Source organism: Aliifodinibius sp. S!AR15-10, from assembly GCF_031569985.1.
Classification (GTDB): domain Bacteria; phylum Bacteroidota; class Rhodothermia; order Balneolales; family Balneolaceae; genus JAMQKA01.
Genome location: NZ_JAMQKA010000042.1, coordinates 1 through 52,535 on the forward strand (window position 1 = coordinate 1; position 52,535 = coordinate 52,535).

The 52,535-nt window shown below is 47.4% G+C and carries 42 protein-coding genes and 1 other RNA gene; 24 read left to right on the plus strand and 19 right to left on the minus strand.

Features of this window, described 5'->3' with window-relative positions:
* Positions 1-298 precede the first annotated feature (298 nt).
* The 10 genes from NC796_RS20140 to NC796_RS20185 all read right to left on the minus strand — a co-directional run bounded on the left by NC796_RS20140 (position 299) and on the right by NC796_RS20185 (position 20,451).
* Positions 299-2,755 (minus strand): ABC transporter permease, encoded by a 2,457-nt coding sequence (locus NC796_RS20140; RefSeq protein ID WP_310687188.1) that lies wholly within the window; start codon positions 2,753-2,755, stop codon positions 299-301.
* Positions 2,756-2,842: 87 nt separating this feature from the next.
* The gene (locus NC796_RS20145) at positions 2,843-5,230 is read right to left on the minus strand and encodes an ABC transporter permease (RefSeq protein ID WP_310687190.1); all 2,388 of its coding nucleotides are present in this window, start codon (positions 5,228-5,230) and stop codon (positions 2,843-2,845) included.
* 95 nt (positions 5,231-5,325) lie between these two features.
* A complete protein-coding gene (locus NC796_RS20150; protein WP_310687192.1) occupies positions 5,326-7,812 on the minus strand; it encodes an ABC transporter permease in 2,487 nt (828 codons plus the stop codon).
* A gap of 54 nt (positions 7,813-7,866) precedes the next feature.
* A complete protein-coding gene (locus NC796_RS20155) occupies positions 7,867-10,248 on the minus strand; it encodes an FtsX-like permease family protein (protein ID WP_310687194.1) in 2,382 nt (793 codons plus the stop codon).
* Between the two features lie 85 nt (positions 10,249-10,333).
* Positions 10,334-12,724: an ABC transporter permease gene (locus tag NC796_RS20160; protein ID WP_310687195.1), complete on the minus strand. Its 2,391-nt coding sequence runs from the start codon at positions 12,722-12,724 to the stop codon at positions 10,334-10,336.
* 260 nt (positions 12,725-12,984) lie between these two features.
* Positions 12,985-15,336 carry an ABC transporter permease gene (locus NC796_RS20165; RefSeq protein ID WP_310687197.1) on the minus strand — a complete coding sequence of 784 codons (2,352 nt, stop codon included), beginning with the start codon at positions 15,334-15,336 and terminating at the stop codon, positions 12,985-12,987.
* Between the two features lie 69 nt (positions 15,337-15,405).
* Positions 15,406-17,790, minus strand: a complete 2,385-nt coding sequence (locus NC796_RS20170) for an ABC transporter permease (protein ID WP_310687198.1) — start codon at positions 17,788-17,790, stop codon at positions 15,406-15,408.
* Between the two features lie 80 nt (positions 17,791-17,870).
* Positions 17,871-18,560: an ABC transporter ATP-binding protein gene (locus tag NC796_RS20175; RefSeq protein WP_310687200.1), complete on the minus strand. Its 690-nt coding sequence runs from the start codon at positions 18,558-18,560 to the stop codon at positions 17,871-17,873.
* Between the two features lie 84 nt (positions 18,561-18,644).
* On the minus strand, positions 18,645-19,079 hold the full coding sequence (locus NC796_RS20180) for a four helix bundle protein (protein WP_310687201.1): 435 nt from the start codon (positions 19,077-19,079) through the stop codon (positions 18,645-18,647).
* Between the two features lie 82 nt (positions 19,080-19,161).
* Positions 19,162-20,451 (minus strand): HlyD family efflux transporter periplasmic adaptor subunit, encoded by a 1,290-nt coding sequence (locus NC796_RS20185; protein ID WP_310687202.1) that lies wholly within the window; start codon positions 20,449-20,451, stop codon positions 19,162-19,164.
* Positions 20,452-20,709: 258 nt separating this feature from the next.
* On the opposite strand from NC796_RS20185, the gene NC796_RS20190 reads away from it, so the two are divergent.
* The 8 genes from NC796_RS20190 to NC796_RS20225 all read left to right on the plus strand — a co-directional run bounded on the left by NC796_RS20190 (position 20,710) and on the right by NC796_RS20225 (position 27,318).
* Positions 20,710-21,153, plus strand: a complete 444-nt coding sequence (locus tag NC796_RS20190; protein WP_310687203.1) for a four helix bundle protein — start codon at positions 20,710-20,712, stop codon at positions 21,151-21,153.
* 65 nt (positions 21,154-21,218) lie between these two features.
* Entirely contained in the window at positions 21,219-22,595 is a 1,377-nt protein-coding gene (locus tag NC796_RS20195; RefSeq protein WP_310687205.1) for a sigma-54 dependent transcriptional regulator, read from the plus strand.
* A 116-nt stretch (positions 22,596-22,711) separates the two neighbouring features.
* Complete coding sequence (locus tag NC796_RS20200; RefSeq protein WP_310687206.1) at positions 22,712-24,076, plus strand: ATP-binding protein; 1,365 nt, start codon at positions 22,712-22,714, stop codon at positions 24,074-24,076.
* Between the two features lie 389 nt (positions 24,077-24,465).
* The gene (locus tag NC796_RS20205; protein ID WP_310687207.1) at positions 24,466-25,020 is read left to right on the plus strand and encodes a polysaccharide deacetylase family protein; all 555 of its coding nucleotides are present in this window, start codon (positions 24,466-24,468) and stop codon (positions 25,018-25,020) included.
* A gap of 23 nt (positions 25,021-25,043) precedes the next feature.
* Complete coding sequence (locus NC796_RS20210; RefSeq protein ID WP_310687208.1) at positions 25,044-25,277, plus strand: hypothetical protein; 234 nt, start codon at positions 25,044-25,046, stop codon at positions 25,275-25,277.
* Between the two features lie 75 nt (positions 25,278-25,352).
* The gene (locus tag NC796_RS20215; protein ID WP_310687210.1) at positions 25,353-26,084 is read left to right on the plus strand and encodes a methyltransferase domain-containing protein; all 732 of its coding nucleotides are present in this window, start codon (positions 25,353-25,355) and stop codon (positions 26,082-26,084) included.
* 118 nt (positions 26,085-26,202) lie between these two features.
* Complete coding sequence (locus NC796_RS20220; RefSeq protein ID WP_310687212.1) at positions 26,203-26,865, plus strand: methyltransferase domain-containing protein; 663 nt, start codon at positions 26,203-26,205, stop codon at positions 26,863-26,865.
* 207 nt (positions 26,866-27,072) lie between these two features.
* Positions 27,073-27,318 carry a DUF6429 family protein gene (locus NC796_RS20225; RefSeq protein WP_310687214.1) on the plus strand — a complete coding sequence of 82 codons (246 nt, stop codon included), beginning with the start codon at positions 27,073-27,075 and terminating at the stop codon, positions 27,316-27,318.
* A gap of 699 nt (positions 27,319-28,017) precedes the next feature.
* Here NC796_RS20225 and NC796_RS20230 read toward each other — a convergent pair.
* A complete protein-coding gene (locus NC796_RS20230; RefSeq protein ID WP_310687216.1) occupies positions 28,018-28,872 on the minus strand; it encodes a transglutaminase-like domain-containing protein in 855 nt (284 codons plus the stop codon).
* A gap of 284 nt (positions 28,873-29,156) precedes the next feature.
* Here NC796_RS20230 and NC796_RS20235 point away from each other — a divergent pair, with 284 nt between their 5' ends.
* From NC796_RS20235 to smpB, 4 genes are all read left to right on the plus strand, one after another.
* Positions 29,157-30,383, plus strand: coding sequence for an arginine deiminase family protein (locus tag NC796_RS20235; protein WP_310687218.1), 1,227 nt, complete (start codon positions 29,157-29,159; stop codon positions 30,381-30,383).
* Positions 30,384-30,396: 13 nt separating this feature from the next.
* Positions 30,397-31,608, plus strand: a complete 1,212-nt coding sequence (locus NC796_RS20240; RefSeq protein ID WP_310687220.1) for a site-2 protease family protein — start codon at positions 30,397-30,399, stop codon at positions 31,606-31,608.
* 175 nt (positions 31,609-31,783) lie between these two features.
* Positions 31,784-32,203 carry a hypothetical protein gene (locus tag NC796_RS20245; protein ID WP_310687222.1) on the plus strand — a complete coding sequence of 140 codons (420 nt, stop codon included), beginning with the start codon at positions 31,784-31,786 and terminating at the stop codon, positions 32,201-32,203.
* A 222-nt stretch (positions 32,204-32,425) separates the two neighbouring features.
* Entirely contained in the window at positions 32,426-32,902 is a 477-nt protein-coding gene (gene smpB / locus NC796_RS20250; protein ID WP_310687224.1) for an SsrA-binding protein SmpB, read from the plus strand.
* Here the strand turns inward: smpB and NC796_RS20255 are convergent, their stop codons facing one another.
* The 6 genes from NC796_RS20255 to NC796_RS20280 form a co-directional block, all read right to left on the minus strand.
* Positions 32,903-33,430, minus strand: a complete 528-nt coding sequence (locus tag NC796_RS20255; RefSeq protein WP_310687226.1) for a PP2C family protein-serine/threonine phosphatase — start codon at positions 33,428-33,430, stop codon at positions 32,903-32,905.
* Between the two features lie 292 nt (positions 33,431-33,722).
* Positions 33,723-34,229 carry an OsmC family protein gene (locus tag NC796_RS20260; protein ID WP_310687228.1) on the minus strand — a complete coding sequence of 169 codons (507 nt, stop codon included), beginning with the start codon at positions 34,227-34,229 and terminating at the stop codon, positions 33,723-33,725.
* 127 nt (positions 34,230-34,356) lie between these two features.
* Positions 34,357-34,890 carry a hypothetical protein gene (locus tag NC796_RS20265; protein ID WP_310687230.1) on the minus strand — a complete coding sequence of 178 codons (534 nt, stop codon included), beginning with the start codon at positions 34,888-34,890 and terminating at the stop codon, positions 34,357-34,359.
* 226 nt (positions 34,891-35,116) lie between these two features.
* Positions 35,117-35,529: RNase P RNA component class A (rnpB, locus tag NC796_RS20270), an RNA gene on the minus strand.
* Between the two features lie 184 nt (positions 35,530-35,713).
* Positions 35,714-36,451 carry a hypothetical protein gene (locus NC796_RS20275; protein ID WP_310687232.1) on the minus strand — a complete coding sequence of 246 codons (738 nt, stop codon included), beginning with the start codon at positions 36,449-36,451 and terminating at the stop codon, positions 35,714-35,716.
* Between the two features lie 18 nt (positions 36,452-36,469).
* Positions 36,470-37,525 (minus strand): Nif3-like dinuclear metal center hexameric protein, encoded by a 1,056-nt coding sequence (locus NC796_RS20280; RefSeq protein WP_310687235.1) that lies wholly within the window; start codon positions 37,523-37,525, stop codon positions 36,470-36,472.
* Positions 37,526-37,758: 233 nt separating this feature from the next.
* Between NC796_RS20280 and NC796_RS20285 the strand changes: the two genes are divergently transcribed.
* The 7 genes from NC796_RS20285 (at position 37,759) to NC796_RS20315 (ending at position 42,346) form a co-directional block, all read left to right on the plus strand.
* Positions 37,759-38,469: a YggS family pyridoxal phosphate-dependent enzyme gene (locus NC796_RS20285; protein WP_310687237.1), complete on the plus strand. Its 711-nt coding sequence runs from the start codon at positions 37,759-37,761 to the stop codon at positions 38,467-38,469.
* Positions 38,470-38,703: 234 nt separating this feature from the next.
* Positions 38,704-39,021 carry a hypothetical protein gene (locus NC796_RS20290; RefSeq protein WP_310687238.1) on the plus strand — a complete coding sequence of 106 codons (318 nt, stop codon included), beginning with the start codon at positions 38,704-38,706 and terminating at the stop codon, positions 39,019-39,021.
* Positions 39,021-39,332, plus strand: coding sequence for a hypothetical protein (locus NC796_RS20295; protein ID WP_310687240.1), 312 nt, complete (start codon positions 39,021-39,023; stop codon positions 39,330-39,332). The genes NC796_RS20290 and NC796_RS20295 overlap by 1 nt, the downstream gene beginning before the upstream one ends.
* Positions 39,332-39,688 carry a hypothetical protein gene (locus NC796_RS20300; protein ID WP_310687242.1) on the plus strand — a complete coding sequence of 119 codons (357 nt, stop codon included), beginning with the start codon at positions 39,332-39,334 and terminating at the stop codon, positions 39,686-39,688. Before NC796_RS20295 ends, NC796_RS20300 begins: the two co-directional genes overlap by 1 nt.
* Positions 39,689-39,742: 54 nt before the next feature.
* On the plus strand, positions 39,743-40,363 hold the full coding sequence (locus NC796_RS20305; RefSeq protein WP_310687244.1) for a DivIVA domain-containing protein: 621 nt from the start codon (positions 39,743-39,745) through the stop codon (positions 40,361-40,363).
* Positions 40,364-40,478: 115 nt separating this feature from the next.
* Positions 40,479-41,315: a purine-nucleoside phosphorylase gene (locus NC796_RS20310; RefSeq protein ID WP_310687246.1), complete on the plus strand. Its 837-nt coding sequence runs from the start codon at positions 40,479-40,481 to the stop codon at positions 41,313-41,315.
* Positions 41,316-41,569: 254 nt separating this feature from the next.
* On the plus strand, positions 41,570-42,346 hold the full coding sequence (locus tag NC796_RS20315; RefSeq protein WP_310687249.1) for a hypothetical protein: 777 nt from the start codon (positions 41,570-41,572) through the stop codon (positions 42,344-42,346).
* A gap of 57 nt (positions 42,347-42,403) precedes the next feature.
* Here the strand turns inward: NC796_RS20315 and NC796_RS20320 are convergent, their stop codons facing one another.
* Positions 42,404-43,456, minus strand: a complete 1,053-nt coding sequence (locus NC796_RS20320; RefSeq protein ID WP_310687250.1) for an isoaspartyl peptidase/L-asparaginase — start codon at positions 43,454-43,456, stop codon at positions 42,404-42,406.
* A gap of 132 nt (positions 43,457-43,588) precedes the next feature.
* Here NC796_RS20320 and NC796_RS20325 point away from each other — a divergent pair, with 132 nt between their 5' ends.
* The 4 genes from NC796_RS20325 to dxs all read left to right on the plus strand — a co-directional run bounded on the left by NC796_RS20325 (position 43,589) and on the right by dxs (position 49,586).
* Positions 43,589-46,003, plus strand: coding sequence for a DNA internalization-related competence protein ComEC/Rec2 (locus NC796_RS20325; RefSeq protein ID WP_310687251.1), 2,415 nt, complete (start codon positions 43,589-43,591; stop codon positions 46,001-46,003).
* Positions 46,004-46,065: 62 nt separating this feature from the next.
* Positions 46,066-47,382, plus strand: coding sequence for an AI-2E family transporter (locus NC796_RS20330; protein ID WP_310687253.1), 1,317 nt, complete (start codon positions 46,066-46,068; stop codon positions 47,380-47,382).
* Between the two features lie 57 nt (positions 47,383-47,439).
* On the plus strand, positions 47,440-47,658 hold the full coding sequence (gene xseB, locus NC796_RS20335; protein WP_310687254.1) for an exodeoxyribonuclease VII small subunit: 219 nt from the start codon (positions 47,440-47,442) through the stop codon (positions 47,656-47,658).
* A gap of 2 nt (positions 47,659-47,660) precedes the next feature.
* On the plus strand, positions 47,661-49,586 hold the full coding sequence (dxs, locus tag NC796_RS20340; protein ID WP_310687255.1) for a 1-deoxy-D-xylulose-5-phosphate synthase: 1,926 nt from the start codon (positions 47,661-47,663) through the stop codon (positions 49,584-49,586).
* Positions 49,587-49,847: 261 nt separating this feature from the next.
* On the opposite strand, the gene aat is transcribed toward dxs, so the two are convergent.
* Positions 49,848-50,426 carry a leucyl/phenylalanyl-tRNA--protein transferase gene (gene aat / locus NC796_RS20345; RefSeq protein WP_310687256.1) on the minus strand — a complete coding sequence of 193 codons (579 nt, stop codon included), beginning with the start codon at positions 50,424-50,426 and terminating at the stop codon, positions 49,848-49,850.
* Positions 50,427-50,604: 178 nt separating this feature from the next.
* On the opposite strand from aat, the gene NC796_RS20350 reads away from it, so the two are divergent.
* On the plus strand, positions 50,605-52,341 hold the full coding sequence (locus tag NC796_RS20350; RefSeq protein ID WP_310687257.1) for a carbon starvation protein A: 1,737 nt from the start codon (positions 50,605-50,607) through the stop codon (positions 52,339-52,341).
* The last annotated feature ends 194 nt before the right edge of the window (positions 52,342-52,535 follow it).

Here is a 52,535-nt window from a genome sequence, read left to right on the forward strand (position 1 = left end):
CTGAGGCCGATATTTCGGCCTAAAACGAAAAATGCAAGGTGCATTTATGGATTATTTTGCCGGTTTTTACCTATTTGTACCCGCAAAATTAAACACGACCCAAATCGGCAGGTAATTCAAAGGCCTCGATTTACAGATTTTAAAAGGAGTATAGATGAACCATAATCAATCACAAGGACAGCTTAGTGACGCACTGCCTTCTTCATCCATTGGTATTAATTAAAGTTGTGCTAACGTGTTTACGTGTTAAAAGCAGAATCATTAACACATCCGCATGTCAACTACCTGAACACGTTAATCATTCACTTCTCAAACTCTTCACCGGATCAATAAGCGCTGCCTTGATCGATTGATAGCTCACTGTGAGCCATGCCACCACAAGTGCAATTGTCCCGGCCAGCAGGAAGACGCCGATTCCCAGCTCAACGCGGTAGGCAAAATCCTGCAGCCACTGGTTGACGGCATACCAAGAAAATGGTACCGCAATTATAAAGGCGGTCGCCACCAACTTGGTAAACTCCCTGTTGACCATGTACACAATGCTGGAAGCACTGGCTCCCAACACTTTGCGCACTCCGATCTCCTTGGTACGGCGCACCACCATCAACGCGGCCAAACCGAAAAGGCCGAGGCAGGCGATAACAATAGCCAGCGTTGAGCCAGCAGTCACGATTTTACCCAGTCGCTCCTCTTGGCGGTAACGGCTGTCAACCGCCTGGTCCAGAAAGGTGAAGTTGAAGGAGGCACTGGGGGCTACTTTTTCCCACGCACTTTGGATGGCGGCCATGGTCGCGGGCACCTCATCGGAAGCTATTTTCAGTGTGATCCTCGGTGACGGTGGAGCCTGAAAGCCGATATTGTCGATACCACTTAACAGGATTTCGGGATTGACCGCCAGGGCCAGTGGTTCCACTTCCGAGTAAAGCGATTCGTAGTTAAAATTTTCCGTAACCCCGATAATCTCGTGATTCTCAAACTGTCCCGGAAGCCGCTGCCCGATCGGGTTTTCCCAGCCAAACTCGGCCACTAATGCTTCATTTACAATAAGTGCCTGACGGCGGTCGGAAGGATTCTCTTCAGAAAAAGACCTTCCGCGGGTAATGGTAATATCCATCGCCTGCAAATAATTTTCATCCACAAAGTTGATATTCATTTCCCGTTTTCGCCCGCTGTTATCCCTGTAATCGACCGCGATCCAACCGGGCTGGGCGGGTGTAAACATGGATGAGGAAACCTCCACGACCCCGGACTGCGAAGAAAGTTCATTTTGAAGCAGCTCCTTTTTACGATGCATCCGGTCGGTTAAGGCCTGGAATCCCGTCTGTGGACTCAGCGTGGCATCGGTCTGCACAATCACAATCTGCTCTTTTTGGTATCCCAGGTCTTTTGATAGAAAATCCAATTGCCGGGTTACAATCAGTGTGCTGGAGATAAGGAAAATTGAGAGGGTAAACTGGAATACGACCATCCCTTTTCGGAAAAGACTTTTGTCGGCCTTCATACCCAGCTTCCCTTTGAGGACTTCCACGGGTCGAAACCCTGAAAGCAGTAACGCGGGATACATTCCGGCTGCTAAACTGATGGTAACAGCCAATCCAATGAAAAGGTGGACCGACTGCATCCCAAAAGAGAGGCTAAGCTCAGTACCCGACAAGCTGTTAAACATTGGGAGCATCAACTCGGCCATTATTACACCAGCAATAAGTGCCATCAGCGTCATCAGCAGCGCCTCGCCCCAGAACTGGTACATAATGTGCTGGCTCTGTGCCCCCATGGTTTTTCTTACGCCCACCTCCAGCGCGCGACGGGCAGACCGGCTGACCGAAAGCGTCATAAAATTGACACAGGCAATGATCAAAACCAGCAGTGCAATAGCTCCCAGAATATATGAGTAGGTCGGATCGCTTACAGGGGCAATACCGGTTGGGAACTCAGTATTAAGATGAATGTCGGTAAGTGGTTGCAAGCCCACGCTATAGTTGCTGTTGGCATATTCCTCCTCGCCGAGCGCTTGCCGCATCATACCCGGAAATTTGGCACTTACAGCCCCCGGATTAGCAACCCCTCTTAGCATAACGTACGTTTCCGCTGCCACATTGAACCAACTGGTGAAGGCCCGCGGAGAGAACAGCTTCCGGCTATTGGAAAAAGGAATTACCATCTCATATCTAATGCTGGAATTGGCTGCCGGCTTTTCCAACAGTCCCGCTACAGTAAACGGTTCAAACTGCTGACCCATTTTAATCAGAATCGTTTTTTGAAGCGGATCTTCATCGCCAAAATAACGTTTCGCTGCGTCGGGGGTAAGAGCAACGTGATTTGGAGTAGAAAACAACTGCCCGGAACTTCCGCTTAGAAAATCGAAATCAAAAATTTCGAAAAAGCCGGGATCCACCATATGAATCGACTGAGAGAAGGCTTGTTCCGCATCGCTGCGCTTTACCTGCTCATTGAAAAGGTAGCGCCGCGCTGCGACCTCAATCCCGGGGATATTTTGCTCTAATTTAGGCTTCAACACCAACGGGGTAACGGTATTAAAATAGACCTCTCCATCTCCGTAATCCTCTTTCACCCAGGTCCGGTAGATCCGATCGGACTCCGCATGAAACTGGTCGAAACTCCACTCATGGTGAATGTAGAGTGCTATGAGGATGCAACAGGCAATCCCCACCGCCAGACCCACGATGTTGATCAACGAAAACACCTTGTGCTTAAACAGATTTCGAAATGCTATTTTTATATAGTTTTTCAGCATAGTTCTATGTGTTTATGTGCTAACGTGTTTACGTTTGAAAAGCTGGTCCTTTAAACACATCCGCACGTTAACACCCCAAAACATTTATCATTCACTTCTTAAACTCTCCACGGGATTCGTGAGCGCTGCCCGGATAGCCTGCCAGCTGATGGTGGCAATGCTTAGCAACAGTGCCAATATCCCTGCAAATCCGAAGACACTTGCCCCTAGCTCTGTGTGATACGCAAACTTATTCAACCAGCTATTCATCACAATCCATCCAACAGGAATCGCTATCATAAAGGCGATCGCTACAAGCTTCACAAAATCAGTGGTGAGCAGCGTTAATATATCCGAGATGGAAGCACCTAAAACTTTGCGGATGCCGATCTCCCGGATTCGGGTTTCAGTAGCCAGCAATGCCAAGCCAAACAATCCCATACATGCGATAAAAATTGTTACTCCGCCACCGATGCCAAACAAACGACCGGCCCGAATCTCAGCCTTGTAACTTTGTTCAATCTGTTCATCAAGAAAACGGTACTCCATGGCCGTTTCTGGGTCGAACTGTTCATGAACTCCTTTGATCTGTTCAATGGTACCCTGAAGGTCATTCCCGGCTATTTTTATCGAGAAGAAATCGATAACTTCTACAGGATTTGCCCAGTACCCAACAACCAACGGGGCGATCTCCTGATGCATCGACTGGAAGTTGAAATCTACGAGCACACCCACAATTTTAATCGGGTCATCTGCTCCGGAAATATCCAGATAAGACCCGACAGGATTTTCTAGGCTCAGGGCTTCTGCAGCTGTTTCATTGATCAGAATGGAAAGAGAATCGACGCCCTTGTTACCGGTAAAATTTGATCCGGCTGCCAATTTCAGATCATAGAGATCCAGCATATCCTCATCAAAACTCATAAAATGCATTTGCTGATAATCTTCAGAACTGCTTTCAGGAGAACGTGAATACACATGCTCGATATTATGTCCGCCCGGTACGCGTGATGAAGTTGCAGCAGAGATCACGCCCGGAATCGTCTCCAGTTCCTGCTTCATCGCTTCAAACCGAGACCGCACGTCTCCATGATTGATATCCACGACCAGAACCTGCTCATGATCATAACCCAAATCAGCAGCTCGCAGATAATTCATCTGTTTGTATATCACCAGAGTACCAATAATGAGAACTATAGAAAGAGCAAACTGGGTTACGACCAACACTTTTCGAAGAGTCACATTTTTCCCCTTCAGATTTGTTTTGGATTTGAGAACGCGAATTGGCTGAATCAAAGCAAGATAAAAGGCTGGGTAGCTACCGGATATAACACCCAGAGTGAGCCCGATGCCAAATAGAATTCCAAGCATTCTTATTGCCGCTTCCGCATTTAGTACAAATTGCTTGCCTGTCAGTTCATTGAAGAATGGCAGACTCAACTCGATAAAGAAGTAAGAGATGACACAGGCCAGAAACGCAATGACGACTGACTCCGACAAAAACTGAACCACGAGTTGCTGTCTTTCCGCTCCGGCTGCTTTTCTAATGCCGATCTCTCGTCCCCGACGGGCGGAAAGTGCCGTCGCTAAATTCATATAATTGATACCAGCAATGAGCACAAGAAAAATTCCAATAGCGGAAAAAATTGTGATGTAAAAGATATTTCCATGAGCATTTTCAATGCCAAACTCAATATCCGCAGAACCAAAATAAATGTCGTTCAGTGGCTGCAGATAAAAATCTCGTGCATCAGGATTTGTTTCTTGTTGATTTTGAGTAAATCGGTCCAGCTTGGTCTCGAACTGGTTCAGATCTATTGATGGCTCAAGCAGCAGATATGTGTATGCGCCGTGTACACTCCAATCATTCAGATACTCCTCCCAATCGATTCCCGTATTCTCACGTGAAATCGCATAGTCAAATTGCAGGTGTGAATTTCCGGGTACATTTTCTACCACGGCCGTTACCGTTACGGGATTGATATTGTTGAACGGCAGATCTTGCCCAATCGGATTTTCATCACCAAATAAACGCTCCGCTGTTCGTTCAGAAATGACAACGGAATTTGGAACAGCTAATGGATCTTCAGCATCACCCTTCACGATCTCGAAATCAAACATTTGAAAGAATCCCGGATCGGCGAGCAGATAATTCCGATCATGAACCCGTTCACCTTCCCATATCATATCGATGTGTCCGGCCGGCTGGTAGAGCCGAACCATCTCCTGAACTTCCGGATAGGATTCTTCAAGTGTAGCTCCCAACACTGGTGCGGTCTGGCCAAAATGCCGGGAACCGTTTGGCGAGATTTCTATAATTCGATAGATCCGGTCAGAATTTGCATGAAAACTGTCGTAACTCAATTCATTATTTACATAAAGATAGAGCAGCGTAGCCCCGGTAATTCCAATAGCCAGTCCCAACACACTGATTGTGCTATAAATCTTGTTACGAATAATGTTCCGAATCGCTATTTTGATATAGTTTTTAAGCATAGTTCAATGTGTTTATGTGTTAACGTGCAAACGTGCTTACGTTTTAAAAGCTAGTCCATTAAACACATCTGCACGTCAACACCTTAGCACGTTAATTATTCACTTCTCAAACTGTTTACGGGATTCATCAGCCCCGCTTTTACTGACTGCCAGCTTACGGTTGCCAGGGCAATCAAGAGGGCAGTGCCTCCGGCTATGGCAAATATCCAAGGGCCAATTTCGATCCGGTATGCAAAATCCTGTAGCCACCTGTTCATGGCGTACCAGGCGATGGGTATGGCGATCAGAAATCCAATCATCACAAGTTTTATAAAATCCTTGCTGAGCATGCCAATAATATTGGTTACAGTTGCTCCAAACACCTTGCGAATGCCAATCTCTTTGGTGCGTTGTTGCGCTGCATAAGCTGTCAGTCCAAACAGACCAAGGCAGGCAATAAGTCCAGCCAATATCAAAAACGAGGTCATAAGATCTTGAATCCGATTTTCTGACCGGTACATCCTATCAAACTGTTGATCCATGAATTCGTAGCTAAACGGCTGCATCGGTGCATAATCACTCCAAGTGCTCCTGAGGAGGTCAAGCGCCTGTGACTCATTTCCCGGGGACACCCTGAATGCGATGTTACTTCTGTTAACACCATAGAAGAGTCCTATGGGAGCAATGTTTTGCCGGAGCGACCGAAAATGAAAGTCGCGGACCATGCCGACAATTGTAAACGACCGATAAGCCTCCGAATCTGATGGATCGTCACCGAAAGCGTATATTACTTCTCCGACAGGATCGTCGATTCCAAGGCGCCGAACAGCCGACTCGTTTAAAATTACCGGATTTTTCTGTGCATCTAACTCCTCCGAAAAATTACGCCCTTCAATAATCTCCATCCCCAGGGTCGGAATATAGTGTTTATCCACAACCCAGTTCTCCATGGTTATGGTGCTCCCTCCACTTGGCTCACGACCTTCCGGCCAGAAAGCCGTATTACTTATTCCATAGCCTTCTACCGGGAAATGACCGGTAACCGTTCCATCTTCAAAAACGGTATGGGCTAGCATTTCATCTCTGAATGTTTTCAGTCTGTAGGCGTCTCCCAGTACCCAGGCATCGTTCAAAATAAGCACCTGACCTTTCTCAAAACCGAGATCTTTGGATTGAATAAAATCCAGTTGCCTGTTGATAACAAGCAATCCCACGAGAATAATGATCGAAAGACTGAATTGAAATACAACTAAACCTTTTCTGAATAAACTATGAGACTTCCCCTCTTTGTAAACCCCTTTCAATACGGTAACCGGCTTCATGGAAGACAACATCATAGCAGGGTAGCTTCCCGCCAGTAAACCAGTTATGATTACAATTCCAATAACTGCAACAATTAGCAGTGGTTCGGAAAGATAATTGCTGGTAAAAGTCAGCCCCGCAATCTTGCTGAAAAAAGGGAGGCTCATTTCGACAAATAGAAGCGCCACAAAAAAAGCGATGAAACTCAGCATCAGGGATTCTGCCAGGAACTGCACCGTCAGTTGTTTCCGCAAAGAACCCAGCGTCTTTCGAATCCCGACCTCTTTGGCCCTGTTGGATGAACGTGCCGTAGCCAAATTCATAAAATTGATGCAAGCAAGAATCAATATAAACAGAGCCAGCCCTGAAAAAATATAGACATAGAGAATGCTGCTGTTGGCTTCAAGTTCTTCATCCAGATCGGAATATAGATGAATATCCGTCAATGGCTGAAGATAGTATTCGAGTTTATTCCCCGCCGATTCAAATTGATCGAAATCGAGATCTAAAAAACCCTTGAGTTGCGTTTCCATATAGTTTTTTTTGAAGGACTCGAATTTTTCTTCAAAGGCTTCTGGATCAGTCCCTTCACGCAGCAACAGGTAGGTGTGGAAGTTAAAGCTCCACCAATTCTGTTCAGACGCTCCCTCCAATCCTTTCATGGAGAGAAGAAAATCGTAATGAAAATGAGAGGCTTCCGGTATATCCTCAATAATGCCGGTGATCGTATAGGTGTCTTCATCACTCAATATCAATGTTTTTCCAACTGCGTCCGGGGTTCCGAAGTGTCTTTCCGCAGCAGAGGCCGTAATGACGACTGTGTAAGGATCTGTTAACGCTGTTTCCGGGTTTCCATAGATCATGGGCAGGGTAAACAGATCAAAAAATCCCGCATCTACATAGATGATATCCTCTTCGCGACGATTGCTGTTGCTTTCTGTCGACCGGACGAGAAAACTGCCGCGATCACGAAACCGAACAGCTCGCTCTACTTCCGGAAAGTCCCGTTCGAGTGTGGGGCCCATTTGGGTCGGGACCGTGGCAATTTCAAAACTGTTGTCCTCAAATTCAAAGTCGGTGGCAATACGGAAGATACGGTCCGATTTTTCATTATACTCATCGTAGGAAAGCTCATGCGTAACATACAGAAGAATAATAATGCATGTCGCTAATCCCACAGCCAACCCAGTGATGTTGATAAAAGCATATCCCCTCTCTTTTAGAAGATTGCGAAATGCTATTTTGATGTAATTTTTGAGCATTACTTCTCCTTTCAGTCGAAGGCAGAGCGGAGAGAGCATGGCGCAATGCGTTTTCTTTTCTACGCTATGCGCTCAGCTCTATGCGCTTTGCCCTTATTCACTTCTCAAGCTGTTGACCGGATTCATCAGCGCCGCTTTCACCGATTGCCAGCTTACGGTTGCCAGTGCAATCAGCAGGGCTGCACTTCCGGCGATTACGAAAACTTCAGGGCCTATCTCAATCCTGTATGCAAAATCGGCCAGCCACTGGTTCATGGCGTACCAGGCGATGGGTATGGCGATCAGAAATCCCAGCAGCACCAAGATCAAAAAATCTTTATTTAGCAGGGTTACGATATCAGCAACTGTAGCTCCCAGTGCTTTTCGGATACCTATCTCTTTCGTACGGCGACCTGCAGTAAAAACACTCAGCCCAAATAGCCCTAGACAGGATATCAATACCGCCAGCGCAGCAAAGAGATCAATCAGCTTACCGGCCCGAAGCTGTTGATTGTACAGCGCTTCGATACTTTCATCCAAAAAATGATATATAAAGGGATAGGCAGGATTAGTCTCGTTAAAAGCCCGACCTATTGTTGCCAGCGTTTCCTTGAAGTTTCCCGGAGCGATTCTGATTGAAATGAACCTCTTTAACATTTCAGGGCTGTTTCTTAACATCATCGGTTCCACCGGACTAAATGCAGACTTGAAATTGAAATCTTTTATGACTCCAATGATGTTCCCATCTTCAAATCTCTTGCCAACCGGATTGTCCATTTGCATTATTTTCGAAGCGGTCTCATTTATGAGATAATAGGACGATGTATCATTTGGATTCCGGGGGGCAAAGTTTCTTCCTGCAAGCATTTGTAATCCATACGTTTCGACAAATGACTCTTCTACCTCAAGATAGTTCATCAAAAAGTCTTGGTGTCCTGCCGCCATACCTTCCCATTCCACTCCGGAATAAGAACCTTCATGATGAATAGGTAAGCCATTGGATCTGGTGACCTCCAGCACAGAAGATTGATGCAGTAAAGCTGTTTTGAGACTTTCATATATTCCGTTATCCGCCAGATCACCCTTTAAAGGTGAATACACGATATGCTCCTGATCGAAACCCAAATCTCGATTCAAGATATAATGCATCTGCTGCCTGATAATGATGGCACCTGTTATAAGGATAACAGAAAGAGCAAACTGGCATACCACAAGTATTTTCCTTAACGGGAGATGCCCCTTCCTCAATCCTTCATTAGTGGACGGTCCTTTTAAAATCCTCTTGGTATTCAAGGCCGATAAATACAGAGCGGGGTAAATACCTGCCAACAGTCCAATAGTGAACATAAAAGCAAGTAACAGAATTACCAGGTGTTCCGGCTTCAGCAGATCCAGAGAAAGAGGAATTCCGCTTAACCCTGCGAAATACGGCATACACACCTGAGCAACGGCAAGAGCTAAAGCGGTGGAAATAAAAGCAAAGAGCATCGATTCGCCCGCCAACTGCCAAATCAATTGGGTACGGCTGGCACCCATCACCTTCCGCACTCCTATTTCCTTATTCCTCTGGAATGACCTGGCCGTACTGAGATTTACGAAATTAATGCAGGAAATAAGAATGATAATCAGTCCGATAGCGCCGAACAAGTAGATACTATGTGGGTTTCCCGTATCTGCGAAATCAGTGTTGAAATCAAAATTTGAGTACAGATGGATGTCCGTAAGCGGTTGCAGGTATAATCTCGGCTGCCACTCCGGACTCCCGATATTGTCGCTAAGTAAACCGCCAATTTTTTGCTCAAAACTATTCGGATTGACTGTCTCCCCGAGAAGGATATACGTATACATCCAGTTGTTTCCCCAGTTACTGAAGTCCCGATGGGCGTGCAGGTTTGCCATGGGCAAAAGGAAGTTAAAATTCAGGTGTGAATTCGCAGGAGGATTTTCAACCACCGCTGCAACTACAAAATCTTGTCTCCGGTCAATATTGATCACTTTGCCAACCGGGTCGCCTTCTCCAAAGTATTTTTGGGCCATCTTTTTGGTCAGAAGAATCGTCTGGGTCGAAGAGAAGAAGGATTGCAGGCTTCCGTTCAGCACCGGAAAATCAAAAAGCTTAAAAAAAGATGAATCCACGTGATAGCCGTATCCTTCCTCAAAGCTGTTATCCTGGTACTGAAAAAGGCGTTTGCTAAAAATCCTGGAGAAGGCTGTAACCTCCCGTACATCAGGGTAATCGGTTCTCAGCTTCTCAGCAAGCGGAGCAGGTGTGCTGGCTACCTGGTACAGATCGCTAGCCTGATTCTGCTCCTGAACTACGCGGTATATTCGTTCGGAATTCGGGACAAAACGATCATAACTCCATTCATGCAAAATATAAATTGCAATAATCAGTCCACAGGTAATACCCATTGTCAGGCCAATGGTATTGATGATGGAATACGTTTTATCCCTAATCAGATTCCGCCAAGCTATTTTGATGTAGTTTTTTATCATAGCAATCAGCTCTCAGCTGTCAGTTTCAGTACCCGCGCTTTTCTCTGCGCTGACTGCTGAATGCTGACGGCAGTTGGCTCGTTGATTATTCATTTCTTAAACTCTTCACAGGATTCATCAGCGCTGCCCGGATTGCTTGCCAGGCGATGGTTCCCCATGAAATCAGCAGGGTCGCAGCTATCACAATCAGGATACTTTCCAAACCGAGATTGGTGTGATATGCAAAGTTCTGCAGCCACAGGTTGACGGCGTACCAGCCCAGCGGTATTCCAATGCCAATTCCAAGGGCCACGTATGCCAGGAACTCTTTCGAAAACATGCACACAATTTCCCTGGTTCGGGCACCCAGAACTTTGCGGATGCCTATCTCCTTGGTGCGCTGCAGAATGGTGTAGGAGGCGAGTCCCAGCAGGCCCAGGCCCGCCACAAATATCGTGAGCCAGGTAAACATGGTGAGTAGCTGCGAAATAACTGCTTCTACAAGGTAAGTCTCGATGATAATATCGCTGATGTAATAAAAATGCGTAAACCGGTCGGGGAAATACTCTTTCCAACTGTTATTCAGATATTCGTTAACCTTTTCTTGGTCGGGCGCCTGCACACGAATCAGCAGGTTGCTGAGTTTTTCGGGGGAGTACTGCAGCGCCAATGGCTTGATCTGCTGCTGAAGCGACTGGTAGTTATAGTCGCTCATCACCCCTATCACCGCTACTTCCCGCACATTACCGTCACCTTCCTGTACTTCCAATATGTTGCCGACCGGGCTCTCATCCTTCCATCCCAGCTGGTCCACGGCGGTTTGATTTAAAATCACGGCCTCGGTGCTGTCGGAGGCAAGGTTTGCATCAAAATTACGCCCCTTCCTCATCTCCAACTCCATCAACGGAATGAAGTGATCATCCGTAAACAGCGTATTCATAACCATCTCCCGTCGACCTTTGGCATCACCGGCTGTGGCATATTTCACCATCGTGCCGTTGGAAATAGGCCCATCCGAAGCCAGCGAGACACTCCTGATCTGTGGATTCCTGAGGAGTTCTTCCCGGTAGCTATGGGCATCGTTATAACTGATCTCCTCCGACATATACATTCGGATCAGGTTCTCTTTGTTAAACCCGAGATCCTTTTGGTGGAGGTAGTCGATCTGCTGGTTGACTACCAGGGAACAGAGCAGCAGGAAAACGGCCAACGTGAACTGCGATACTACCAGTCCGCTGCGCAACCAGGAACGTGTGCTGCCACTCGATTTACTCTTAAAGATACGTGCCGGTTGAAATTTTGAGAGGTAGAACGCCGGGTATCCGCCGGCAACGAACGTCACAAAAAGGATTATGGCAGTGATCGATCCCCAGAAAAACAGGTTTTCCGAATAGTTGATCTGAACCTGCCACTCTGCCGTTAAGCTGTTAAAAACCGGGAGCGCCCACTCCACCAGCACCGTCGATAAAGCCACCGTTATGAGCACCAATATTCCCACTTCAAACAGGTATTGGTAAACTAGCTGTGGACGTGACGCCCCGATGACTTTTCGGATGCCCACTTCCCGGTTGCGCTTGGAGGCACGCGCCGTGGCGATGTTGATAAAGTTAATACATGAGATCACCAGGATCAGAAAGCCGATCGAAACAATGATGTAGATATAAGCTGGATTCAGCGTCAAACCATGCTCTCCCTGGATACCGGTCGTCAGGTACATTTCGGTGAACGGCTGCAGACGTGGCGCGTATTTTTCGCCGGACTCAGCATCAATATGGCGCTCAACAAATGAGGAAAGCCCGGCTTCCACGCTTGCTGGATCGACTCCCTCCTCAAGCAATAGGTAGGTGTAAATATCGTGCGACTCCCAGTCGTTAATTGTTGCAAGGTCTGACTGATCTATCCCTGTGTTGATGACCAACATGTCATAGTAGATGCTGGTATTGGGCGGGAGTTTTTTGAAGAGGCCCGTTATTTCAAAAGGTTCATCTTCGATCTCTATGACTTTTCCCACCGGATCTTCATTGCCAAACATGATTTTTGCTGTCTCCGGCGAAACTACCACTTTACCCGGCCCATCCAGGGCCGTTTCCGGATCTCCTTTCTTTAACGGCAACTCGAACACCTCGAAGAAGGTGGAATCGACGTAACTAATCCCAAAGTTAAACACATCTTCCCCGTGGCTGATGGCTCGTCCCCGGGTCAGGAAACGGACGGATTCTTCGACGCCGGGCAGTTCCTCTTCCAGCGCCGGGGCCCAGGGCCAGGGCGTCATCGCGGTAGTGACTTCGTTGCCGTCACTGGTTTGAATGCGATCGATCACCCGGTACATCCGGTCGCCGTTCTTGTGGAAGGAGTCGTAGGTGATGGCGTACTGATAGAGTAAAAGAGTGAATAGGAAAACACTTACCCCAATCGCAAGACTCACCACATTAATCGCAGTATATCCCTTCTCCTTGGCAAGATTTCGGAACGCTATTTTGAGGTAGTTCTTGAGCATATATCCGGTAATGAATTGGCAATGAACTTGTACAAATAAAGTCCATTGTTCAGTATCAGCTAATATATATCAACATCCGTACCAAAACTATAGAAAGGCGTTTATCTGGATTAAACCGGGTTTTAGTGGTGGAGTGCGTTCGATGTTATACAGCGGTGTTCGTTAGTGGACAGCGTATGATCTATTGTTGACGTGTTTATGTGTTAAAGTGTTAACGTTGAGATTTAACACACTCGCACTTCAACACCTTAACACGTTTATCATTCACTTCGCAAGCTCTCAACTGGGTTTGCAATCGCTGCACGTATGCTTTGCCAGCTGACGGTGGCTATTGCGATGACCGTAGTGGCTAATCCAGTTAAAATAAATGGTATTGTATTCACATCAATTTTGTAGGCAAAATCTTTTAACCAAAAATGGATGGTGTAGTACGCAATGGGTGTAGCAATTATGAATCCCAGTAATACCAGCTTGATGAAATCCCTACTCAACAATGTTGTCAAATCGGTAACTGTTGCCCCAAATACCTTTCTGATACCTACTTCTTTTGTTCGCTGGTGAGCGCTATAGGCAGAAAGTCCAAACAAGCCCAGGCAGGCAAGCAGTATGGCAATGCCCGAAAATCCTGCAAATATATTTGCCATCTTTAGCTCCGAATGGTAGGATTTGTCAAGCTCCTCATCCAGGAATGAATACAGTGCTGGCTCATTAACAAAGCTGTCCCACGTGGACTGTATGCGATCCAAGCCAACTGAAATATTTCCACTCCTCAACTTCACTAAAATGTGTGGTTGCGCACCCTCCCTGAATGAGAGAATCATTGGACTGATTGGCTGATAGAGTGGCAACATATGAAAATCTTCCACAATACCTACTACACGACCGCTTGCTCGGTTGACATACTGGCCGGCTGCACGTTCAACTCCTAACCACTTTGCAGCCGATTCATTAATCACTACGGCATTGGAGTCGCGGTATTCCGGACTAAAAGTACGACCACTTATAGTCTCAAGTACTAAAATATCACTGTAGCCATAACCAACATCCGCAAAAAGGATCTTTGTTATGGCACCCGTAGAATCAGCATATTGTGCTCTTGCAGAAACTGAACCCGGTACATGACCGGTAGCGACCTGCTCTACCTCAGGATAGGCAAGTAGTTTGTGGCGAAATGCCTTATACGAGTCGTTAAGCTTCTCAGCATAATTTTGGAGCACAACAATCTGATCATCATTTGTATTCAGCCTACTTTCACGCACAAATTCCATCTGTTGGTAAATCAATACTGTTATCAAAATTAAAATGATGGATGCCGTAAACTGGAATACTACGAGTACTTTCCGGAATCCCGCTCCAGTTTTTCCTGCCGCTGGATCTCCTTTGATAACTTCAGCTGGTCGAAATGACGACATTACTAAAGCACCATAACTGCCACTTAACACCCCAATAAACAACGCAAAACCCAGCAGGGTCGGAATAAGCCAGATTCTATCCAGTACCCCCAGCGTCATCTCTTTATCGACTATATCATTAAAAAATGGAAGCACCAGCTCGACAAGCAGCAGAGCAAATGCGGTGGCCATGACAGCATAAAGTCCCGACTCAACCAGAAAACGGGTCATCAGCTGACCGCGGCCCGCTCCAACGGTTTGCCGAACTCCAACTTCTCGAGCCTGCATGCCAGAACGAGCCGTGGCAATATTCATATAATTTATGATCGCAATTCCCAATACCAGGATCGCAGCCAGTATAAAGACCTGGATGTACTGCATTGGCCCGGCTTTTTGGACTGATCCATAGCCACGTGGATTCAGATGTATATCGGTGACAGGTTGTAGATATAGTGCATATTTGGATGGATCGGCTTTCTCTATTCCATGGCCAGTATCACGATACGCATTATCTTTAATAAAACCAGGTAACTTTTCCCTTAGCTGGTCAACATTAGCATTTTGATTCAATAGCACATAGGTTTTAGAAGAGTAGTAATTCCATGCTTTTCTCCCCGAAGCTTCCAGTCTTCCAATAGCTGAAAAATTAAGGTGCGTATTATGGGGTGGATCTTCAATCACAGCGGTAACGGTCTTTTCCTCGTTATTTATTGTTATTCTGTTTCCTATCACCGCAATAGATCCAAAATATTTTTCAGCCATCGATCTTGTTAGCACAACTGCTTCCGGATTGGTAAGAGCCTGAGCAAGATTGCCCATTGCAGCATTAAAAGAAAACAGCAGGAAAAAGGCGGAATCTGTCCTGATATAGCCTTCATGGAAGCTACTCATCGCATCAGTTTCAACTAACGTCCGGTCAGAGGGTCCCAAAACTCTCACAGCTTCTCTGATCTCAGGATAGGTTTCTTTAAGTGTTGGACCAATCATTTCTGGTAATATGGACTGGACCTGCATGTCTCCGCCAAATTCTTTTCCCATTTGTATCCGATAAATTCGCTCCGCATGAGTGTGAAAATCATCGTAACTGAATTCATCAAGCACATAAAAAATAATCAACAGTGATACCGCAATGCCTACCGTAAGCCCCAGAATATTCAGAAATGCGTACTCCTTCTCTATCCATAGTTTACGAAGGGCAACTTTTAAGTAGTTTTTGAGCATAGTTCAATGTGTTTAAGTGTTGATGTGTTAACGTTTCAACATGCGCACGTTAACACGTCAATACGTTTATCATTCACTCCGCAGACTCTCAACTGGGTTCACAAGCGCCACCCGGATGGATTGCCAGCTTACGGTTGCCAGGGCAATGAACACTGCCACGCTACCTGCCAGCAGGAAGATGCCGGGGCCGATCTCAATCCGGTAGGCAAAATCCTGCAGCCAGCGGTTCATAGCGTACCAGGCAATGGGGACGGCGATTGTAAAGCCGATGAGTACCAGTTTGAGAAAATCCTTGCTCAGCAGCCCTACGATCTGGGTTACCGTTGCCCCCAACACCTTTCGGATGCCGATCTCTTTCGTCCGACGCTCGGCGGTATAGGCAGAGAGCCCAAACAGTCCCAGGCAGCCTATAGCGATGGCCAAAACGGTAAAGTAGCTAAACAGGGAAGCCAGCTTATCCTCTGCCTTGTACAAGTTTTCATAGTTTTCATCCATAAAGGAGTAGACAAACGGGGTACCCGGCCCAACCTCGTCCCATACCTGCTCAATTCGATCTAGCGTTGCCCTGATGCTCTCGGACTCGACCCGGATCAGGATATTACGGGGTGCGGATATGCTGCCCATCAGCACTAGGGGCTCGATTTCCTTTTTAAGGGACTCGTAATGGAAGTCGCCCACGACTCCCACCACGGTAGGCGTAGGAGAAAAACATTCAAAAGTTTGGCCGATGGGATCGTCCTCCCATCCAAATTTTTCCATAGCGGCTTCATTGATCAGGACCGGAAAGAAGTCGTTTTCCCGTGAAAAAGACAGTCCATCAATGGATTGCCCCATCAGCAGCGGAATTTCCAGGGTCCTCAAAAAATTGGGACCGATGCCCAACATCTTGGTATCGCCACGCTGGCCGCCGGTAGGATATAAACACATAGCCATTAAATCAGTAGCCGGCAACTGAGCGCCTGTAAATGTGATATTCTTTATTGACGGGTATTGGGTTAACTGATCTCTGAATACCTGGTAGTCGGAGGCCCTTCCGTCCCCGGCGTTTACATTTACGACCTGTTCTTCATTCAATCCCAGCCGTTTGTTGTTGACATATTCGAGTTGCCGGTCAATAATCAATGTGCTCACGATCAGTACCACCGCTATGGTGAACTGGAATACAATGAGACCATTCCTGAGCAGCGATTTTTTCTTTGCACTGGCCTCCTCATTCAGGATCCGCCCCGGGTTGTGGCGGGAGAAGGCCACCGCGGGATATAACCCATTGGACAGACTGAATACCAAGGTAAACAGCAACAAGATGATATAGAATGGAGCCGGCGCATCGAAAAGGCTCAGGTCTTTACCGGTCAAGTTATTGAAAAGCGGAAGTAGTGCCTCCGACAAGCAAAAGGCCAGTACAACTGAAATAGAACAGAGAACGAATGACTCCGCCAAGAACCGGATGATAATTTGGTATTTGCTCATTCCGAGTGTTTTATGAATGCCCACTTCCCGGGCGCGGTCGGCGCTTTTGGCCATGGCAAGGTTGGCGTAGTTGATGCCAGCTATAAGCAGAATGAGCAGGGCCACACTGCTGAAAATATAGACATAACGAATATCGCTGTTGGGTTGTATCTCCCGCCTAAAATTCGAGTAAAGATGAATATCGGTAACAGGCTGAAGGGCCATTTTCATATTTTGGGCGCGCTTTCCCTGGTGCCTGGTAAGAAATTCCGGGAACTGGGCTGCCACCTCCTCTTGAGTTATTCCCTCTTGTAATTTCACATAGGTATATGTTCCAACATGGCCCCAGCTCCCAAAATCATTTTCGGGTTCCGGAGAAGTCTTACGAAGAGTTTCCAGGGAGGTTAACAGTTCAAACGTATAATGCGAGTTCTCCGGGATATCTGCTATGACGCCGGTCACTTCGTACTCCTCTTTCCCGAAAAGGCTTGTAATCCAAATGGATTTCCCTATCGGATTCTGATTTCCAAAATATCTCCGGGCCGCAGATTTCGTCAGCACCACGGTAAATGCACGATTCAATGCGGTATCCGGATTCCCGCGAATAAAGGAGAAGTTAAAAACGTCAAAAAGCGACGGATCCGTCAAAAACAAGCCATCTACATATCGCTTTTGTGTCCTCGATTCCACCAAGGATTCCGCAAACCGCTTGCTGATTCGGGTGACTTCTTCTAGTCCGGTTATTTCACGCTCCAACGTTGGTGCCAGTAGATTTGCCGTTGCCAACGACTTCGCATTAGCATCTCCATCTTTCGCGGCCTTGTACACCCTGTAAATTTGATCGGCATCTTCGTGGTAGTCGTCATAGCTCAACTCGTCATAGACAAACAAACCGATAACGATGAAGGCGCTGAGAGCAATCACCAGACCGGCTGTGTTGATCAGTGAATATGATTTGTCCCTTTTAAAATTCCGCCACGCTATTTTGATGTAGTTTTTGAACATAGAAAAATGTACTTATGTGTTGAGGTGTTTAACGTTTATGCTATAACACATCCGCACGTTAACACCTCAACACGTCAAATTTAAACATGAAACCCTTCCTGCATATTCTCAGTGACGACATGGCCATCAAACAGGTGGATGACGCGGCGGGCGTAGTCGGCATCGTGGGGAGAGTGAGTAACCATTACGATGGTGGTGCCCTGCTCGTTGAGCTCGGCCAGCAGCTTCATCACTTCATCGCCGTGATCAGAGTCGAGGTTCCCGGTCGGCTCATCGGCCAAGATCAGCTTGGCGTTGGCAACTACAGCCCGGGCGATGGCTACGCGCTGCTGCTGTCCCCCGGAAAGCTGCTGCGGAAAGTGGTTGCGGCGGTGCATCATGCTCATACGGTCCAAGGCCTTTTCCACTTTTTCTTTGCGCTCGGCGGAATCAACGCCCAGGTACAACAACGGCAACTCCACATTTTCGAACACCGTGAGCTCGTCGATAAGGTTAAAGCTCTGGAAGACAAAGCCGATATTCCCTTTGCGGAGCTGGGCACGCTGCCGTTCGGAGTGGTTGGAAACTTCCTGCCCAAGAAAATTATACTCTCCGGTGGTCGGGTTGTCGAGCAGACCCATGATATTCAGCAGGGTCGACTTGCCACAGCCGGAAGGTCCCATAATGGCGCAAAATTCTCCCTCCTGTATCTCCAGGTTCACATTGTCAAGAGCGGTGGTTTCAACCTCCTCGGTGGTGTATATCTTTTTTAAATTTTTTGTTTGGATCATGGCACTAAGTGTTGACGTGTTGAAGTGTTCGTGTGTTGAAGTGTTTAGGTGTTGGTGTGTTGATGTTTTTTTAGTGATGCATCTTTAATTAGTGGTAAAATCTTCTGCTACATAATGCGTTGCTGGCTCTTTTGTTTTTGATGAATGCTTGTTTATTGATTCCCTGATACGTTTCAATAAGGCCAGTGTTAGAGCTTGACAATAATCACATTGCTTTTGCAGCCCATTTACTCTTGATGCATCCATCATCTTTCGATCTTTAATTATGTACAGCAAACTTTTTACTTCCTGAGCAGAACTCTGAGAATAATCTAAAAAGCGTATAAAATCTCTTTTATGATATCGATTAAATCCTTCTGCAATATTTGTCATTACCGATATGCTGGCTCGTTTTAGCTGATCAGCAAGGGCAAATTCCTTTTCATCTTGAAGAATATCTACTAAGTCAAAAATATCATTTACTAAAACTCTGGCTTGCTGCCAACACCTCAAATCCTCATATCTCTCTATCTTCCCCATACAATTCCATCGTTGGTTAATATTTTATGTCAAGGATAACGTAAACACGTCAACACATAAACTTGAACACATTAGCACGAATTCACTGCAAGTTCAAAACCTCATTATCCCCAAACGTATCATAGCTGGAGGTAATGACGCGGTCGCCCGGTTCGAGTCCAGACAGTACTTCGAAATATTCCGGGTTCTGGCGACCGAGATTGATATCATGGCGCACGGCCTGCTCCCCGTCCTCGCTCACCTTATACACCCAGTTGCCACCTGTGGCCTGGTAGAAACCGCCGCGTGACAACAGCAATGCATTGGCCGACTCTCCCAGCTCCAGCCGGATACGCAGCGTTTGTCCCCGCCGCAAGCCGGACGGCGATTCACCGGAAAACTCCATATCCACTTCAAACTGCCCGTTTTCCACCACCGGGTACACTTTCGAGATAAACAGCTGATGGGTTTGCCCGGCAAAGTCAAAGCTACCCTCCAAGCCGGGAGAAATTCGCGACAGGTGAAACTCATCAATTCCCACTCGCACTTTGTAACTTTCGAGAATATCGACCTGCCCGATCCGTTCGCCCGGCGATATCGACTGCCCGGGGTTGAGCTCCACGGTGGATAGCTGCCCGGCAATGGGCGCGGTTACAACCAGCTTGTCGAGGATCTCCTGCACCGCCTCCAGGCTGCGCCACATGCGATCGAGCGACTCGTCAATCTGCTGCAGCTGCTGGGCCGCCCGGATGGAATCCTGCTTAAAGGACTCGTAAATCAAGTTGTGGCGTTTGCGCTGGTACTCGTAATTCTCTTTGGCCTCGATGTAAGACTGTTCGGATACCAACTCTTTCTCATATAACTTCTGCTGTCGCTGATAATCGGAACGGGTTATATGCAGCTGATTTTCCGCATTGGCCAATCGCTCTCGCAGGCTCAGCGTGTTTGTTTCAATGTTAAGGCGTGAGTTCCGGGTCTGATTAATCTGATCGTAGATCGAGGAGGTCTGCTGCATGACGCTGAGTCGCAAGTCGGAATTGGAGAGCGTCAAAATGGTGTCGCCCCGTTCAACCATGGTGCCCGACTCCAGGAAAATCTGCTCCACCACGCCGCCCTCCAGCGCATCAAGGTAGATCGTCTGGATCGGCTGGACGGTGCCGGTAACCTGGATAAACTCCTGGAACGAATCTTCCTGCACTGTGCTGATCGTCAACCGGTCGCGCTCTACATTGAGCGTGGAACGGACGTCCATAAAAATGAAGCTATACAGGAATAGACCAATGAGAAGCAGTCCACCGATGATCATACCGATCCGCTTGGGAGTCCAAAACTTTTTCTCAATTTTCCGGTCCATACCGGCACTGGATATGCGATCTTTTGAATCCTGGGACATCCGAACAGTTATGGTTTAGTTTATGAGCATAGCGCTAAGCGTAAAGAGCAAAGCGTTGTCGTTTTGTATTCCACACCTTACTGTACTCAATGACCATGCCAAAAAGAGAATCAACTGCTTAATCCCAAATATAGACCTTATTTCCCTGAGTCCTGTGCAGTTAAGAACATTTGGTGTCCGATATCGTACAGTTTTGTTAGATTAGAAATAATGGCTATTGCTTTTAAAGAGGCAGAAGTCATTTTTGTTGAGTGAGGCATGGATTTTGACAGTTTCAAACGTCACGCAGAGCGCACGGGGCAAGGCGTATTTTCTAACTTACATTTTCAATCAATCAGGAGAGTTTTGATGGTGAAATTCAGATTTCAAGATTTGGATATATGGAAAAAAGCTATAACGATTGCTGATGATTTATTCGATATCGCTGATGAATTGGAACAAAAAAAGTTATTTCGATTTGCCGAACAACTTAGAGGTTCAGGGCTAAGCATGTCTAATAACATAGCCGAAGGATCAGCCTCAAATTCGCAAAAAGTTTTTAGACGCTATTTAAATATTGCACGTAATTCTACTTTTGAAAACGCAAATGTAATTATCATGCTTGAAAGGAGAAGTTTGATTGAAACCGAAGAAAAAGAAGCGTTACTCAATGATCTGGATCATCTTTGCAGAATGATAACCAACTTAAAAAAGTCTCTATAACGCCATGCGCCACGCCCTATGCACTCTGCTAATTGTTAATTGCCAATTGCTAATTTAAAAAAGCCATGCACGAAAACACCGGTCACATCCTCGTAGTAGACGATGACGATGACGTCCTCCATGCCGCCAAGTTGTTCCTGAAGCAGCATGTGGGCAAAGTGGATACTGAAAAGAGTCCCAGATCGATTCCCAACCTGCTGCGGAATAACAGCTACGACGTCATTTTGCTGGATATGAATTTTACCGAGGATATGAGCAGTGGTCGCGAAGGATTTTTCTGGCTGGAAAAAATCCAGGAGATCGACCCGTCGCTGGCGGTTGTGTTCATTACCGCGTATGGGGATGTGGATAAAGCCGTAAGCGCGATCAAAAAAGGTGCCACCGACTTCGTACTAAAACCGTGGCAAAACGAGAAACTACTGGCTACCGTAACTTCTGCGATGAACCTCTCACAGTCACGCCGCGAGATCGATGTACTGCGCGATCAGCAAAAGACGATCAGTGCCAATATCGACCAGCACTACCAGGATATCATCGGCCACAGCGCCCCGATGATGAAGGTGTTTGAGACAATCGAAAAAGTGGCCAAAACCGATGCCAACGTGTTGATCCTGGGCAAAAACGGCACTGGCAAAGAACTAGTGGCACGCGCCCTGCACCGCCGTTCCAACCGAAGTGAAAACGTATTTATCAGCGTGGATATGGGGGCGATCCAGGAAAACCTGTTTGAAAGCGAGCTTTTTGGGCATACCAAGGGCTCGTTCACCGATGCCAAAGAAGCACGCGCCGGGCGTTTTGAAGTGGCTTCGGGGGGGACGTTGTTTTTGGATGAGATCGGCAATGTTCCTTTGCAGCTGCAGTCCAAGCTGTTAACGGTGCTGGAAAGCCGCAAGGTGACTCGCGTAGGTTCCAACAAACCAGTGGATATCGATATCCGGCTCATCTGCGCTACCAACACCCCGATCCAGGGGATGGTCAAGGATAACAAGTTCCGGCAGGATCTGCTGTATCGCATCAACACCATCGAAATTCGGTTGCCGGCACTGCGCGAGCGGAAAGAAGACATTCCCCTTCTGGCCCAACATTTTCTTGAACAGTACGCTGGTAAATACAACAAGGAGATTAACAAGCTCAGTGAGGGGACCCTCAAAAAACTACAATCGTACGGGTGGCCGGGCAATGTTCGTGAATTACGGCATTCGGTAGAACGTGCAGTAATCATGACCGATCACAACGTGCTGCAGCCGGAGGATTTCTTGCTGACCTCTCTCGACGAAAGTGAAGAGAAGATGATATTTGACGACTACAATCTTGAAGAGGTCGAAAAGACGGTCATCCGCAAAGCGCTGGACAAACACGAAAGAAATATATCCCGCACAGCCGAAGAGCTTGGTTTGACGCGAGCATCCCTGTATCGCAGGATGGAGAAGTATGATTTATAAAAAATGTGCTTAAGTGTTTACGTGTTTATGTTTGCAGTTCCTTGGTGTTAAAAAATCGCATCTGCACGTTAACACGTAAGCACATCAACACAGTAGCACATAAATACGTGTAGCTTATGATCAAAAATTTTCGCTTTAGCGTAGTATGGAGAGTCGGACTCCTGTTCGGCACGATGCTGCTGTGGGTGTTCCTGTTTATGCAGACCGAGTACTATGTCAGCATTGCAATGTTGGGCATGGTTATCATTTTCCAGACTGTTCAACTTATTCGCTATGTGGAAAAGACAAATGACAAGCTGACCCGCTTCCTTGAGTCGATTCGCTATTCTGACTTCTCGCGCTCATTTCCCGATCATGGCCTGGGCAAATCGTTCGAAGAGCTGAATCAAGAATTTTCCCGAGTCATTGAAGAGTTCAAAAAAGAACGTGCCGAGAAGCAGGAGAACTATCGCTACCTGCAGACGGTAGTACAGCACATCGGCATCGGGCTGATCTGTTTCAACCGGGAGGGAGAAGTAGAGCTGATCAACACAGCAGCCAAGCGACTGTTCGATATCGCCACACTGCGAAATATCAGGGCGCTGGGAGATATCGATGAAAAACTGCTCCGGGCGGTGACGGGCCTAAAGGGAGGCAACCGCACGCTGGTCCGAATCGGGCTGGGAAACGAGACACTCCAGCTGGCTATCTATGCCACTGAGTTCCGGATGCACGGCGACATGTTTAAGCTGGTCTCCTTCCAGAACATTCACACAGAACTCGAGGAAAAGGAGATGGAAGCCTGGCAGAACCTCACGCAGGTGCTGGCCCACGAAATTATGAATTCTATCACACCGATCGCCTCCCTCTCTGATACCGTTCATATGCTACTCACAAAAAATACGACCCCAAGAAACGGGCAGTATGTCATTGAACAGGAAGCACTCAACGATGTAAAAGATGCACTCAGTACCATTAACAAGCGTAGCCACGGGCTGATGCGCTTTGTGAACTCCTACCGCGATTTCACTCAGATCCCGGAACCCGACTTTGAACTGTTTTCGGTTGCTGAGCTGCTGAAGCGGGTCCGCCACTTGAACAAAGGAGAGGCCGAGGTACAGCAAGTAACAATCGATCTGGAAGTAGATCCTGAATCCCTTGAGGTCACCGCCGACCCGCAGCTTATTGAACAGACGCTGATCAACCTGATCAAAAACGCATTCCGGGCGCTCGAATCCACCAACAACGCCCTGATCACTCTGCGCGGCAAACTCGATTCGGATGGCCACGTGCTGATCCAGGTGCAGGACAACGGTCCCGGGATCAAAGAAGACAATCTTGAAAAAATCTTTATCCCGTTCTACAGCACGAGCAATCCAAGCGGACGGGGAGGTTCCGGCATCGGGCTCAGCCTGTCACGACAAATTATGCGGATGCACCGGGGGACACTTACCGTTCAGTCTGGTCGGAATGAAGGAACAACCTTTACGCTGCGGTTTTAGTTACTTTGAAAGTTGGATTAGATTATTTAGCGAATAACAACCCTGTTCGGGGACTCGTGAGGGAATTGTAGCGTTGATACGGTTGGTTTTATGATCAGCGTTTAGCGGCCTTGCCAGATCCTGAAACAAGTACAGGATGACATGAAAGTTTTAAAAACTGCAGATTGAGTTCTCATTTTTCTGTTAAATAATTGATGTTTACCATTTTGGGTAGTTAAGATTAATAGGCTGTACGGAATAGATTACCTTTATCACTTGCGCGGGAATTAATTCCCGCGCTATGGAAATGCACGATCAATTCCCTTGCTTTTTAAAACAGAATGACTTAACCACTCAACACATTGGTGTTTCATCATCTTTCACTTTGATCCATCATAAAACGAACAAAAATGCATTTCACTACCCTGAACAAACAACTCCTATCCCTACTTTTTTTATTCTTACCGATTTCTGTCACACAAGCCCAGGATAACAGCCTCTGGCACAACAAAAAGGCGGCGGTTGCACTCACCTATGATGATGCACTGGAGGCACAGCTGGACAATGCTGTACCCTTGCTCGACTCCCTGAACCTAAAGGTCACATTCTACCTGACGGGACATTTTCCCGGATTTCGCCAGCATATTGATCGGTGGAGAGCCGTTGCTGAAAAAGGCCATGATCTGGGCAATCACACGCTGTTTCACCCCTGCAAAGGTGATGCACCCGGTCGCGAATGGGTGCAGCCTGAAAACGATCTAAACCGCTACACTATGGTGCGGATGCTAAACGAGATCACAATGACCAATGTGTTGCTCAAAGCGGTGGATGGGCGATCCCACCGAACGTTTGCTTATCCCTGTGGCGATACGGCGGTTGGAGATTCCTCTTATATCAATCAAATAAATGAGCATTTTATTGGGCGCGCGGCGTACAAAGTGCAACGCCAACAATCAATACGGTAGATCTCTACAACATCGATTCCTACATGATCGATGGCCGTTCCGGGGATGAGATGATTGAACTCGTAGAGCAGGCGATGGAGAAAAAGGGACTGGTCGTTTTCCTGTTTCACGGCGTGGGTGGCGGACATGACCTGAACATTTCACTAGAAGCACACCGCAAACTTCTCCAGTTTCTGAAACAAAATGAGCAGGATGTCTGGACGGCACCGATGGTTGATATTGCAAAGCATGTGAAAGATTACCGTTCATCAATGTAAATACTATCCAAATCACATAACTTTAGTCAAGCTACATCAAACATCAATACCCTAGAACTGCAAGAATTCGTAAAAATGGATACTCCATTAAACGAGAAATCCTCTGTTCAGGAAATCAAAAAGCGCTTCGACAACGATGTTGAACGTTTTTCCAATCTGGATACCGGTCAGCAGGCCACGATAGATGCCCCGCTGGCGATGGAGCTCATCACCCAGGCCGCTGCAGCCAACAATCCCGATGCCCAAAACATGCTCGACATCGGGTGCGGAGCAGGAAACAACACGCTCAAACTTTTGGAGCAGGTCAAACCGCTGAACTGTGATCTGTTGGACCTCAGCCAGCCGATGCTGGAACGTGCACAATCACGGATTTCTCAAGTCAATACAGGGCAAATCCGAATTTTCCAGGGTGATTTCAGGAAGATTGAACTTTCTGAGAGACATTATGATGTCATTATTGCAGCGGCGGTACTGCATCACCTGAGAGACGACCGTGACTGGGAAGGGACATTCAAGAAAATTTATGATTTGACGGCACCGGGTGGCAGCGTCTGGATTACCGACCTGGTAAGCCATGAAAACGAACAGGTGCAGCAGATGATGTGGCAACGATACGGGAAGTACCTGGAGGACCTGGGCGGAACCGAATATCGTGACAAAGTATTCTCCTACATCGACAAGGAAGATTCTCCCCGTCCCGTAACCTATCAACTCGCCTTGCTCCGCAAGGTCGGGTTCAAGAATGTAGAGATTCTGCATAAAAACTCCTGTTTTGCCACTTTTGGTGCTGTAAAAGAAGCTGAGTGAAGAGTTTAGTGCCTGCAAGAATGCGTGAATCTGCTTCAATATTAGTAGGTTACAGGTCGTTAACATCCAAGAGTTCTACCGATGGGACAAAATAATCCTTAAATCAAAGGAGTACATAATGAATCCAGCAGAACGAATGGTCACTCAACGGTATCGGGATAAGGCAGTAAATCTGAGGCAATTGATCTTTGTAGTCTTGATCGCCCTCTCAATGCCAATTGCTGTTGAAGCACAAGATTATTCTTCGGATGTAAACTGGCTTATCGAGGTGCTGGAGCTAAAAGAGGGTGCAGTAGTTGCTGATATTGGCGCGGGGGACGGGGACCAAACGCTGGAAATCGCCCGATATATCGGACCAGAGGGGCATATTTACAGTACAGAACTGGGATCGGAGTCACTGCAAGAACTACGTGGCGAAATTAGCAGTGCATCACCCGGTAACGTCACGGTGCTTGAGGGCCATCCGGCACGGACCAACCTCCCCGCCGAGTGCTGTGATGCCATCTACATGCGCAGAGTGTATCACCACTTCGGGGATCCTCCTTCGATGAACGCCAGCTTGCTCCGGTCGCTCAAGCCCGGCGGCAGACTCGCCATTATCGACTTTGAACCGCGCGGCTCCGAGGCGGATCCCGGGGCACGCGCTTCTGGCAGGCAGCACGGTGTCACGGCCGAAACCGTAGTCAAAGAGCTCACAAAGGCAGGATTTATTTTGGTGAGCAATGATGATCGCCCCGGACGCAATTTCTATCTGGTCCTGGAAAAGCCGGAGGATAGCTAAATCAGAAATGATCTCTCCTTGTGCTTTCCCTCTGTCACTTTTTGCAACAGCCTGCAGCAAATGTTAGTCGAGAAGGGAAGAGAAGCTGAACAAAAACTAAGAATACTCATTTCGACTTTCCATCCAAATCAGAATTAACGAAAAACCTCTTATCTTTAGAAAACCGTCTAAACAAATAGTATTCATCCATAAAATACGCTATCAAAAATGGAATATGACAAAGAGAAAGCAGACGAAATGGTACTGGCCTTATTGTGGCTCACCGTGTTTGAGCAAGACTATGTTACCCGTGCCTGGAAAGGGCACAGCTGGGAACACCTGGATCGCCTCCATGAAAAAGGATTTATCAGTGACCCTAAAAACAAGAACAAATCGGTAGTCCTAACCGAAGAAGGGGAAAAACGATCAGAGGAGCTATTCAATCAATATTTTGGAATTGAAAAGCCGGATTAAAAACTGATATCATTAGTATCCAGGGAAATTAAGTTTTCAGGCAAAAATGGCGTATATATAAACAGGTTTCATACAATAGTCCAGCCTCTGGAGTCCGGCCTTGGTAAAGTTGACCGCCCGGAAGGGATTGGAGAGGAGCGCAAAGAAAAAGTCTGTAATTTTTTTAGGTGGAACGAGGAGCCCTTCAGGTCAAGTTTACCTTCGCCGGCGATTCATTTCGTTTAGTTCTTTAGTCCGACTTCCGGCGGATTTCATCGCTGAAAAAATGAACAGTAAGAATGAAAAGTAAGACAACGTTAAAAGTTCTTTACCAGACAACAGTGAATTAATATAACACTCTCACTAATCTTGCTTTACGAAGCCTGCAACTGCCACGAAATAATTCGCTGAAATAACAGACTTCTTGGGATCACTCAATATTCTGACAGATCAAGAACTTAAAAACCACACGTACTCTGCAGGAAGACCAGTTCTTTGTCAGGGAAAACAGTGTCTGTAATGAAGACCGGCAGCATCAGGCACTCTGACGAGAAACAGCGTAAAAAGGGATCGACAAAGTCCACAAGCTGGGATTAAAACAGAAGTGATAGGGACTAGCTCGAAGCGCCGCTTCGTGTAGTTTTAAACAATTACCTGCAGCGCGAAGCAGCACTTCGCGTTACAACTCAAGACTCATGACTCGTACCTCGTTACTCAAAACTACTTCTGGGTCATTTCCACCGTATTCAACAGCTTTTTCAGAGATTCCACCTTGTGATCCATATTCAGCTTGGCATAGCTCTGTATCAAATTGCGAATACAGCGGGCCAAAATCTCGATCTCACTGGTAATCTCAAAATGCTTCGGCTTGGGCTCAACACCGTTCTGCTTGAGAAAGAAGTAACACTGGTTGTAGCTGACCACCTTGCCGTTGTCAAACGGATCAATCAGCACCTCTTCTTTATCTCCTTTGAATTTGAGCATAAAATGAATCGGCATATTGATGCCATAAAACGGCATATTCAGTCGCCGCCCAATAAAAAGCACAATCATCGCAAGGGAAATAGGCAGGCCTTGTCGACGATCGATTACCCGGTTCAGGTAGCAGTTGTCGGGATTATAGTAATCTGCAGTGCTTCCGGTAAAATTCAGCTCCTCAAAGATAAAATCCATCAAATCGTGAATCTGCCGCGACTCATCCGGCTGGTATTGGATTTTACCGGATATCATGCTCGCAAATTGGTCAAGCTTCCGCATGTATTCACCTTCCCGCAGAGTTGGATTGTCAAACCGGGAAAGGATAAAGACCGCTTTTTCCAACTGCTTCAGGTTGGTAATTCCTCCATCCAGCACATCCATGAAATCCTCTTCCAGGTTGCCATACGTGATGTATTGGATGATCTCATTAATCAGTTCCTTCTCGGAGTCATCGCGCGTTTCGTTCTTCTGCTGGTCCAGCAGTGGTACAGCTTTTTCACCCAGCTCAAACAGGCGGTTCTTTACCTGCGACTTCACATACGGGTCCGGATCATCCAGCAGATAAACAAGTGATTCTATTTCAGTTTTTGTTGCCATAAAGTTTCTTCTGTTCTTGTCAACCTACACTCAACAGTGTTGATTACTTTTTCGTGCGGTAAAATAGAGAAAAAGTAATTTCTTTATCCAATCGTTCAGCAACTTTTAATATTTAATAAAAGGCGGGGGAAACTGTATATTTGGAAGCTATTTAGAAGTTAGAAGTTAGAAGTTAGAAGTTAGAAGTTAGAAGTTAGAAGTACCGCGAGCTTTAGCTCGCATTCATTCGTCTCACGCCTGACATCTCACGTCTCGCGGAATAACTAATTTTGATTCAACGCTGAATGAAACTGAATGTTAGTTCGGAAATTGGTCGCCTGCAGGGTGTGATTGTTCATACCCCTGGGCGGGAAGTGTCGCTTGTAAATCCCGAGCTGAAAGATGAGCTGCTGTTCGATGACATCGTGTTCGAAGAGGACGCCCGCCGCGAGCACCTGGACATGCTTGACATCTTCCGTGCCGCTATGTCTGCCGACGGACAAATTTTTGAGATAACCGATCTCATTCGGGACTGCTTCCAGATGGACCAGCAGGAGGCCCGTGCTTTTTTTGTAGAGCAATTGATAAAGCGATACCCCCAAGGCAATCTCCATACGGTAAAGAAAGAGCTGTTGACCCTCCCGCCTGATGAATTGCTACGATTTGCAATTGAGGGGACAACCGCCAAACGCAACTTTATTCTGAATCCCACACCAAACCTGCTATTTACGCGTGATTTGGCAGCCGTGGTCAACAACAACGTCCTGCTGTCGCGACCGGCAAAAGTGGCGCGCATTCGCGAATTTCTACTGATGGAGATACTGGTTCGCTATCATCCACTACTGGCCGGCCTGCAACCAAATATCCTAACGATAGCAGAGCAGGAGACGATCGAGGGGGGAGATGTGCTGGTGGCTTCAAAGGATTTGACCTTGATAGGAATGAGTGAACGCACTTCGTTCAGCGGCCTGATGACAGCGGCAGAGGGACTGCTCAGCAATGGAGTGAAGACCGTTTTGGCTGTTGACATCCCCAAGCAGCGGTCCTCCATGCACCTGGATACCATTTTCACCTTTGCCAGTCGGGATGAATGCCTGGTATTTCCGCCGGCCATCACCGAAAGAGAAAAAAACGTCGTTCGACTTTCTAACGAAAACGGGGCTGTCAATGCGGAAGTAATGCCTTCCCTAAAACAAGCCCTTGAGGAATGCATGGAGCACTCGTTTACGTTTATCAACTGCGGCGGTGAATCTCGCACCAACCAATTCCGTGAACAATGGACCGACGGGGCAAACGTTTTTGCACTTGCGCCCGGCGTCATTGTGGGCTATGAACGGAACACAAATACGTTTAACGCCTTGAAAGAGCATGGGTATGAAGTCATTAACCAATTTAATTTTATTGAAGAATACCAGGACAGCCCCTTTGAACCCGGGAGCAAAAAGATCGCGATCGGTTTTGAGGGAAATGAGTTGTGTCGCGGACGTGGCGGCGCACGGTGTATGACACTGCCAATTTCCAGAGAATCTTAAAAAGCATATTTCATTGGACGAACAACGTTTATCTTACGAATACCAAGAAGTTAAAACACAGCAATCGGAGCCCTCACCTCCTCCCAAACAGTTTGATACTAAAACGATCCTCAAACATGTCGGCCTTTTTGTGCTGACGTTTATCACCGTCTCTTTCTTCGGGGGATTATTTGTAGCCCAGACTGCGGTTGATCCCTCTATTACTTCGCAGATGATGGAGGGCGCGGTCTTCGCAACGGTTTTCTTGGCATTTCTGGGCGTGCATGAATTCGGCCACTTTTTTGCCGCACAGTATCACAACGTGAAAGTCACGCTGCCCTATTTTATCCCCGTTCCCCTTGGTATTGGCACGATGGGTGCAGTCATCCGAATCAAAGAAAAGATCAACGACACGTACAAAATGTTTGATGTGGGCGTATCGGGTCCATTGGCTGGATTTGTGGTATCACTGGCAGTCTTACTATATGGATTTTCAACACTGCCCGATCCCTCCTACATCAACAACTTTGCGGGACACGAGGCGGTGCAGGAATATGTGGCCCAGCACGGCACCTATCCCGCAGAACCGCCAAGCGCCGACTCCTCCGATGTGTTGATTGTGGGGAATACGCTTTTATACTCGTTCTTGGCTCAATTTTTTGAGAACGTCCCCCCGATGTACGAGATGTATCACTACCCGTTCCTGTTTGCAGGATGGCTCGGGCTCTTCTTTACGGCCCTTAACCTGATGCCGGTCGGGCAGCTTGACGGCGGGCACATTCTATACTCGCTCCTCGGTTTTCGACGGCATCGAACCGTGGCACGCGTCTGTTTTGGCGTCCTAACTACCCTGGCAGGCATCGAATCGGTGCCGTTTATCCATGTATCACTCCAGTCGTGGGGTCTCGCAAACCCCTACGGAACCGTAAGCTGGCTGATCTGGGCTGGCGTCCTGTTCTTTTTACTTAGGAAAGCGTATCACAATGACCACCGCTGGATAGCGCCGGTACTGATCACCTCACTTGCAGTATCCGCGGGGTATATCTACCTCGTTGTTGGCTCACTGCAATCCATGAGCTCCCTTATATGGATCGTATGGTCATTCTTTATCGCCTATTTCGTAAAGATTGAACACCCGCCTGCGCTCTATGAAAAACCTCTTGATCCCACGCGCCGCAGGCTCGGCTGGCTCAGTATGGCGATCTTTGTACTCTGTATCAGTCCGAACCCACTGTATTTTGTGTAACGTAAGGCGCGAGGAGCATGGCGTATAGCGTATATGGTCGGCCAGATTATAGAGGGAGGGAGTTGCATTCCCGACCACAAATAACCCTTCGCTCTGCTCATTGCTCTTTGCCCTTTGCCCTATCTGCCCGTACCTTTGATATCAAAATTCGAACCACCAAAGATTTAAATTTCTGATGAAATATCTGTTAGCTCTTTTTTCTGTACTTCTCTTTGTAGGTTGCTCGGGCGATCAACCGGAGAACCTTTCGGAGGCTGTTGACCAGCTTATTGCTGAAGACAATTATGAACAGGCACTGGAATACATCCAGAATGCCGATCCTGCCAGTACGGATGCTGATCTCGAAAAATTAAAGGAAAAGACATACCTGAATTACGGGCTTTACCTGGAATACCGCGGACCAGAGGACAGCAGCATGCGCGACCGTATGACCAGTGCGCTGGAGCAATATATCGAGGTGCTTAAAATTAATCCCAATAATGAGAAAGCGAGATCAGAAATTGAGCAGATTATGGGGATCTACAGCACCATGCCCGACCGCTCCCCGGGAGAAGAGATTATTACGGAATTGAACAAGCTTGGATTTGATTACTAAACATGGGGCGTGATAAGGCAGAGGTAAAACGTGTACCGCGAGCTTTAGCTCGCAAATTAGTGATAAAATATTTCTGCTATCTCGCAAGCTGAAACTTGCGGTACATAAGATCAATGATATCTATTCGGTGACATTCATCTTATGTCTGCTGTCTCACATCTCACTTCTCAAACCCTTATATTGAATAAATCATCAGCTAATTAATCAACATCATCTAAACTGATGGGTAAAAAAAACAGCAGCACCCCTACCATTAGCAACAGGAAAGCCCGGCACGAATTCAGCGTTGAAGAAACATTTGAGGCCGGCATAGCGCTAAAAGGCACGGAGGTTAAATCGTTGCGAGAAGGCAGCGCCAGCCTCCAGGAGTCCTTTGCCTACCTGATGGACGGTGAGGTATGGCTGCGAGATATGTATATCAAACCGTATAAACACGGATCGTATGCCAACCACGATGAACGCCGCAAACGCAAGCTTCTCTTGAAACGGCGAGAGATTCAGGAAATTGAGAAGTATATCAATCAAAAAGGATATACGCTGGTACCGCTGAAACTCTATTTTAAAGGGGGATATGCAAAAATACTACTTGGCCTGGCGCAAGGTAAGAAAAAGTATGACAAGCGGGAAGATATCAAGGAACGGGATACCAAGCGTGAACTCGAACGTAAGTATAAAGGGACTTACAAAGTGAACATGTAACTAACCCATCTTGAGGACCATAAGCGTTAAATCGTCCTGGATATCAGCTCCAAAAGAATGGACGTCATCTAACAATCCATTGAGAAACTGTTCGGGTGATTTGGTGTGATTTTCCGCAGCATAGCGGGCCAGACTTTCCTGGCCAAATTCTTTCTTTTCATTATTACGTGCTTCCACCAATCCGTCGGTATACATCACCAGCATGTCACCGGCATTGAACTGAAGCGTTTCAAAAGAAAAGTTGGCCTCCGGGAACAATCCAATTGCAGGACCGGTGGGTTTGAGCCATTTGTATGATTGAGTAGCCGCATCCCACAACAGTGGCGGATGATGTCCGGCATTGAGATAGTGCATGATTTTGCTGTCGGGATCAAAACCGGCCAGGAACAGCGTGATAAAACGAATTTGCTTTAGATTATACCGAAAGAGCTCATTCAGACGTGTTGCCAGCCGTGGCAGGTCGGGATAATCAGGTCCCATAATGCGCAATGAGGCTTGCAAGTTGGCCATCAGCATGCTGGCAGACATGTTCCATCCTCCACGGAAGCTAAAGCAGTATCAATTTTAGAAATAAGATCCAGGTTTTCTGTGGTGGCATCGATGGGCGCTCTATTTGTTGCAAATGGCATCCACCTTGACGAACGGCCGTTTTGCAGCCACTCCACCAAGTTTGTTTTGTGGTGCAGCAGCGATTGGCGAATCCTATTGAGGTATTTTTTGTCCACTGCGGATCCGGATAGATTTCAATAACGCAAGTATCAAAAAGATACGCATTTCCTACGTTAGACCCCTTACACAAGTTGCATCCCCAGACAAAAAATTAATTTCTTGTCAGCTTCACGGAGATCTCCGGGCTATTCTGAAGGGTTTGATAGACCACGCAGTATCGCTCGGTAAGATCAATCAACTTTTTCAGTTTCTTTGGGTCGGCACCCGAATCAAGTTCAAACGTCATGCGGATATTCTTGAAGCCCACCGGTGTATCCCTGGAAACGCCAAGTGTCCCGCGGAAGTCCAGGTCGCCGTCCGCCCTCACCTTTGCGTCCTTCAGTTCTATGCCCATCGCCGTAGCCACAGAGTTCAGTGTAACGCCGGCGCAGGCCACCAACGCCTGCAGTAGCATATCGCCCGAACAGGCTTGGGTACCATCACCACCGGTTGCCGGGTGCAGGCCTGACTCAACCGTCCCAATATGCGTTTCTACATGGCAGGCTAGATTTTTACCCAGCGTACCCTCGGCATGTAGTGTCCATTCCCCTTCTTCCGGCTTTTCCAGGTACTTTTTCTTTAGTGGGGCCTGCATGGCGCGCAATTCGTTGGAATCCATCGCTTGATCCTGTCTTTAGATGTTTGTGTTTATACCAATTTATAGTTTCGGCAGCTAAATACAAGATCGAGCCATGCAAGCCTTACTATTATATTGCGGTGCAGCGGCTCTCTTTTATTTCATTTAACTAGTTTGAAGCGCCACCTTCAGCCATAGGAGGCAGATTTAGCGGCACCATATTGAGATAAGGAGTCGTTGGTTCTTGATTCGGAGCTAATGCGATAGGCATCCGCTCACCTTTGGGCCCCATTGCTCTCAAATAAGCGTAAATTGCCCGGGCATCCTGTTCGTTCATTTTGTTGACATTCATCCAGGGCATCGGAGGCTTTACCTTGCGAGTCCGCAGTTGCTCAACCCATTGCTCTTCGGTCAGCTCTTGGGCGCGAAGGCGCAAGTTAACGGGATAAGTTGTGCCCCAGGGTCCACGCCAGCCGACTTTGGAACCGGTCAGCCAGTCATCTTCCGGAATATTGCCTTCAACTGCCATATACCCTTCAGTGTGGCAGTCGTTACACATACCTACAGTTACCAGATAACGACCTGCTTCTACAGGGTTATCTGCCTTAACATGGGGTTGACGAGCCGTTTCTGGCTCATTTTCGGTATGACATCCAAGGAATATTGTGCAGATTACTCCCAGTGATATCAGGAAAGTTTTCATTAGTTCTCCTCAAACGAATTGTTTAGAAAGTGTGAACTTACGTAAGGTTAGGAGGGCTATATACATCGCTAGTCCACGGTCCCTGAAGAATTAAATTACGTATAAATCAAATTTTTTCAATGGGGTGAGATAAATATTTTTCTATGTGCGACGCACTTTTGAAGTGCGTCGCACATGAAGCCATCAAACACAAAAGGCCGCCCTTTCGGACGGCCTTTTCATGTAATCAAGCGGATGATCTGTAAGCCGAATCTTGTCGAGGGTAATCATTTATCTGGTCCCTGAATTGCTTCAGGGCTCAAGCACTCCACCCGGTCGTATAGCGACGAGCAGCGCACGACCTGCATGAGCTTTCACCCCGTGAGGTTTGCCCTGCCTTTGATGTCGCCACCAAAGCGGTGGGCTCTTACCCCACCTTTTCACCCTTATCCCCCAGCTGGCGGACGGTTTGTTTTCTGTGGCACTGGCTAACCGGTTTCCCGGATCTTCCTGTTAGGAAGCACGGTGCTCGTTGGTGTTCGGACTTTCCTCTCTCCTTCGCGTAAAGCTTCGGAGGGCAAGCCCCGCCCAAGAATTACTTTGGATAGGGGCCTGCTCACCGAAGCCTTGGCGAAGGTGAGCGATTACCCGATCATCCTGTCAAAGAACTAGTGAAATAACGAATCAATGCTGTTTTAATTATAATGCCTACCACTGGTATGTCAAAAAAAGCGAGAAGGTAGAAGGGATCCACAGGGAATGGATATGCCCTCTTACTTCTCGCTTCTCCACGATCTTTGCCGGTTTACCGACAGAGTACCGATCACGAACTCCGGAAATTATCCTACTGAACTGAAAGCTCTTCTTCGGCTTTCTCAAAGAAGGAAGGATCGACGACAATGCGGCCACTATTTTCATCAATGATTATCTTGTTGCCGCGTTTGACCTCAACCTGTGTTTGTGGAGGCAGGGCCATGCCGAGTGCTGCACCGCGTTCCATCGCAACCACCGCCAGGCCGTTGCTCAGGCCATTGCGTAGGCGATTGTAGCTCTTGAGATAGCGATCATCGATGTTTTCTTCGATTTCGTCACGCTTTTTAAGCAGCTTCTTTTCCTCTTCTTCGGTCTCTTTTTCGAGCTTGTCAAGGTTCTTCTGCTTTTCTTCGTGCAGCTCCTCGGTTTCTTCCAGTTTTTCGCGGGCGTCCTCGAGCTCGGTCTTAATCGCTTCCTGGCGCCGGATAATCTCTTCCTGGCGCGATTCCGAGTTTTCAATAACCTGCTTTTGAGCTTCTATCTCTTTCGTCAGGGCATCGTACTCGCGATTGTTGCGAACGGAGAGCTGTTGCTCCTCATATTTCTCCATCTTGTCCTGAGCATCCTGGATCTCAAGCTTAAGATTGTCACTCTCCATCTCAAGCTGCTTCTGCTCTTCTTCCAGCTTATTGATCTTTGCCTCATAGCGGTTGATATCAGTCTCAATATCGAGAACTTCCTCCGGCAGGTCGCCACGCAGCTGCTTTAGCTCATCGATTTTGCTGTCGATATATTGGAGGTTGGTAAGTTGTTGAAGTACTTCTTCCATAGATTGCTGAGTAATCGTTTAGTCCTGTGGGTTTTGTTTTTGATTTGGGATGAACACATTCATCGGGTTTGTTACTACATCGGTAGCGTACACCGATAGTTCTTCAAAAGCTTCGCTCAATTCTTTCTGCAGGGCGTGCACAACCGGCACTTCACTTTCATAATGCCCTACATCTACCAGTAAAAAGTCATTGGTATCGGTGAAATAGTCATGATACTTGATGTCGGCAGTTACAAAGGCCTGGGCCCCCTCGGCAATCGCCTTTCCAGTCAGCGATACCCCGGCCCCGCCGCATACGGCAACTTTCTTGATCCGCTCGGCACTGCCGGAATAGCGTAATGCCGGCACATTCAGATTGGTAGACACACGCTCCAAAAACTCATCCTGGGTCAATCCCTTGTCGTGATAAAATCCAAGCACGCCCATGCCAACATTGTCAGAGGGACTGGCCACATCCATCACCTGGTAATTGCCCTGATCCAGCAGACCGTTGCGCCTGAGCTCCTTGATCAAACCAGAAACGTTGTGTTCGTCAATAATCGCTTCAAACGTGCGCTGCCCGTCTTTCCGACCCTCCACATTGTAGAAGTGTGCTTCCTCACCGGAGTGATAATTCAACATTTTGAGCACCGATTCGCTATCGGAGTAGGAGGTAGTAAGTACAATTTTGCGGGAAATATTGTAACTCTTGTCCAAAAACTTCAGGTTATCGAGGCCCAGCTGCTGCGCCAGTACAAAAGAAACACCATCGAGCGCGGCATCCAGGTTGGTGTGGGCGGCGATCAGGGAAATATTATTCTGAATGAGCCTGTAAATAATTTTTCCCTGCTCGTCGGTAGGATTAATGCGGGATATCTTTTGGAATATCAGTGGGTGATGGGCAACAATCAGTTCACACCCGGTCTCAATGGCTTCTTCAACAACGGCGGGTGTCACATCGAGGCAGGTAAGGGTCTTGGTGACACTCTGTTCGGGATCTCCAACCAGCAGCCCGACATTGTCGTAATCTAATTTGGTACTTGGGGGAGCCCATTGGTGAAGAAAGGTGGAAATATGCCGGACCTGCGTGTTCATGTTGGCTATCCGCTACCCCCGTTTTTTAAATTCCAGGTCGGATGATGGTAACGTAAATCCGGTTGCTCAATTAGAATCAAAGTAAAAATCTTGTTCAGAGCCAGATCAATAGGTTTAAAATTACCCAATTCAGTTTTCAAAAATACCATTTAAATCCGATTGTTAAAAGGTTATTTTCACATAAAATCGTTCAGTTTAAACTTTAACCTGATATTAGATCCAAATCCACTCAAATGAGCGAAGATATTTGCCAGAATTTAAAAGCAGTACAACAAAGAATTGCAAAAGCTTGCGAAAAAGCCGGACGAGATGCCGACGAAATAACTCTTGTGGCCGTAAGCAAGATGAAACCGCTTGAGGATATCAAAACCGCCTTTGGCTGCGGACAAATTCATTTTGGAGAAAACCGGGCCAAGGAGCTGCAGGACAAGATGGATGCCTATGACGAAGAGGAGGTTCAGTGGCATATGGTCGGTAATCTGCAGACTAACAAAATCAAATATATGGTTGAACGCGTAAACTGGATCGACTCTGTACCCAAGAAGAAAACGATACGTGAGATTGAGAAACGAGCTTCTCGCATTGACCGCGTGATAAATGTGCTGATACAGGTAAACATCAGCGGGGAAAGCCAGAAAAGCGGTTGCGAACCGGAAGAGTTGCCCAAGATCCTGGAATATGCCCGGGGCAAAACCCATGTGAACGTGCGCGGACTTATGGGCATGGCTACCTACCTGGATGAAGATGAAGATCTTGAAAAAATTCGCCCTGAGTTCCGGCTGCTACGCGAGCTCAAGGAAGAACACGAGTCATTTAACGGTGAAAACATCCAGCTGGAGCACCTGTCCATGGGCATGACCAATGACATGGAAGTTGCCATTGAAGAAGGATCTACCATGGTACGGGTAGGCCGGGCGATTTTTGGCGAACGTGATTACAGCTAACAGTGATCAGTGTGTCAGTTAGCAAAGGCTGCTTTATTTCATCTCATTCCTCACGAAAAGTATCACAAATGCTAGAAATTGTAATCACCTATTACAGATGTCTACTGTTCACTGACACACTGTTTACTGAAAAAAGGTAACAAATCGGCTGTAGTCCCGTAACATTTCCATGTTTCAATCTTCTGATTATTTAGTACATTGTAATACTAATATCTAAACACTGGAGTTACTGTTATGGCAGCTTGGATTTGGGTACTTATTCCGCTGGTTGCAATTATTGGTGCATTCATCCTGGATTACCAGAAAAACAAGATGAAGATGATGGACAAGGGGCGCCAGAACGAGCAAGAGGTGGATGAAATACGAAAACTGGTGGAATCCCTTAAAAAGCGGATCGAAAACCTGGAAGCCATTGCAGCCGGTGAACCGGAGGATTTTAACACCGGTGCCGGAAAAGGGATGAGTGAAATCGAAATTGATGATGAAATGTCGGTCAAAGAGGAGAACCAGCAAAAGGTTTCTGACATTGCACAAAAACGGAGGAACAGTTGATGGAAGAACTAGTAGCGATTATTCTACTCGGTTTCGGGACGATTTTGGGATGTTTGATATTATGGAAGATTTATCACGTCATTAAATCGTCAATAGACAAAGACAGCGCCTCTATAAAAGAAGAAAACTTTGACCGTTTGGCGCGTGCTTTCATTCAGCACAAGAAGGATATGAATGAGCGGGTAGAAAACCTTGAGGCAATTATTGCTGACAATGATGGGGTGGAGAAAGACCAGTACCCCCAGATAGAGGAGCACCGTGAAGATGGCCGGTTAAAAAACGACCTTAAACAAAAAGACAGGGTGTCGTAATGGGTTTTGAAGAGATGGTAGTAGCGATTATTGGTACAATCGCAGGTGTGGGGCTGTTTGGCTTTATCATCGCGCGGGTAACCAGCCTGATTCAATCCTGGATCAACCGGAAAAAAGGTGGGTACGATGAAGAAACGTTCAACAGGCTGGCAAAAGCCTTTATGCAGCACAAAAAAGAGACGGAACGGCGCCTGCAGAACCTGGAGGCGATCATCTCAGAAGAAGATTCCATTGACAACACCAAGCAGATATCGGAACCTAAAGACACCATTGAGATAGAAGAAGATGAAGCGGCTCCTGAGAAGCAAAAAGGATCAGATGATACAAGCAAGCTTCGCAACATGCTAAAAAACTGACCGTTTTATCCCCGAATTACAATTTCCAGATTTCAGTAAGATTATTTCCTCATCATGAAACTTACCGCACTCGAAATAAAACAGCAGAGTTTTGAAAAATCCTTCCGCGGCTATGAAAAAGCCGAAGTTGATGCCTTCCTGAATCTTGTATCCAATGAGTGGGAACACCTGGTGGGTAAAAACCGCGATCTGGAAAAACGAATTGAAGAACTTGAGGAAAAACTCAAGCATTACGAGCGCGTAGAGGAAGCTCTGCACGAGACCTTACAAACCGCCAAGGAATCGGCTGAAAACAAGCTGACCGGTGCCCGAAAAGAGGCCAAGAACAAGATTGAAAAAGCGGAGATGGAGGCCGAGTCGATTGTACGGGAAGCGATCCAGCAGCGCCAGCAGATTCGTCAAAGCATCCTTCGACTGCTCGACCGTCGCAAAGAGATTGTAGGCGGCATCCGCTCTTATCTTGAACTGGCCCAGGAATCACTTGATCAGTTTGCCAAGGATGAGGCCGACCTTTTTGATATGCCTGAAGACAATGAATTTGACAATCACTTCAAAAAGCAGATTCAAAACAGGAAGCAGAAATATTCCGAAGATTATCCTGAAGAGGACGATGAAGCCCAGACGATGCCGCCCGGCGCAGAGGATGTGGATGATATTATAGACGAGCTGGATTAATGATACAGGCAGGTGTTTATATCACCGACCTACTTCCCCTTTCCTTTTTACCAGCATTTGATATCTTACGGGTCAAGATTTGACCGTACAGATTCAAAAATCCAGATAGAATTCCATGCCGCTAGATTCCGTCGAAGAGTTCCGAGATAAACGTGACCAGGCTCTGCAATATATCCAGGATCAAACCGACCTGCGCCCAAACTACCTGCTTATCCTGGGTACAGGTCTTGGCCACCTGGCCGACGAAATGGATGTAGAACTCAGCATCTCCTACGCTGACATTCCCAATTTTCCCGTATCAACGGTTGAGAGTCATGCTGGCAAACTGCTGTTCGGGACGCTGGCCGGCAAGCAGGTCGTGGCCATGCAGGGACGTTTTCACTACTACGAGGGTTACACCATGCAGGAGATTGTATTCCCCATTCGCGTGTTAAAAGAGAAGGGTGCTGACACGCTGTTGGTCAGCAATGCCTGTGGGGGACTGAATACCAACTATCGGCGCGGCGACATTATGCTGATCAACGACCATATCAACATGCTGGGGGACAATCCGCTGATCGGGCCCAATGACGATGAGCTGGGGCCCCGCTTTCCCGATATGAGTGAACCTTATACCGAACGCTTGCTGGAACTGGCAGAAACTGTAGCTCTGGAAAAAGGAATCAAAATGCACCAGGGCGTGTATCTGGCACTGAGCGGCCCCATGCTTGAAACCAAGGCGGAATACCGGTTCCTGGGGATGATCGGGGCGGATGTGGTTGGCATGAGCACCGTGCCGGAGGTTATTTCGGCCGTACATATGGGCATGGACGTGCTCGGGATTTCCGTAATAACCGATGAGTGTTTCCCCGATGCGCTTGAGCCCGTGGTAATTGAAGATGTGCTGGAAGCTGCGGGCATGGCGGAGCCCAAGCTAAGCCAGGTTTTTATGGGCGTACTTGAAAGGCTGTAGTGTTGTTATTATTTCATTGGATAGTTGTTAATTGTTGTCAGCTGTATTAACGTTTCCCAATAACCGATAACCAATAACTAGCTCGCTGCATCATTCTCTTCCGTTTAACATTCTTAGAAGATTATAACCCACTTTATTAAAATCTATACCAATCTATCTTGGAAAAGCGTTATCTTGTTAAAGTGCTTGATTGTAAGCAAAAGTTTTCGTTTTAATAGAACTATATACCTTAACCAGAATCCATCCTATAGCTTATGTTTACTGGCGGTTTTAATGACGAGATTTGGGATGAGTATAAGTGGGAAGCTCATCTCGACGAGATTGAGAAGAAGAGCAACCAGCTTCGCCGATTCATAGCTCCCGATCCCACAGGTAATATTCCGCGGTGGGTCACCCTGCTACAAGAAAACAGGGACGAGCTCGATGCCGTTGATGCTTTTATCGAAGAGGAGCTACAGATAGAGGAAGCCTATTTCCCAGACGAAGAGGACGAGGAGTGGGACGATGATTACGAAGATGAGCTGGACGACTTTTTTGCAGAAGATGAGTATGAGGATGATTTCTTTTTCGATGAGGAAGAGGAAGATTTTGACTACGGTGAGGAATGGAAAGAGCTAAGTAACGATTTCACGATGTCGGAACACGGCTCTATCGATACACTTGAAATCTACAATACCGCCCGTGGACTTGCAGCTTATATCCTACAGTGGGCAGAAGGAGTGCATACCAAATACCGTTCAGACGAGTACTACGACTTTGTCGGAAATGTGCTGAAGATTGGAGCCAAGCTGGCCGCCGGTTATTCGTTTGGTTTCGAACAAGACTTCCTCGGCGGGAATATCGCCTATACAAAAAAAGGACTCCATTGCACCAACATGTCGCTGGTGTTGTTGCAGGATCACCTCAAACAAGCACCATTTATCAACAAAGAAGAATACCTGCTGCTGCACGAACAACTGTTTGAGCTCCGTAACGATATCGGGATCTACGTTCAGGAACTCCGCGAGCAGTTTTACCTGGGACTGGAATAGAGCAACGAAAACCTTGGGCAGATAGATCGATCTTGGATTTAACGATATTCTATTATTCTATTTCCAGATAGCAATTTCGTTTCTTCCCTGTGAGTCGGCAGCCCCGCGGAACATACCCTGCGTGTTCATATCCATGTAGATATTTCCGTGCCTGTCTACCGCAATTAATCCGGCTTCACCGGGGTTCAAGACTTCTTGTAGCAGGTAGTCCCCAGCCTCACTGAGAGTGGCTTCACGGAATCTCATGTAACTGGATACCGTGTGACCAGAAACAGACCGCATTATTTTTTCGCCCCAGCCAGTCATAGAAATGGCCACCAGGTCGCTGGCATACGTTCCTGCCCCGATGATGGGCACATCCCCCACCCGGCCGTACATCTTGTTGGTCATACCCCCGGTGGAGGTCCCGGCCACAATCTGCCCGTTTTTATCAACTGCCACGCAGCCCACTGTACCAAACTGGTGCCTCCAAACATCAGGCCCAGCCTCTTCCCTCTTTCCATCGGTAGCGTCCAGCTTTATCGATTGATCATCCTCCTGTAGGGCCTGTTGCAGGGCCCTGTACCTGCTTTCAGTATAAAAATACTCTTGGTCGACTCGTTCAACGCCCACTTTCGTGGCAAATTCCTCGGCGCCCTCTGTTGCAAACATCACGTGCTTCGATTTCTCCATCACCAATCGCGCCAGTGAAATCGGGTTTTTCACGGTCCGAACGCCCGTAACTGCTCCCGCCTGCCGGGTATTCCCGATCATTATAGCCGCATCCAGCTCATGCTTTCCCTCATGAGTAAAAACTGAACCCTTCCCGGCATTGAACAGCGGGTTATCCTCCAGGTAATTGATCGTTTTTTCCACCGCATCAACAGAAGAGCCACCATTTGACAAGATCTTTTTGCCGATTGAAAGAGCTTCGTTCAGCGCTGCTCTATATTCCTGAACCACGGAGTCAGGTTGATTTTTGGAGATGGTACCCGCCCCGCCGTGAATAGCAATCGCCCACGCTTTTTGCTTCGATTTACTCTCCCTATCGATATCTGGCTTCCCCTTATAGGTCATAACTGTCAATGCTATGAAAAGCGGTAGAACAAGGCTTATAAGCTTGGAAATCATGGTACCGTTTTCAGTGATAGGATTATTGTTAACAGCATTATAAAAAGGGTGTCAGCAATTTCAAAGCATCACGTTCATGCCGGCACGAAAAAAAATTGTAAGGATTTTGCTTCTCAGCGGTCTATTAATGTTATGAATGATCTAAACAGATACAGTTTTCCGTTTGCTAAATATCCCGCAATCAGGATTGCGCTTCTTTTTGGAGGCGGAATTGTTGTCGGAAGTTATTTTGATACACCACTCTACGTGCTTGTCGGGATTTTTTCTTTTGTAGCCGTCTTGATCTTCAGTCTGGAACTGAAACTCAGCAACAAATTAACACCCGGATTCCACAGAGCCTCTGTAGCAACCTATCTTATCCTAACCTTCCTGGCGGGAGCTGCTTGGCAAACCCTGCAAGAAAGCAACAGTAGACCCAAATCAGCCGATATCCTGCAGGCTTTCACCTGGGAAACGGCTGAATTCAACGGCACGGTGTATAACATAAAGCCTACGAGTACCGGCAAATACCAACTTGATATCGCGGTGGACACTACGGTTCTGGACGACTCAATCCCATGGCGAGAAGCCTATAACCTGCGGGCCGTCCTCGATCCCGAAGAAGACCGCATGCCAGAGGAGCTGGAACTGGGTTCTGGCATACATTTTACTGCGACGGTCTATCCACTGGAAGGACCTCGAAACCCGCACCAGTTTGACTACAAAGCCTATCTGCACTCCCAAAACATCTACACGCAGGTGGGCATTGAATCCATCTATTCGGTTAGAAAAAATAATACGTTGTTCAGCTGGAATAACTTGCGACAGGCAGTACTGGATCAAATAGAAGAAAGTTTTAGTCCCACAACCCAGTCACTGGCCAAAGCCTTGCTGATCGGCTATAAAAATGAGTTAGGCCGCGAGCAGAAGATAGCATTCTCGCGGGTGGGACTCTCCCACATCATGGCCGTTTCAGGTCTGCATGTCGGTTTTATCGTGGCTCCATTCTGGATTTTAATCCCATGGTTCTGGACACTCAGGTATGGCAAACAGATTGGATTATTTCTGCTCGTGCTACTTCTTTTGGGCTATGCGGGCTTAACCGGTTTTTCAGCCTCCGTGTGCCGGGCTTCCCTCACGGTTGGGTTCATCACGTTTGGAAGACTGTTTCACAAAGTTCGAAATTCCCTGAACCTGACGGCCGCGGCCGCCATCATTCTACTGCTTATCAATCCGAATGACCTGTTTAGTCCCGGATTCCAGCTCTCGTTTTCCGCTGTCTATATCATCCTGCTAACCCTGCCGGTTATAGAACGCTGGATTCCCACCTGGATACGATTCCGTTGGTATGGCACTCCCGTGATGGTGGTCATCGTTTCCATTGCAGTACAACTTGGGCTGTTTCCACTTTTGACTTATCACTTTGGGGAATTCTCTCTGATCGGTCCTCTTGCTAATGCGGTAGTCGTGCCGCCACTCGGAATCATCGTCCCCTATGCTCTTTTACTACTCCTAGTAGCCGCGCTATTCCCAACCGTTGGAACCAGCCTAAATTTTCCCAACCAGTGGTTTCTTGAGGGATTAAATCACTTCACACAGTGGGCATCCAGCCTGGAGTGGAGCTGGATTCAGCTACATATCGATTCTCCCCACTTTTTCCTTATCTGGATTACTGCACTGCTGGCTTTTTCCGTTTTGTATATTCCCCGGCTGCGATGGAAGATGCTGGCAGCCCTTTTGCTGCTCTTAACTGTACAATCCGGGAATAGATTTTTTAACAGCTTGCAGCCCGCTGAATTGAAAATCACCGTGTTTGATGTGGGACAGGGCGACGCCGCACTCGTCAGCACACCGAACGACAAGCATTTCCTGGTTGATACCGGCCGCTGGTCGCCGGACTACAACAGTGCCAAATATATCATCCTGCCCCACCTCAGGGCTGAAGGCATCGACAAGCTGGATGCCATTTTCCTCTCCCACCCGCATGCCGACCATATCGGCGGCACCATCGAGTTGCTCCATCAAATTCCCATCGATACAATTTACAATTCAGGATACCCTTACGATTCACAACTCTATCACAAGTATCACCAGTTAGCCACTAACAAATCAGTCCCTGTAAAATCTCTTTCGGCCGGAGATGAGGTTACGATGGACCCGGCAGTACAACTCTTGGTGTATGGCCCATCCACTCAAAAAGGGAGTGATCCCAATGAACATTCATTGGTGCTGGAGCTTACCTACGGGCAAACAGAGTTTCTTTTTGTTGGAGATGCCGGAAAATCCCAGGAACGACGACTCTTGAACCAATTCGGCGATATGATCGACACGGATTTCCTGAAAGTAGGACACCACGGCAGTAAAACAAGCTCTTCTTCCTTGTTTATGAAAACTGCTACCCCAGAAGTGTCCGTCGTATCCCTGGGCAGATCGAACCGGTTTGACCATCCTCATCTCCAGGCGGTTCGGCGTATCAAGCGCAATAGCCGCCAAACAGCATTTACCAGCCTCCAGAAAGCACTTATCTTTGCCTCCGATGGAACAAACATACGCCGGGTAGAGTGGTAAAATTGGTAGATTCGCCCTGATACCTTAACTTTGCCCTATCCTCATCAACAACAAACCCCCAAATGCCAAAGAATATACATTCCTGGTTAAGTGATCGTGGTCAGCTTGTGCTGTTGACCGGTGGCGTATTGGCGTTGCTCTTCCTGATGTACCAGCTGGAACACCTGATTAATCCACTGGGATACGGGCTGATCATCGGCATTGTGCTCTATCCAATTCGGCAGCAACCGGTGGCGCGCGCACTGCTTTACGCAACAGCTTTTGCTGCAGGACTATGGCTGATTTACGATTCGGGACACCTGCTCGTTCCGTTTATCGTCGCTTATATCCTCGCGTTCATTATCAATCCACTGGTCGAAAAGCTGGAAAAACGCCGGATACCGCGTGGACTTATAGCCGGTCTATTTACGGTGGGCTGCCTGGGGCTTTTGACCTCGCTGCTGGTAATCACCATACCCACGGTGATGGATCAACTTTCCAAACTGGGTACGCTTCTGAACGAGGCTTCAACAAATACAGAGGCCTGGGTTGAGTCGACGGGTCTACTGGCTCTTTTTGATCGTATCGGCTTCGAAAGCGCCACCTTCAAAACGCAACTAGTTGACCAGATCAACTCAATCATTGTAGGCTTTTACCAAGACCTGACCGACCTCTCATCAGGATACCTGACCGGCGTGGGGAGCGCCGTTGCAGTACTCTTTTTTGTGATATTGACTCCCTTCCTTTGCTTCTTTATGATCCGAGACTACCAGAAAATCGGCATATTCGTACGTTCACTTATCACCCCGGCCAATGTCTCCACGGATTACACCACTGAAATCAGCCGCATCGTGGGAGCGTATTTGCGCGGGCAGTTTATCGTGGTTTTGATTAGCAGCATCAACCTGAGTCTCGGCTTCTACCTGCTGGATGTCCCCTATGCTCTTGTTCTCGGTATCTTTTCAGGGTTAACAAATTTCATCCCTACATTTGGACTTTGGGTTAGTGTTTCGGTCTGCACGCTGGTGGGTGCTACTTTCGGTGATCCGTGGTTCCAACATCTTCCGGCCATCTACATTGTATTTGGAGTTGAACAGGTCCTGGAGTCAGGCTTTATCGTACCGCGCGTTGTTGGACACCATGTCGGGCTGCATCCGCTTTTGGTGATGGTATCGCTCCTGTTTTTTGGATTTATGCTTGGCGTAGTGGGTTTGTTGATCGCTGTTCCGACTGCAGCGCTTATTTCTGTTTTTTACCAGCAATACCGCGAAACCAAGAAAATTTCCTTTTTGAGCGGAAGTGAGCTCGACTCCTTTATTCAGCAATTCGACCGGGAAACAAAGAAGGAAGAACAGAAGAAGAAAAAGGAAATGGAAAAAGAATTGGAATCCACCCCCTGAAACTGTTTTATTATTAGGTTTAGAAGATTTTAGAAGAACTGATAATTGTAAATATTTATGTCTGATAAGGAACGCCCGAGTTTTGAAGATGCTTTAAGAAGGTTGAAAGAGATTGTCTCGGAGCTTGAAGATGAATCTGTATCACTGGAAGACTCGATTAAGCTGTATGAAGAGGGGATTGAGCTTTCCAAAATATGTACCGAGACGCTCGAGGAAGCTGAGCTTCGCATTAAAAAAGTGCATGAGCAGCACAACGGAACCAAAGAAAATGACTAATTATGGATTATGATAAAATTGAACCGGGTCCTCTGCTGGCCAGGGTAAATACCCCGGATGATCTCAAAAAGCTAAAACCGGAGCAACTCGTCGACCTCTGCGACGAGCTGCGTGATTTTATCATAGATTCGGTATCCACGCACGGGGGACATTTTGGAGCTAGTCTTGGTGTTGTCGAGCTCACCGTTGCCATGCACTATGTTTTTAATACTCCTGAAGACCGTATCATCTGGGATGTGGGTCACCAGGCGTATGGACACAAAATTTTAACGGGTCGAAGAGAAAACTTCCACACCAACCGCAAGTACGGTGGCCTCTCCGGGTTCCCCAAGCGTAGTGAAAGTGAATATGATGATTTTGGCGTCGGCCACTCCAGTACCTCCATCTCTGCAGCACTCGGTATGGCCGTGGCACGTGATATCAGCGATAAAGAGAACAATGTAGTTGCCCTGATCGGAGACGGGGCCATGACGGCTGGCCTGGCGTTCGAGGCGATGAATAATGCCGGGGCACTAAACAGAGATATGATCGTCATCCTGAATGACAACAATATGTCGATCGACCCGAATGTTGGGGCACTCAAAGAGTACTTGACCGACATCACCACCAGCAAGACATTCAACAAGATTCGTGATGAAATTTACGACCTGCTGGGTCACTTTAAAAAGGCCGGAGAGCAGATGCGGAAAGCGGCATCCAAACTGGAGAAAGCAGTAACGGCAGCAATAACGCCGGGTGCTCTTTTCCAAGCCCTGGGTTTCAAGTACTACGGGCCGGTGGATGGCCACAATGTTGATTCGCTGCGCCGCCACCTCGAAGACCTGAAGGATATCCCCGGCCCAAAACTGCTCCACGCCGTTACGGTCAAGGGCAAAGGATTTGCCCCGGCGGAACGCGAGCAAACCAAATGGCACGCGCAGAGCAGCCCCTTTGACAAGATTACCGGAAAGTCTCTTGCTCCCGAAAAGACAGGTCCAACAATTCCCAAGTACCAGCATATTTTTGGAGAAGCGGTGGTAGAGCTTGCCGAAAAAGATGACCGCATTGTCGGCATTACCCCCGCCATGCCCAGCGGCTCCAGTTTATGGCCGCTCATGGATGCTTTTCCCGACCGCGCTTTTGATGTGGGCATTGCCGAACAGCACTCAATAACATTTGCAGCAGGACTGGCAACAGAAGGCAAAAAACCGTTTGCAGCCATCTACTCAACCTTCCTGCAACGTGCCTATGACCAGGTGATCCACGATGTGGCGATACAGAAACTGCCCGTTATTTTTTGCATTGACCGTGCGGGACTTGTTGGAGCTGACGGACCAACGCACCATGGCCTCTACGACATCTCGTACCTGCGGGCGGTGCCTAACATGATTGTCTCCTCTCCACTCAACGAGGAAGAACTGCGCAACATGATGTATACGGCCTCAAAACATGAGGACAATGCCTGGGCCATTCGCTACCCGCGTGGTAAGGCCACCGGCATGGATTATCCCAAAGGATTCCGGGCAATGGAGATCGGTAAAGGTCAGTGCCTGCGCGAAGGAGAAGATATCGCATTCCTGAGTTTCGGTCCCATGGGCAATTATGTTGCTGAAGTAGCTGACAAGCTTGAGGCTGAAGGAATCCGGATCGGGCATTACGATATGCGTTTCGCCAAGCCGCTGGACACCGAACTTCTTGATGAAATCTGCCATTCCTACGAGCATATCATCACCATTGAGGATGGCACAAAGCAGGGCGGTTTTGGTGGTGCCGTCACAGAATATCTCGCTGATAAAACATACAGCATCCCTGTCACCATTATGGGCGTTCCTGACCGCATCGTTGAACACGGCACCCAAAAAGAGCTCCATCATGAAGTGGGTTTAGATCCGGAAGGGATTGAGCAAAAAATCAGGGAAGTGCTCGCTTCAAAAGTGGCCAAGGCGTAGTACAGTTATCAGTTATCAGTTATCAGTTATCAGTTATCAGTTATCAGTTATCAGTTATCAGTTATCAGTTATCAGAGACTGCTTAGTTTACAGGACAGTGTCAAGGAATAACTACAAAGTACTGCGTATTTGACCCTGCTTTTAAATAAAGACGCTACCAATACGCAATACGAAGTACGTAATATTACAATAGAACTCCATCATCTGGTAGCAATTCCTAAATCCTGATTCTCATTTGAGCACTGATCACTGACACACTGCTCACTGAAAAACAGCCTTTTTCTTTAGAGCCTCCCGAAGTCTTTCCTGGTATTCTTTGTCTGATATTTCAATGCATCCAAACTGCGCCAGGTGCTCATTCCAGAATTGTGTATCCCAGAGTTCAAAACCTCCATTTACTAACGCCTTGTGGCAATAATAGAGCGCCACTTTTGACGCCTCTTTGGCCCGCTCGAACATTGATTCCCCAAAAAACGCAGCTCCCAGCGATACCCCGTATTGCCCACCGACAAGATTTCCATCATAATCGTACACATCCACCGAATGGGCATAATCCAACTCATTCAACCGGCAATAGGATTCAATAATCTCATCAGAAATCCAGGTCGAATTCCGGTCAGCACATCCCTCCATCACATCACGAAAAGCAGAATCTATTTTCACCACGTAATGATCATTCCGGATGATGCGCCTTACATTTGATGAGACGCTAAACTTATCTAATGGAATTATCCCCCGGCGACTTGCCGTATACCATTTGGCCTCGGGAGCGTGACGTGAATCGGCCATGGGAAATACGCCCCGGGCATAGCCGGATAACAGAACTTCAGGTTCAATCATAAATGCTCATATAATGAGTTGACACCTACTGCGCAAAACAGCAGAAAAATTCACATTATTCCAATTTATCCTTATAGTAAGATCGACAAGTACATTAAATTAGTGATTTATGAGGATAACTGGGGATTTGTTACTCGACAATCAACCATTCATAGTATAAAAGTAAAAGAGGTGGACCGTGAACGGAATCTGGTTGGCTACTTCGGCTTTAGTCATCTTTATTTTGGGATATCGATTCTATTCAAAATTCATAGCGGAAAAGATCTACCAACTCGACCCAAATTTTGAAACTCCCGCTCACGAGAAACATGACGGAGTTGACTTCGTGCCCACTAACAAATGGGTGGTACTGGGCCATCACTTTACATCTGTTGCCGGAGCGGCACCTATCGTGGGACCGGCAATTGCTATCTACTGGGGATGGTTACCCGCTATTCTGTGGGTAGCGTTGGGTACCGTATTCGCCGCTGGAGTGCACGACTTCGGCACACTCGTACTTTCTGTGCGTCACAAAGGGCATTCGATAGGAACCCTTGCCGGTGAACTGGTGGGTGAACGCGTGCGCATCCTGTTTCTGTTTATCATCCTCATTTTGGTCCTGATGGTAAATGCCGTCTTTGCATGGGTTATTTCCAACCTCTTCATCTCCTTCCCCGCTAGTGTTATTTCGATTTTTGTTCAAATACCACTCGCTGTCTGGATCGGATATTATACTTATCAAAAGGAGCGGAATATGCTGATTCCCTCCATCATTGTGCTGGCCGTAATGTATTTTTCAGCAATAATCGCGACCTATGCCCCTGCACTCCAGATCGACTTGGTGCGTTATTTCGGCGGACAGGATGCCACCGTTCTATTTGGCTTGAATGGAGTATCGATGTCTTTTCTGGTCTGGATTGTGGTCCTGATGATCTATGTCTATATCGCCTCCGTCCTGCCGGTGTGGAAGCTGTTGCAACCGCGGGATTTCATAAATGCCGAACAGCTCATTTTAGGGCTGGCCATCCTCTACCTTGGACTGCTTTTCGTTTCACCTGAAGTGACAGCGCCCCTGTCCAACCAAGCGGTGGATGACGTCAGCTGGTTTCCATTGCTATTCATTACAATTGCCTGTGGGGCTGTATCTGGATTTCATGGGCTGGTTTCTTCGGGTACTACCTCCAAGCAGCTCGATAAGGACACCGACGCCCGGTTCGTAGGCTACCTCGGGGCTGTGGGAGAAGGTGCTCTCGCAGTGATCACTATCGTAGCCATAGCTACCTTTTTTGCAAGCGGACAGGAATTCCAGGCTACCTACTCCTCCTTTTCAGCAGCCGGTGCCAATGGCCTGAACGCCTTTATCCAGGGCGCCGGCGAACTGGCCACTGGTCTCCTTATTCCCGCTGAAGCGGCCCGCACAATTATTGCCGTTATCGTGATCAGCTTTGCTGCTACCACGCTTGATACCTCAGTGCGCCTGATGCGGTATATCATTTCCGAGCTTGGAGAAATTTATAGTGTACAGCCCTTAACCCGCATTCACGTAGCAACATCTATTGCCGTCTTATCGAGTGCAGCACTTGTCCTCCTTCCGGAAGGTCCCCGCGGCCTGGGTTCCGGTGGATACCTTCTATGGCCACTTTTTGGCACCTCCAACCAGCTGCTTGCGGGCATCAGTTTTCTGCTGATCTCAATTTGGCTGCGAAAGAAAGGACGATCGGTCATCTACACTGTAGTGCCGATGGTCTTCCTGCTGTTTATGACGCTTTGGGCAATGGTTCAGCAGGTCGTTTTTGATTGGTCGGGACTTGGTGAAACCGAGGGTAATCTCCTGCTATTTACACTGGGAGCAATCATCCTGGGCTTCACGATCTGGATTTTACTGGAGTCAATTAGCCTGTTTTGGAAGAAAGAGGGAGAAGCAGTTAAAATATAGCAGACTTTCAAACAATCAGAATTTCCTATTACCTCTCTTCTTCATGATACGCCAGCTTGAAGTAGAGTAGTCGAGTAGCCAAGGGGAATTTCACCCCAAGGCCCTCACAGAACCGTACGTGACAGTCTCCCGTCATACGGCTCTTGTTGTTCTATCGCTATAGCGATTGGGCTCATAATCATCAATCTTCCCAA

What these genes read in the sequence shown, in the direction of transcription:
- NC796_RS20140 (WP_310687188.1), bottom strand. Translation starts at nt 2,755, where the DNA reads ATGCTGAAAAACTATATAAAAATAGCATTTCGAAATCTGTTTAAGCAC.
- NC796_RS20145 (WP_310687190.1), bottom strand. Translation starts at nt 5,230, where the DNA reads ATGCTTAAAAACTATATCAAAATAGCGATTCGGAACATTATTCGTAAC.
- NC796_RS20150 (WP_310687192.1), bottom strand. Translation starts at nt 7,812, where the DNA reads ATGCTCTCTCCGCTCTGCCTTCGACTGAAAGGAGAAGTAATGCTCAAA.
- NC796_RS20155 (WP_310687194.1), bottom strand. Translation starts at nt 10,248, where the DNA reads ATGATAAAAAACTACATCAAAATAGCTTGGCGGAATCTGATTAGGGAT.
- NC796_RS20160 (WP_310687195.1), bottom strand. Translation starts at nt 12,724, where the DNA reads ATGCTCAAGAACTACCTCAAAATAGCGTTCCGAAATCTTGCCAAGGAG.
- NC796_RS20165 (WP_310687197.1), bottom strand. Translation starts at nt 15,336, where the DNA reads ATGCTCAAAAACTACTTAAAAGTTGCCCTTCGTAAACTATGGATAGAG.
- NC796_RS20170 (WP_310687198.1), bottom strand. Translation starts at nt 17,790, where the DNA reads ATGTTCAAAAACTACATCAAAATAGCGTGGCGGAATTTTAAAAGGGAC.
- NC796_RS20175 (WP_310687200.1), bottom strand. Translation starts at nt 18,560, where the DNA reads ATGATCCAAACAAAAAATTTAAAAAAGATATACACCACCGAGGAGGTT.
- NC796_RS20180 (WP_310687201.1), bottom strand. Translation starts at nt 19,079, where the DNA reads ATGGGGAAGATAGAGAGATATGAGGATTTGAGGTGTTGGCAGCAAGCC.
- NC796_RS20185 (WP_310687202.1), bottom strand. Translation starts at nt 20,451, where the DNA reads ATGTCCCAGGATTCAAAAGATCGCATATCCAGTGCCGGTATGGACCGG.
- NC796_RS20190 (WP_310687203.1), top strand. Translation starts at nt 20,710, where the DNA reads ATGGATTTTGACAGTTTCAAACGTCACGCAGAGCGCACGGGGCAAGGC.
- NC796_RS20195 (WP_310687205.1), top strand. Translation starts at nt 21,219, where the DNA reads ATGCACGAAAACACCGGTCACATCCTCGTAGTAGACGATGACGATGAC.
- NC796_RS20200 (WP_310687206.1), top strand. Translation starts at nt 22,712, where the DNA reads ATGATCAAAAATTTTCGCTTTAGCGTAGTATGGAGAGTCGGACTCCTG.
- NC796_RS20205 (WP_310687207.1), top strand. Translation starts at nt 24,466, where the DNA reads ATGCATTTCACTACCCTGAACAAACAACTCCTATCCCTACTTTTTTTA.
- NC796_RS20210 (WP_310687208.1), top strand. Translation starts at nt 25,044, where the DNA reads ATGATCGATGGCCGTTCCGGGGATGAGATGATTGAACTCGTAGAGCAG.
- NC796_RS20215 (WP_310687210.1), top strand. Translation starts at nt 25,353, where the DNA reads ATGGATACTCCATTAAACGAGAAATCCTCTGTTCAGGAAATCAAAAAG.
- NC796_RS20220 (WP_310687212.1), top strand. Translation starts at nt 26,203, where the DNA reads ATGAATCCAGCAGAACGAATGGTCACTCAACGGTATCGGGATAAGGCA.
- NC796_RS20225 (WP_310687214.1), top strand. Translation starts at nt 27,073, where the DNA reads ATGGAATATGACAAAGAGAAAGCAGACGAAATGGTACTGGCCTTATTG.
- NC796_RS20230 (WP_310687216.1), bottom strand. Translation starts at nt 28,872, where the DNA reads ATGGCAACAAAAACTGAAATAGAATCACTTGTTTATCTGCTGGATGAT.
- NC796_RS20235 (WP_310687218.1), top strand. Translation starts at nt 29,157, where the DNA reads ATGAAACTGAATGTTAGTTCGGAAATTGGTCGCCTGCAGGGTGTGATT.
- NC796_RS20245 (WP_310687222.1), top strand. Translation starts at nt 31,784, where the DNA reads ATGAAATATCTGTTAGCTCTTTTTTCTGTACTTCTCTTTGTAGGTTGC.
- smpB (WP_310687224.1), top strand. Translation starts at nt 32,426, where the DNA reads ATGGGTAAAAAAAACAGCAGCACCCCTACCATTAGCAACAGGAAAGCC.
- NC796_RS20255 (WP_310687226.1), bottom strand. Translation starts at nt 33,430, where the DNA reads ATGTCTGCCAGCATGCTGATGGCCAACTTGCAAGCCTCATTGCGCATT.
- NC796_RS20260 (WP_310687228.1), bottom strand. Translation starts at nt 34,229, where the DNA reads ATGGATTCCAACGAATTGCGCGCCATGCAGGCCCCACTAAAGAAAAAG.
- NC796_RS20265 (WP_310687230.1), bottom strand. Translation starts at nt 34,890, where the DNA reads ATGAAAACTTTCCTGATATCACTGGGAGTAATCTGCACAATATTCCTT.
- NC796_RS20275 (WP_310687232.1), bottom strand. Translation starts at nt 36,451, where the DNA reads ATGGAAGAAGTACTTCAACAACTTACCAACCTCCAATATATCGACAGC.
- NC796_RS20280 (WP_310687235.1), bottom strand. Translation starts at nt 37,525, where the DNA reads ATGAACACGCAGGTCCGGCATATTTCCACCTTTCTTCACCAATGGGCT.
- NC796_RS20285 (WP_310687237.1), top strand. Translation starts at nt 37,759, where the DNA reads ATGAGCGAAGATATTTGCCAGAATTTAAAAGCAGTACAACAAAGAATT.
- NC796_RS20290 (WP_310687238.1), top strand. Translation starts at nt 38,704, where the DNA reads ATGGCAGCTTGGATTTGGGTACTTATTCCGCTGGTTGCAATTATTGGT.
- NC796_RS20295 (WP_310687240.1), top strand. Translation starts at nt 39,021, where the DNA reads ATGGAAGAACTAGTAGCGATTATTCTACTCGGTTTCGGGACGATTTTG.
- NC796_RS20300 (WP_310687242.1), top strand. Translation starts at nt 39,332, where the DNA reads ATGGGTTTTGAAGAGATGGTAGTAGCGATTATTGGTACAATCGCAGGT.
- NC796_RS20305 (WP_310687244.1), top strand. Translation starts at nt 39,743, where the DNA reads ATGAAACTTACCGCACTCGAAATAAAACAGCAGAGTTTTGAAAAATCC.
- NC796_RS20310 (WP_310687246.1), top strand. Translation starts at nt 40,479, where the DNA reads ATGCCGCTAGATTCCGTCGAAGAGTTCCGAGATAAACGTGACCAGGCT.
- NC796_RS20315 (WP_310687249.1), top strand. Translation starts at nt 41,570, where the DNA reads ATGTTTACTGGCGGTTTTAATGACGAGATTTGGGATGAGTATAAGTGG.
- NC796_RS20320 (WP_310687250.1), bottom strand. Translation starts at nt 43,456, where the DNA reads ATGATTTCCAAGCTTATAAGCCTTGTTCTACCGCTTTTCATAGCATTG.
- NC796_RS20325 (WP_310687251.1), top strand. Translation starts at nt 43,589, where the DNA reads ATGAATGATCTAAACAGATACAGTTTTCCGTTTGCTAAATATCCCGCA.
- NC796_RS20330 (WP_310687253.1), top strand. Translation starts at nt 46,066, where the DNA reads ATGCCAAAGAATATACATTCCTGGTTAAGTGATCGTGGTCAGCTTGTG.
- xseB (WP_310687254.1), top strand. Translation starts at nt 47,440, where the DNA reads ATGTCTGATAAGGAACGCCCGAGTTTTGAAGATGCTTTAAGAAGGTTG.
- dxs (WP_310687255.1), top strand. Translation starts at nt 47,661, where the DNA reads ATGGATTATGATAAAATTGAACCGGGTCCTCTGCTGGCCAGGGTAAAT.
- aat (WP_310687256.1), bottom strand. Translation starts at nt 50,426, where the DNA reads ATGATTGAACCTGAAGTTCTGTTATCCGGCTATGCCCGGGGCGTATTT.